At 48.9% G+C, this 57,671-nt stretch carries 44 protein-coding genes and 3 pseudogenes; 33 read left to right on the top strand and 14 right to left on the bottom strand.

Annotated features, from left to right (window positions below):
• Positions 1-397: 397 nt before the first annotated feature.
• The 4 genes from ACTTKA_RS03965 to ACTTKA_RS03950 all read left to right on the top strand — a co-directional run bounded on the left by ACTTKA_RS03965 (position 398) and on the right by ACTTKA_RS03950 (position 5,540).
• Positions 398-2,443 carry a TonB-dependent receptor plug domain-containing protein gene (locus tag ACTTKA_RS03965; RefSeq protein ID WP_442724056.1) on the top strand — a complete coding sequence of 682 codons (2,046 nt, stop codon included), beginning with the start codon at positions 398-400 and terminating at the stop codon, positions 2,441-2,443.
• Positions 2,444-2,521: 78 nt separating this feature from the next.
• Positions 2,522-3,298, top strand: a complete 777-nt coding sequence (locus ACTTKA_RS03960) for a class I SAM-dependent methyltransferase (protein ID WP_442724055.1) — start codon at positions 2,522-2,524, stop codon at positions 3,296-3,298.
• A 47-nt stretch (positions 3,299-3,345) separates the two neighbouring features.
• Positions 3,346-3,990 (top strand): HmuY family protein, encoded by a 645-nt coding sequence (locus ACTTKA_RS03955; RefSeq protein ID WP_442724054.1) that lies wholly within the window; start codon positions 3,346-3,348, stop codon positions 3,988-3,990.
• A 17-nt stretch (positions 3,991-4,007) separates the two neighbouring features.
• The gene (locus tag ACTTKA_RS03950; RefSeq protein ID WP_442724053.1) at positions 4,008-5,540 is read left to right on the top strand and encodes a PepSY domain-containing protein; all 1,533 of its coding nucleotides are present in this window, start codon (positions 4,008-4,010) and stop codon (positions 5,538-5,540) included.
• Positions 5,541-5,559: 19 nt separating this feature from the next.
• On the opposite strand, the gene ACTTKA_RS03945 is transcribed toward ACTTKA_RS03950, so the two are convergent.
• The gene (locus tag ACTTKA_RS03945) at positions 5,560-6,507 is read right to left on the bottom strand and encodes a CPBP family intramembrane glutamic endopeptidase (protein WP_442724052.1); all 948 of its coding nucleotides are present in this window, start codon (positions 6,505-6,507) and stop codon (positions 5,560-5,562) included.
• 161 nt (positions 6,508-6,668) lie between these two features.
• Here ACTTKA_RS03945 and ACTTKA_RS03940 point away from each other — a divergent pair, with 161 nt between their 5' ends.
• The 12 genes and pseudogenes from ACTTKA_RS03940 (at position 6,669) to ACTTKA_RS03885 (ending at position 20,873) form a co-directional block, all read left to right on the top strand.
• Entirely contained in the window at positions 6,669-7,709 is a 1,041-nt protein-coding gene (locus ACTTKA_RS03940; RefSeq protein ID WP_442724051.1) for an asparaginase, read from the top strand.
• Between the two features lie 85 nt (positions 7,710-7,794).
• Entirely contained in the window at positions 7,795-9,462 is a 1,668-nt protein-coding gene (locus tag ACTTKA_RS03935; RefSeq protein WP_442724050.1) for a formate--tetrahydrofolate ligase, read from the top strand.
• Positions 9,463-9,643: 181 nt separating this feature from the next.
• The gene (gene nusB, locus ACTTKA_RS03930) at positions 9,644-10,570 is read left to right on the top strand and encodes a transcription antitermination factor NusB (protein WP_442713747.1); all 927 of its coding nucleotides are present in this window, start codon (positions 9,644-9,646) and stop codon (positions 10,568-10,570) included.
• A gap of 82 nt (positions 10,571-10,652) precedes the next feature.
• A complete protein-coding gene (yajC, locus tag ACTTKA_RS03925; RefSeq protein ID WP_442724049.1) occupies positions 10,653-10,988 on the top strand; it encodes a preprotein translocase subunit YajC in 336 nt (111 codons plus the stop codon).
• 11 nt (positions 10,989-10,999) lie between these two features.
• On the top strand, positions 11,000-12,004 hold the full coding sequence (locus ACTTKA_RS03920) for a CdaR family protein (protein WP_442724048.1): 1,005 nt from the start codon (positions 11,000-11,002) through the stop codon (positions 12,002-12,004).
• Positions 12,001-12,585, top strand: coding sequence for a dephospho-CoA kinase (coaE, locus tag ACTTKA_RS03915; protein ID WP_442724047.1), 585 nt, complete (start codon positions 12,001-12,003; stop codon positions 12,583-12,585). Before ACTTKA_RS03920 ends, coaE begins: the two co-directional genes overlap by 4 nt.
• 96 nt (positions 12,586-12,681) lie before the next feature.
• Positions 12,682-13,116 (top strand): annotated as a pseudogene (locus tag ACTTKA_RS03910) (DUF5606 family protein); the annotation flags it as partial.
• Between the two features lie 300 nt (positions 13,117-13,416).
• On the top strand, positions 13,417-13,971 hold the full coding sequence (locus ACTTKA_RS03905) for a helix-turn-helix domain-containing protein (protein WP_442724046.1): 555 nt from the start codon (positions 13,417-13,419) through the stop codon (positions 13,969-13,971).
• 46 nt (positions 13,972-14,017) lie between these two features.
• Positions 14,018-15,691 (top strand): AMP-binding protein, encoded by a 1,674-nt coding sequence (locus tag ACTTKA_RS03900; RefSeq protein ID WP_442724045.1) that lies wholly within the window; start codon positions 14,018-14,020, stop codon positions 15,689-15,691.
• Between the two features lie 625 nt (positions 15,692-16,316).
• Positions 16,317-18,251, top strand: a complete 1,935-nt coding sequence (locus ACTTKA_RS03895) for a glycogen debranching enzyme N-terminal domain-containing protein (protein WP_442724044.1) — start codon at positions 16,317-16,319, stop codon at positions 18,249-18,251.
• A gap of 17 nt (positions 18,252-18,268) precedes the next feature.
• Positions 18,269-19,537, top strand: coding sequence for a glycosyltransferase (locus ACTTKA_RS03890; protein ID WP_314748574.1), 1,269 nt, complete (start codon positions 18,269-18,271; stop codon positions 19,535-19,537).
• Between the two features lie 13 nt (positions 19,538-19,550).
• Complete coding sequence (locus ACTTKA_RS03885) at positions 19,551-20,873, top strand: glycoside hydrolase family 57 protein (RefSeq protein ID WP_314748575.1); 1,323 nt, start codon at positions 19,551-19,553, stop codon at positions 20,871-20,873.
• A gap of 101 nt (positions 20,874-20,974) precedes the next feature.
• On the opposite strand, the gene ACTTKA_RS03880 is transcribed toward ACTTKA_RS03885, so the two are convergent.
• The 7 genes from ACTTKA_RS03880 to ACTTKA_RS03850 form a co-directional block, all read right to left on the bottom strand.
• Positions 20,975-21,262 carry a winged helix-turn-helix domain-containing protein gene (locus ACTTKA_RS03880; RefSeq protein ID WP_442713739.1) on the bottom strand — a complete coding sequence of 96 codons (288 nt, stop codon included), beginning with the start codon at positions 21,260-21,262 and terminating at the stop codon, positions 20,975-20,977.
• The gene (locus tag ACTTKA_RS03875; protein ID WP_314748577.1) at positions 21,247-21,858 is read right to left on the bottom strand and encodes a hypothetical protein; all 612 of its coding nucleotides are present in this window, start codon (positions 21,856-21,858) and stop codon (positions 21,247-21,249) included. Before ACTTKA_RS03875 ends, ACTTKA_RS03880 begins: the two co-directional genes overlap by 16 nt.
• Positions 21,859-21,899: 41 nt before the next feature.
• Positions 21,900-24,290, bottom strand: a complete 2,391-nt coding sequence (locus ACTTKA_RS03870) for an outer membrane beta-barrel protein (RefSeq protein ID WP_442724043.1) — start codon at positions 24,288-24,290, stop codon at positions 21,900-21,902.
• A 28-nt stretch (positions 24,291-24,318) separates the two neighbouring features.
• Complete coding sequence (locus ACTTKA_RS03865; RefSeq protein ID WP_442724042.1) at positions 24,319-24,720, bottom strand: DUF2141 domain-containing protein; 402 nt, start codon at positions 24,718-24,720, stop codon at positions 24,319-24,321.
• Positions 24,721-24,946: 226 nt separating this feature from the next.
• On the bottom strand, positions 24,947-25,459 hold the full coding sequence (locus ACTTKA_RS03860) for a methylated-DNA--[protein]-cysteine S-methyltransferase (protein WP_442724041.1): 513 nt from the start codon (positions 25,457-25,459) through the stop codon (positions 24,947-24,949).
• A 50-nt stretch (positions 25,460-25,509) separates the two neighbouring features.
• Complete coding sequence (locus tag ACTTKA_RS03855; RefSeq protein WP_442724040.1) at positions 25,510-26,823, bottom strand: sensor histidine kinase; 1,314 nt, start codon at positions 26,821-26,823, stop codon at positions 25,510-25,512.
• Between the two features lie 5 nt (positions 26,824-26,828).
• Positions 26,829-28,187, bottom strand: a complete 1,359-nt coding sequence (locus tag ACTTKA_RS03850) for a sigma-54-dependent transcriptional regulator (protein WP_442724039.1) — start codon at positions 28,185-28,187, stop codon at positions 26,829-26,831.
• A 255-nt stretch (positions 28,188-28,442) separates the two neighbouring features.
• Here ACTTKA_RS03850 and ACTTKA_RS03845 point away from each other — a divergent pair, with 255 nt between their 5' ends.
• The 12 genes from ACTTKA_RS03845 (at position 28,443) to dapA (ending at position 47,557) form a co-directional block, all read left to right on the top strand.
• The gene (locus ACTTKA_RS03845) at positions 28,443-29,786 is read left to right on the top strand and encodes a TolC family protein (protein ID WP_442724072.1); all 1,344 of its coding nucleotides are present in this window, start codon (positions 28,443-28,445) and stop codon (positions 29,784-29,786) included.
• A gap of 91 nt (positions 29,787-29,877) precedes the next feature.
• The gene (locus ACTTKA_RS03840) at positions 29,878-30,066 is read left to right on the top strand and encodes a hypothetical protein (RefSeq protein WP_442724038.1); all 189 of its coding nucleotides are present in this window, start codon (positions 29,878-29,880) and stop codon (positions 30,064-30,066) included.
• Between the two features lie 29 nt (positions 30,067-30,095).
• Complete coding sequence (locus ACTTKA_RS03835) at positions 30,096-31,349, top strand: efflux RND transporter periplasmic adaptor subunit (protein WP_442724037.1); 1,254 nt, start codon at positions 30,096-30,098, stop codon at positions 31,347-31,349.
• A 359-nt stretch (positions 31,350-31,708) separates the two neighbouring features.
• On the top strand, positions 31,709-34,084 hold the full coding sequence (locus ACTTKA_RS03830; RefSeq protein ID WP_442724036.1) for an ABC transporter permease: 2,376 nt from the start codon (positions 31,709-31,711) through the stop codon (positions 34,082-34,084).
• 319 nt (positions 34,085-34,403) lie between these two features.
• On the top strand, positions 34,404-36,734 hold the full coding sequence (locus ACTTKA_RS03825) for an FtsX-like permease family protein (protein WP_442724035.1): 2,331 nt from the start codon (positions 34,404-34,406) through the stop codon (positions 36,732-36,734).
• A 280-nt stretch (positions 36,735-37,014) separates the two neighbouring features.
• Positions 37,015-37,689: an ABC transporter ATP-binding protein gene (locus tag ACTTKA_RS03820; protein WP_046824662.1), complete on the top strand. Its 675-nt coding sequence runs from the start codon at positions 37,015-37,017 to the stop codon at positions 37,687-37,689.
• A gap of 714 nt (positions 37,690-38,403) precedes the next feature.
• Positions 38,404-40,764, top strand: a complete 2,361-nt coding sequence (locus ACTTKA_RS03815; RefSeq protein WP_442724034.1) for an ABC transporter permease — start codon at positions 38,404-38,406, stop codon at positions 40,762-40,764.
• Positions 40,765-40,884: 120 nt separating this feature from the next.
• Positions 40,885-41,052, top strand: coding sequence for a hypothetical protein (locus tag ACTTKA_RS03810; RefSeq protein WP_442724033.1), 168 nt, complete (start codon positions 40,885-40,887; stop codon positions 41,050-41,052).
• Between the two features lie 224 nt (positions 41,053-41,276).
• Positions 41,277-43,649, top strand: a complete 2,373-nt coding sequence (locus ACTTKA_RS03805) for an FtsX-like permease family protein (protein ID WP_442724032.1) — start codon at positions 41,277-41,279, stop codon at positions 43,647-43,649.
• Positions 43,650-44,102: 453 nt separating this feature from the next.
• Entirely contained in the window at positions 44,103-46,106 is a 2,004-nt protein-coding gene (ligA, locus tag ACTTKA_RS03800) for an NAD-dependent DNA ligase LigA (RefSeq protein ID WP_442724031.1), read from the top strand.
• Entirely contained in the window at positions 46,103-46,633 is a 531-nt protein-coding gene (locus tag ACTTKA_RS03795) for a DUF6913 domain-containing protein (protein ID WP_442724030.1), read from the top strand. The genes ligA and ACTTKA_RS03795 overlap by 4 nt, the downstream gene beginning before the upstream one ends.
• 30 nt (positions 46,634-46,663) lie before the next feature.
• Positions 46,664-47,557 (top strand): 4-hydroxy-tetrahydrodipicolinate synthase, encoded by an 894-nt coding sequence (gene dapA, locus ACTTKA_RS03790; protein WP_442724029.1) that lies wholly within the window; start codon positions 46,664-46,666, stop codon positions 47,555-47,557.
• Between the two features lie 86 nt (positions 47,558-47,643).
• Here dapA and rhaD read toward each other — a convergent pair whose 3' ends face one another.
• The 5 genes from rhaD to ACTTKA_RS03765 all read right to left on the bottom strand — a co-directional run bounded on the left by rhaD (position 47,644) and on the right by ACTTKA_RS03765 (position 52,779).
• A complete protein-coding gene (gene rhaD / locus ACTTKA_RS03785; RefSeq protein ID WP_442724028.1) occupies positions 47,644-48,453 on the bottom strand; it encodes a rhamnulose-1-phosphate aldolase in 810 nt (269 codons plus the stop codon).
• A gap of 23 nt (positions 48,454-48,476) precedes the next feature.
• A complete protein-coding gene (locus tag ACTTKA_RS03780; protein WP_014223684.1) occupies positions 48,477-49,487 on the bottom strand; it encodes an L-rhamnose/proton symporter RhaT in 1,011 nt (336 codons plus the stop codon).
• Positions 49,488-49,511: 24 nt separating this feature from the next.
• Positions 49,512-50,768, bottom strand: a complete 1,257-nt coding sequence (locus tag ACTTKA_RS03775) for an L-rhamnose isomerase (RefSeq protein WP_442724027.1) — start codon at positions 50,766-50,768, stop codon at positions 49,512-49,514.
• Positions 50,769-50,809: 41 nt separating this feature from the next.
• Entirely contained in the window at positions 50,810-52,243 is a 1,434-nt protein-coding gene (locus ACTTKA_RS03770; RefSeq protein WP_442724071.1) for a rhamnulokinase, read from the bottom strand.
• A gap of 80 nt (positions 52,244-52,323) precedes the next feature.
• Positions 52,324-52,779: a hypothetical protein gene (locus tag ACTTKA_RS03765; RefSeq protein ID WP_442724026.1), complete on the bottom strand. Its 456-nt coding sequence runs from the start codon at positions 52,777-52,779 to the stop codon at positions 52,324-52,326.
• Positions 52,780-52,818: 39 nt separating this feature from the next.
• Between ACTTKA_RS03765 and ACTTKA_RS03760 the strand changes: the two genes are divergently transcribed.
• From ACTTKA_RS03760 to ACTTKA_RS03740, 5 genes and pseudogenes are all read left to right on the top strand, one after another.
• Positions 52,819-53,508, top strand: a complete 690-nt coding sequence (locus ACTTKA_RS03760) for a hypothetical protein (RefSeq protein ID WP_442724025.1) — start codon at positions 52,819-52,821, stop codon at positions 53,506-53,508.
• Positions 53,509-53,522: 14 nt separating this feature from the next.
• On the top strand, positions 53,523-53,936 hold the full coding sequence (locus ACTTKA_RS03755) for a hypothetical protein (RefSeq protein WP_442724024.1): 414 nt from the start codon (positions 53,523-53,525) through the stop codon (positions 53,934-53,936).
• A gap of 465 nt (positions 53,937-54,401) precedes the next feature.
• Positions 54,402-54,872 (top strand): hypothetical protein, encoded by a 471-nt coding sequence (locus ACTTKA_RS03750; protein WP_442724023.1) that lies wholly within the window; start codon positions 54,402-54,404, stop codon positions 54,870-54,872.
• 28 nt (positions 54,873-54,900) lie between these two features.
• Positions 54,901-56,721 (top strand): annotated as a pseudogene (locus ACTTKA_RS03745) (M4 family metallopeptidase); the annotation flags it as partial.
• A gap of 369 nt (positions 56,722-57,090) precedes the next feature.
• Positions 57,091-57,354 (top strand): annotated as a pseudogene (locus tag ACTTKA_RS03740) (T9SS type A sorting domain-containing protein); the annotation flags it as partial.
• A gap of 5 nt (positions 57,355-57,359) precedes the next feature.
• Here ACTTKA_RS03740 and ACTTKA_RS03735 read toward each other — a convergent pair.
• Positions 57,360-57,671: hypothetical protein (locus ACTTKA_RS03735; protein WP_442724022.1), on the bottom strand; the 312-nt coding region annotated here is incomplete at its 5' end.

Below are 57,671 nucleotides of genomic sequence, written 5' to 3'. Positions count from 1 at the left end.
TGAATTTTACGTTAACAGGGCGGATGGTAGTCAATTTTCAGTCCTTCGGACATTTAATTGTTGAGTAGCTGTTAGCAATCTGTTTTCAGCAGTCTATCAATCAAATAAATAAACAAACTAACCATCCAACCAACACTTTAGCCGTAAAGGTCGCTAAGTCTATGAAAGAACCGAAAGTCTTTTAGCCGTTTAAACAACTCAACACACTGATGTCCGAAGGGTATTCCTCCCTATTTCTCGTGATTTCTACCTTTTCAAAATCCCCTGTTTTAGGGATTGCTTTTTTGTGGAGGCGGGTTTACCTTTGCCCCGTCAAAATAAATGAAACCTCAGGGTTATGTTTAGGTTACGTATATCATCATTGAAATATATATTACTTTTTTATCTGATAGTTTGTATGAGAGGGCATGCATCGCAGAGCATTGCCCGGCTATCCGAAGAGCAGCCGATCTCATGGAGGGAAGACGATGATTCGTTAGCAATCAACAAGTTCAAACTCGATGAGGTAGTCGTTACAGCCACGCGTACCCCCAAACGTCTTTCGCAATCACCTGTTATCACGCAAGTAGTAACCGCGCAACAGATCGAAGATCGCGGGTTATCCGATATAAAAAGTTTGCTTACCCAGGAGATTCCCGGCCTTGTATTCAACGAAGTGGGCTTCGGCACGAGCATCAATTTGCAGGGACTTGGCGGAAAGCATATCCTTTTTCTCGTAGACGGCGAACGCATGGCCGGTGAAACTGGCGATAATATCGATTATCAACGTCTCGACCTGAATAATATAGAACGCATCGAGATTGTTCAGGGTGCCGCTTCGGCTCTTTACGGTTCGCAGGCAATGGGAGGAGTAATCAATATCATCACCCGCAAGCAGAAGAAGCCGTTTTCCGTGTCCGTTTCGGCTAAATGGGCGCAACCGTACGAACAGAACTTTACCGACGTAGACAAGGATGATCGCCTGCGCGTGTACAAGCGTAATGCCGACCGTCCGAACCTTAATACCGATATTACCATAGGCGGTAAGTGGCGTAAGTGGACGGGGAAATCGGTACTCTCGTACAAGAGCGCTGATGCTTACCGGCTGTTCGATACCGACAGCGTGGTGAAATACTTTCCCGAATACGATTATACGCTCCGTCAGCCGCGACATACGACGCCTACGCTGGTCTCGGGCTACGGCGGACATAATTTCACACAGACAATCACGTACGCGCCTACCGAGAAACTCAGCTTCTCGGCCAAAGGCAACCTTTATGCTATGAATAAGTACGATCTTTCGCTCGATAACAAATACGAACATAATGCCGACGCTTCCGGATCGGTGAACACGGTCTATCGCCTCGGCGATTTCTCCGATCTTCAAGTCTCCCTCTATGTCGATAATTATAATCGTTACCATGCGTTAGAGTTACTTCCCGGACAAAAGGAACATATCTATCGTCATCGTCTTTTGCAGCCGCGTGCGCAGTATACGTTTCGCATCGGAAGCAAGCATGCCCTTAATGCGGGCGTCGAATATCTGTACGAAAGCCTTTATGCCGACAAGTTCGAGGCCGAGCGTTATCAGGAACGCAACCAACGTTCAGGTTCACTCTATGTACAGGATGACTGGAGCGTGACACAACGTTTCTCCGTCGTTGCCGGTGTACGTGCCGACTATCATAATGCTTACGGATTTAATATTTCGCCCAAGGTAGCAGCCATTGTTAAACGTTTTCCTTTTACATTTCGTTTTAATTATGCCGCCGGATACCGGTCGCCCAACCTTAAAGAGCTCTATATGAACTGGGATCATCTGGGCATGTTTATGATTTACGGAAATGCGGCCTTGCGTCCCGAACGCAATCATTATTTCTCACTCTCGGCCGAGTATGTTTCGGAATATCTCTATGCCGTGGCTACGGGATACGTAAATCTGTTTTCCGATAAAATCGAAGGCGTTTGGACAAACAACCAGACCGAACTGCATTACCACAATATCAGCTCAACCACATTAGCCGGTGCCAATGCCAATGTGCGGGTCAATCTGCTGAAAAATCTATTCGTGTACACGACTGTCAATTATCTCCATCCCAGACGAACAGGCGGGGTGCGCCTGAATACGCAAAGCATGCTCACCGCAACAACGCGCGCCGAATATGCTTTTCGTATAGGCAAACAACATGTTGTCTTGAACGTATCCGGCACTCTGCTCGGTGCGAAAAAATACAGCGTGCTGGAAAAGATTCGGCCGAACCATACCGAAGTGGAAGCGTATTACACGGCGCGTGTGCAGGGCTACAGCCTATGGAATGCATCGGCTACGTGGCGCTTCTCGGAGCGAACTCGTCTTACACTGGGCGTCGATAATCTGTTCGACTATCGCGCCGGAATCATTAACTTCAACACCTATACCGGCCCGGGACGAAACGCTTTTGCGGCCGTGTACTGGTCGTTGTAATGCGACGGCGTGGCAGACTAAAATTAAAACATAAACGAGAACAAAACGGATTGATTTACTCAAAATAAAAAGAACGACATGGATCATCATCAAACGAATACTCAACAAGGTCACTGGATCTTAGCCCGGATGGGCAAGAAAGTACTCCGCCCGGGCGGAAAAGAATTGACCGCCAAACTGATTGACGGATTGAATATCTCTCCTTCGGACGATATTGTGGAGTTTGCGCCGGGATTGGGTTTTACGGCCGCTCTGGCACTCAGGAAACAACCGAAATCATATACGGGCATCGAACTGAATGAAACGGCTGCAGCCCTGTTGCAAAAGAACATTTGCGGCGACAATCGGCAAATCATCGTAGGAAGCGCCGCCCATTCTTCTCTGGGCGCGGAATCGGCCGATAAGGTCTACGGCGAAGCCATGCTCACGATGCAGAACGATCGGCAAAAGGCCGAAATCATCGGCGAAGCCTACCGTATACTCCGCAAAGGCGGATATTACGGCATCCATGAGCTGGGATTTACACCCGATTCCCTCGGTGAAGAGATGAAACACGAGATTCAGAGAGCCTTGGCGCAGGTAATTAACGTAAATGCCAGGCCGCTTACAGCCAACGAATGGGCGGCTTCGCTCGAAAAAGAAGGATTTGAAATCGTACGCGTCGAAACGAATCCGATGCACCTGCTGGAGAAGAAGCGGGTCATCGATGACGAAGGATTTTTCAGGGCGTTAAAGATCGGGTTCAACATCCTTACACATCCTCACGAGCGTCAACGTATCAAAGCCATGCGCGATACGTTTCGCCGTTACGAGAAGCATCTGAATGCCATCGCTATGATAGCCGTAAAAAAGTAAAAACAGATCAAATCAATATATTTTTTCATTCACAAACAGTAATAAAAATGAACCGATACATTCTATTATCAATTAAAGTGGCAGCCGTTGCGCTGTCTGCTTTATTTTTCGCAAGTTGCGACAAAGATCAAAAAGAAACACCATTATCTTTGGCTGTTAAACAACATACGCTAAGCCGCAAAACCGGCTACGGCAACGACTGGGTCTATTATTCCTTCGAGTCGGGCAAAGAAATACAGGGCGTCAACGAAGAAAACCGCGCCGGCCGGCTCGACTGGGACGTGGCTTTCAACCGTTATAACAATATCCGTACCAATAGCGGCACGTCGGGCAAAGGAAAAGGCGGCGCGCGCGATATGGGAAAAGTGGCTTTCAAGAGTGTGAAGGTGGCTCCGACAGACGGTTATATCGTCGACCAAAAAGACAGCATCATGTTCGGTTTGGGTACGTTGCTGCAAGGCGGACAGGCCGAAATGGGCCCTTCGACACTGAACGAAGTACTGAAGGGGGCTATTGTCTTTTCCGGACCGCCGCCCACGTACACGATGAGCGAACATGTCTTCCTCATAAAGACAGCCAACGGGAAATATGTGAAGATGCAGGTCGAAGGATTTCACGACAAGGAAGGAAAATCGGGTTACGTAGCCTTCCGTTATGTCTATCAACCCGACGGCTCCCCGAAGTTTGAATAAACCTGTCGGCTACTTCCATGCGTTTCTTTACCAAGTATCATAAATGGATCGGACTGTTTTTTACGTTCTTCGTCCTGATGTTCGCTATTTCGGGCGTGTTCCTCAACCATCGCCGTGCTATTACCACGTGGGACGTCGCACGGTCGTGGCTACCGAAACAGTACAGCTATAACAACTGGAACAACGGTGCCATCAGCGGAACGTTGCCTCTGAGCGGCGGACGTGTGTTGATGTACGGCGGTAGCGGTGCGTGGATGACCGATACGCTTGGCCGTTCTCCGCAACCGCTGATCGAGGGCATACGTCGAGGCGCCGATAACCGCAACCTGCGTGCCGTGACACAGACTGCCGGCGGCGAACTTTTCGCCGTGTCGCCCTTCTGCCTTTATCGCTTGAAAGAAAATACGAACCGTTGGGAAGAGCAATCGGTAACGACGGCTCATGAAGCTTTTACCGACGTGCAAGTGAAAGACGATACGTTGTTCGTCGTTTCCCGTTCGCATATTTATGCAGCAGCGCCTCCCTACACCACGTTTGAACGGATACAGTTGCAGCAGCCGGAAAATTATACGTCGAAAGTGTCGCTTTTCAGAACATTCTGGTTGCTGCATAGCGGTGAACTTTTCGGGACGACCGGCAAGACAGTCGTCGATACGATCGGCGTTCTTCTCATCGTACTTTGTTTCACGGGGCTTATCATTACATTGTTTAAGATTCCTATCAAACGACGCAAGAAAAAGGGCGTCAACAGTCCGAAGCTAAAGCAGACATGGACTTTCTCGCTCAAGTGGCATGCCAAGCTCGGTTATCTCTTTTTTATCCTGCTGCTTATCATCACCGTGACGGGAATGTTTTTGCGTCCGCCGTTGTTGATACCGATCGCACGCGCGCAGGTGAAGCCTCTTCCCGGCTCGACGCTCGAAAGCGATAACCCTTGGCACGACAAATTGCGCCGCCTCCGCTACGACGATCGACAGCAGGGCTGGCTGCTCTCTTCGGGCGACGGCTTTTACGCGCTCCCGTCGCTTCGTTCCGTTCCGCAGAAGCTTACGAATACGCCGCCCGTGAGCGTGATGGGAGTAACGGTTTGGCAAAAGAACGGAGCGGACGAGTGGTTGATCGGTTCGTTCAGCGGATTGTATCGCTGGAATATCAGTGAGCAGGCCGTGTACGATTATCTTACGGGCGAAGCCGTCGCGCCTCGTCGTTCGTCCGGACGCCCGTCGTTTAAAAACGCCGTGAGCGGTTTCTCTTCCGATTTCTCGCAGGGAGAGGTCTGGTTCGAATACGCGAAGGGCGCGTGTATGAAAGAAGAAGTCGCCTTTGTTCCGATGCCGGATGCCTTGGTCGACGCACGCATGTCGTTCTGGAACGTCTGCCTTGAGTTGCATGTGGGACGCTTATATTATTCGTTCCTGCGTAGCTTGACCGATTGGTACATCTTTTTCGCCGGATTGCTGATGCTCTTCCTTGTGGTTTCCGGCTACATCGTTTACCGAAAGCGATACCGCAAGAAACGGACTCCCCCCAAAAAGCCTACGGCTGCTTGACAGTAGTCCGTATCGGGCTTTACGAAAGGACGGGAGAGGGAGGAGGGACGCGGCGTGTCAGGATGCCGAATTTCCATTTGTAGATGAATGCGAGGATACCGATAAACACGATGCTGGAAATAACGGCGATGAACAAATCTTCGCCGGGGTTGATGATCTTGGCTTTAAACAGTGCATCGGTTCGGAGCGCTGAGCCTTCATACGTCATCAGTATGGAGCCCAGAATATTATTGATCGAATGAGCGCCCATGGCCAGTTCGATACCGTCGTCGAGCAGCGAAATCAGCCCGAATGTCAGTCCGATAAGGAAATAGTTTGCCATCATCACTCCGAAGCCGTATTTGGCTACTTCAGGATTGGCCGAATGCAGGAGTGCAAACAGTACGGAGGGAATCAGGAGTGCCCACAGGCGGCTGCCTGTCCATGAAGCGACGCCTTGCGCCAGATACCCGCGGAATACAAATTCTTCGCACGACGATTGAATGGGGAGCATCGTCAGACTGATGATCGTTAGAAGGATAAACCGTACGGGTTCGAAGCGAAATTCAAAGTTGTCGGGGTCTGTCATGTAACTGATAACAAACGATACGATCAGCAGAGTTCCCCATACGGCGAGACCGACAAAGAAACGCGACCAGCGGACACGCTTTGTGCCGTTAATGACCTCTGTCCATGACCGTCCGTGAAACGTTTTGATGATCCATATCACGGTAGCCAGAAGTACGACAAACGTGAACGCCATAGAAGCCAAAAAAAGGTTCGAATCCAGACCGGACATCATACCTTCTTGCGAGATGCTGTTCATATCCGTGAGTTGTTCCGGGTTTTGTATCCAGCTGCCTATTAAAACGAAGAATAGAGGGATGGCACCAACGGTGTTCGCTGCCATAAAACCAATAAATATCACGAGTAAATACCAGTACCACTGGCTCTTTTGTGCGGTAACGCATTCTAAATGATTAGTCATGTAATATATAGTTAAGTCGTTCAACCTCGGTGCGTTTTTTCGGCGGACATCCGCAATGCTTCGGCCGATCAATCGCAGTCTGGGGACAAATATAAATCATATTTCAGAACAACAGCATGTTTTGTCCGGTTTTTTTCTACTTTTGCAATCTAATTTTTTGAATGATGACACAACTTGATAAAGCATCTGTTTTGTTGATTTATACGGGAGGAACCATCGGCATGGTAGAGAATTCTGAGACCGGCTCGCTCGAAGCATTCGATTTCCGCCATATCCGCGAAAATATTCCGGAACTCAAAAAGCTCGGACATGCGGTATCGTTTATTCCTTTCGATCCGCCATTAGACTCGTCAGACATCGGACCGGAATCGTGGGCAAAGATGGTGCGGACGATTGTCGAAAACTACGATAAATACGACGGTTTCGTGATTCTTCACGGCACGGATACGATGGCATTCACCGCGTCGGCACTGAGTTTTATGCTCGAAAACCTGAATAAACCCGTTATTCTGACCGGCTCGCAGTTGCCCATCAATATGCTGCGTACCGACGGAAAGGAAAATTTAATCACAGCTGTAGAGATCGCTGCTGCGAAGGTGAACGGGAAGCCCGTCGTGCCCGAAGTCTGTATCTTTTTTGAGAACTTGTTGATGCGAGGCAATCGTACGACAAAAATCGATGCCGACGATTTCAATGCTTTCCATTCCTCCAATTACCCGGCACTCGCTCGCGCCGGCGTGACGATCCGCTACGAGACGAACCTGATCTATCACCCTCAGCTTGTTAAACCGCTCAAACCGCATTACGAGATGGATAAGCATGTGGTGGTCCTGAAACTTTTCCCGGGAATATCGGAAGATGTCGTTCGATCCGTCTTGCACATCCCGAACCTGAAAGGCGTCGTACTCGAAACATTTGGAAGCGGCAATGCTCCGACCGATGAGTGGTTTCTCAAGCAGTTGCGCGAAGCTGTAGAACGCGGCATCGCGATCGTGAATGTGACGCAGTGTGCGGGCGGACGTGTGGAGATGCACCGTTACGAGGCGGGTCGTACGCTCCTCGAATGTGGCGTGTTGAGCGGTTACGACAGTACGACGGAGAGCGCCGTCACCAAGCTGATGTTCCTTTTTGGACAAGGACTGACTCCCAAAGAAGTACGTGACTATATGCAGTACTCGCTCATTGGCGAGGTAACGATCTGAATCGGGCGCCGGCAGTGAAACGGATGGAATCTCGCGTGATTGATTATCTTTGTCGCTTGTTTCATCAATTATAGTCGTAAAAAATATGAAGACAGATATTCAAATAGCGAGAGAGACTCCGCTGAAGAAGATAAAAGATGTAGCCGAAAGTTTCGGTATCGACCGCAGTTCGATTCACCATTATGGAAGCTATATGGCCAAAGTACCGGCCAACTTGCTCGATAAGGAGAAGATCGACAAGAGCAACCTGATTCTGGTTACGGCTATCACGCCAACCAAAACGGGTGTGGGCAAGACCACTGTCTCGATCGGATTGGCTTTGGGGTTGAACCGTATCGGTAAAAAAGCCATTGTGGCGTTACGTGAGCCGTCACTCGGACCGGTATTCGGGATGAAGGGAGGCGCTGCCGGCGGAGGATATTCTCAGGTGTTGCCGATGGAAAATATCAACCTGCACTTTACAGGCGATTTCCATGCGATCACTTCGGCACATAATACGATTTCCGCTTTGCTCGATAATTATATTTACCAGAATAAAGGGAATAATAAAGTTATCAAAGAGGTGGTCTGGAAAAGGGTACTTGACGTGAACGACCGTAACCTGCGTAATATCGTGACCGGGCTGGTAGGTCTGACGAACGGCGTGACACAGGAATCGGGCTTCGATATCACGGCTGCTTCGGAATTGATGGCGATCTTATGCCTGGCCGAAAACCTGGAAGACCTGCAAAGACGTATCGAGGAGATTTTGCTTGCATACACCGTCGAGGGCGAACCTTTTACAGTGAAAGATCTGGGGGTGGCGGGAGCGATTACCGTTTTGCTTAAAGATGCGCTGAGCCCGAATCTCGTGCAGACAACCGAGAACACGCCTGCATTTGTACACGGAGGACCGTTTGCGAATATTGCACATGGCTGCAACTCCATATTGGCTACGAAGATGGCCATGACCTATGGCGAGTATGTGATTACCGAAGCCGGCTTTGGTGCCGACCTCGGAGCCGAAAAGTTCTTCAATATAAAATGCCGTAAAAGCGGTTTGCAACCTAAAGCGACTGTGCTTGTCGTAACGGCTCAGGGACTTAAAATGCACGGAGGAACTCCAATTGAGAAAATTAAGGAGGAAGATCTGAACGGACTGACCAAAGGATTCGAGAACTTACAGAAGCATCTGGATAATCTGGCTGCTTTTGGCCAGACGGTTGTGGTTGCATTCAATCAATTCCCCACCGATACCAAGGCGGAGATAGAGGCTACCAGAGCGTATTGCGAAAAGCACGGCGTACGTTTTGCGGTCAATAAAGCATTTGTCGAAGGAGGCAGCGGAGCCGAAGAACTCTCACGGAAACTCGTGGATGCAGTAGAAAATGAACCTTCACAACCGTTGAAATTTACGTACGACGATGATGATTCGATAGAGAAAAAGGTAGAGAAGATAGCCTTGAATACGTATGGGGCTGCAGATGTCGTGTTCGGCGAAAAGGCTATAAAGAAACTCAAGAAGATTAAAGATACGCCACTCGAAAAAATGCCTGTATGCATGGCAAAAACCCAATATTCATTTTCGGCCGACCCCAAGGCGTATGGTGTAGCCAAAGGATTCCGGTTCAAGGTCAATGACCTGATCATCAACAGGGGAGCCGAGTTCATTGTGGTTATAGCCGGAGAAATGATGCGTATGCCAGGACTGCCGGCTGATCCGCAGGCAAAACATATACACATCGTAAATGGTGAAATCGAAGGATTGAGCTAATACAACAAATTGCCCGGATAACCATTGATCGTGAAACAGGTTATCCGGGTATCGATTACAAACAACGCGTCCGATGAGACAAACAACGAAACAATAAGCCGCTTGCATTTCTTTTGTTTCTGATGAAAGAATGTATATCTTTGCGGTCTGAAAAAAGAATGTTTAGAAGATCTTTCATACAATGATAAACAGGGTTTTGATCCGCATAAAAGTGTTGCAAATCGTGTTTGCTTACTATCAGAATGGGAGTAACGATTTGAGAGTGGCTGAGAACGAACTCCTTTTGAGCCTGCGCAGATCGTACGATTTATACTATTATTTCCTGTTGCTGATCGTAGAAGTGACCCGGCTGCACGAACGACGGCTGGATACGCGAAAGCATAAATATCTTCCTACCGAAGAGGAATTAAATCCGAACATGCGACTGGTCAATAACCGACTGGCTCGACAGATCGAAGTCAACGAGAAATTGCAGGCATACGTTAAGGAGCATGGCGTCTCATGGGTTAACGAAACGGACTTCGTAAAAAATGTGCTGGAGCTGATCCTGAATTCCGAGCTTTATGCCGAATATAAGGACAGCGAGGAAGATTCGTATGAAACCGATCGCGAATTCTGGCGTGCCGTATTCCGGAAACTGATTTGCCGGAATGAAGAGTTGGAAAATGCACTTGAGGATATCAGTATTTACTGGAACGATGACATCGAGATTATTCAGACGTTCGTGATAAAAACCATCAAACGCTTCGAGGAAGCCGAGGGGAGCAAACAGGAGCTGTTGCCAATGTTTAAGGACGAAGAAGATCAGGCTTTTGCCGTTCAGCTTTTCCGCAAGACGTTGCTGCATGGCGAGGAATACCGCGAGCGTATCGACCGGCATCTGAGAAACTGGGAGTCTGAACGTGTGGCAAACATGGATTTGTATATAATGCAGATGGCCATGGCCGAGTTGCTGCATTTTCCGAATATTCCTGTGAATGTAACTCTTAACGAATATATCGATGCGGCCAAGGCGTACAGTACGCCGAAGAGCGGAACGTTTATCAATGGTATTCTCGATTCGATCGTGCAGGAGTTGACAGAGGAGAAGTTGCTGTTCAAAGCCTGAATTTTGATACGCTGCTTGCTTTTCTGTCCGACTTGCTTTATCTTTGTCCGAAACAATTATTTTAATGTATATATAAAGGGATATGAATTTGTTCAATGTATTGTTACAGGCGCCGGCCGGCGCCTTGCCTGCGGGGGGAAATGCGGGTTATATGAATATTTTGTTACTGGTAGCTCTGGTGGCGATTTTCTATTTTATGATGATCCGTCCGCAGCAGAAACGCCAAAAAGATATTCAGAAAGCGCGTGAAGCCATGAAAGTGGGAGACAAGGTGATCACCTCCGGAGGTATTCACGGAAGGATTAAGGAAGTGGGCGAAACGTCTATGCTGATAGAAGTTTCGGAAGGCGTGCGGATCCGGATTGAGAAGAATTCGGTGTTTGCTTCGTCGGAAGATGTGCAGCAGCAAACCAAATAAAAAAACATCGTATGTCGCAGCTTGGAAAATCACCTTCGTTCAAGTCTGAGACCCGAAAGATAAAGACCTTCATTCGTCGACGGAAATGGCAGGAGGTCTTTACTTTTATGATCTTCTTGTTGCTTTCGCTGGGATTCTGGTACCTGCAAACCTTGCAGGACGAATATGAAATAGAGATCGTCATCCCGGTGAAGTATAAAAATATACCGGCTGATAAAGTCTTGACGGGAGACAATCCGCATGAAGTTATCGCGAGGGTAAGAGATCGCGGAACGGTACTGATCAACTATTCGTGGTTGCGTACGTTCGTACCGCTCGAGATTGATGTCAAAGCCCTTCAGAAGGCCGGAGGGCGCAGGAGTTCGGTAACCCGCCGCATGATTGAAACGAGTATATCGAAACAACTGATTTCGTCAACCTCACTGCTTAGCTTCGAACCTTCGTCCATACAGATCGAATACAATGACTTGTTGAAAAAAACGGTGCCGGTAACCCTCGATTTACGGGTTACACTCGAGCCCGGTTTCCAGATTTCCGACACGATCACGGTTACCCCATCGAAGGTGAAGGTATATGCCGCTCGTGCCATGCTGGATACCCTCCTCGTGGTGAAGACCCTTTCCCTGAATGCTGAGAATCTCAATAAAACGAAAGAGTTTACCGTCGGCTTGCAACCGATCGAGGGTGTGCGTTATGAACCGGAGGAGGTGAAGGTAAATATTCCGGTTGAGGAATATACCGAGAAACGGCTCACTCTGCCGATACAGTGCGACAGTGTGCCGGACAACTACATCCTGCGAATGTTTCCTTCTACGGTCGAATTGCTTTTCAAACTCCCGCTTTCGCGCTTCAAAGAAGTTTCTGAGGCCAATTTTGAGATACGGATTCCTTTTCATGAATTTGAAGCCCATCGTGAGGCCGGCGAATTACCTATTCGTTTGACGAAACAGCCTGCACGGCTGTCGAATCCGATACTGAATCCGGAAAAGATCGAATTTATTCTGGAGCAGAGATGACGGTGATCGGAATTACGGGAGGCATCGGAAGCGGTAAGTCCGTCGTCTCCCGTCTGCTGGAACTATATGGCGTACCTGTTTACGATGCTGACAGGGAGAGCAAACGCTTGACGGTCTCGTCACCTGTCATTCGGGAGCGTCTGACAGCGTTGCTGGGTGCCGACATCTACACTCCCGAAGGCCTGAATCGCGCGTTGATGGCCGAACGAATCTTTTGCGATGCTGTCCTGCTCGAACAAGTCAATGCCATTATTCACCCCGAGGTATCGAAAGATTTCGACTCCTGGAAAGCCGGTTTGCAGACGGCGGTCTGTGCGCTCGAATCCGCCATTCTGTTTGAATCGGGTTTTAACAGAAAAGTTGATTGGACGCTTATGGTCGATGCACCGGAAGAGGTGCGCCTTAGTCGCGTCATGGTTCGCGATGGTGTGTCGGAGGCCGATGTGCGGAAGCGTATGAGCCGTCAGTGGCCGAACAAACGCAAGAAAGCCCTGGCCGATAAAGTCGTGCTGAATGATGAACATACGCTTCTGATTCCCCAAATCGAGGCTCTTATGGCTCAATTAGGGAGAATCGGATGAAATAGACGGCACGCTAAAAATATGTTTATTTTTGCCGGATTCGGAAGAGTTGCATTATCTTTGTCCATCATAATAAAAACGTAAAAAGAAAGAGTTATGCTGAAAAAAATTCTGTCGGTATCGGGTAAACCCGGTTTGTATCAGATGGTTTCTCAAGGGAAGAATATGTTGATTATTGAATCCCTGACGGATAAAAAGCGGATTCCGGCTTATGCGAGAGACAAAGTCATTTCGCTGGGAGACATTGCGATTTATACGAACGAAAAAGAAGTACCGCTCTACGAAGTGCTGAGCAGTGTGAAACAGAAAGAAGGCGGACAGAAAGTGTCAATCGAACTGAGTAAGGCTTCGCCGGACGAACTTCGTGCCTATCTGGCCGAAGTACTTCCCGATTTCGACCGTGAGCGTGTTTATCCGACGGACATTAAGCGTCTGCTGACCTGGTACAATATCCTGTTGGGAGCCGGTATTACGGAGTATGAGCCGCAGGAAGAAAAACAGGAGAAAGAAGAGGTAGAAGAGACGGCTGAAGCGACTGTCGAAGAACCGAAGAAAGCAGCGCCCAAAAAGACTGTGCGTGCGAAATCGACAGCTGCGGCTTCGACGGCTGCGAAGAAGCAGGCAGCGCCGAAGAAGACCGCTACGACTGCGACGAAAGCGCCTGCCGCGAAAGCAACTCAGCGTACACGGCAGAAATAATCACCTGCCGGTGGCTCTTCGATGCGAGGTGCAGAGCCTCATCTTTGCCGACTCGATAAAACATACAGGGTCTCCCGGCAGTCGCAGACGGAAGGGCGGCCCTTTTAACAAACACATAGAATACATGGCGTGATGAACGAAGAAATCAAACAAATTGCCGAGCGTCTGAAAGGGCTTCGGGACGCGTTGGAAATTTCGGTGGAAGAGATGGCGAAGGTCTGTAACATGTCGCCCGATGAATACCTGCGTCTCGAATGCGGAACGGTGGATATCTCCGTCAGCGTGTTACACAGCATCGCACATGCCTGTGGTGTGGAGTTGACCACACTCATGTTCGGCGACGAGCCGAAGATGAGCTCTTATTTCGTGACGCGCAGCGGCAAAGGCGTATCGGTCGAGCGTACAAAAGCATATAAATACCAGTCGCTTGCCGCGGGATTCTCGAAGCGCAGAGCTTATCCGTTCATGGTCACCGTGCATCCCAAACCGGACAATGAACCGCTCTACCTCAACACGCATTCCGGACAGGAGTTCAACTACGTGATCCGTGGACGCATGCTGTTGCAGATTAATGGCAAAGACTTGATCCTCGGCGCGGGAGACAGTATCTACTTCAATTCCGAATTACCGCATGGCATGAAGGCTCTCGATGGTGAAATCGTTCAGTTTCTGGCGGTGATCGTATAATTTACTTTTTTTTGAAAACTAAAACAGTCGGGCAACCATATTATAAATGTTAGAACGCTTTGTAACGCAGACGACGTTTTCGTCGCAGGAAGATTTTAAGGAGAATTTCCATATCAAAATACCGGAACATTTTAATTACGGCTACGATGTGGTCGACGCATGGGCGGACGAGGCTCCGCAGAAAAGAGCCCTGTGCTGGACGAACGACCGGGGCGAACACCTTGACTTCACGTTTGCCGACATGAAGCGATACAGCGATCAAACGGCATCTTATTTCCAGTCGCTCGGTATCGGGCGCGGCGATAATGTGATGCTTATCCTTAAACGCCGTTATGAGTTCTGGTTCTCGATCATCGCCCTTCATAAGCTCGGCGCCGTGGTGATTCCCGCCACACATCTGTTGACGAAGAAAGACATCGTGTATCGGGCTAATGCGGCCGATATAAAAATGATCGTCTGTGCCGGCGAAGGTGAAATCCTGACGCATATCCGCGAGGCCATGCCCGATTCGCCGACTGTGCGGACGCTCGTCTCCGTGGGACCGGAAATCCCTGAAGGGTTCGAAGATTTCGGTCGAGGCCTCGAACAGGCGAAACCGTTTGTACGTCCTGCACAGGTTAATACGAACGACGATATGTCGCTGATGTACTTTACCTCAGGCACGTCGGGCGAGCCGAAGATGGTCGCCCACGATTTTCTCTACCCGCTCGGCCATATCGCGACGGCCTGCTATTGGCATAATCTGGACGAAAACAGCTTACATCTTACGATTGCCGATACAGGCTGGGGAAAAGCCGTATGGGGTAAACTCTACGGTCAGTGGATTGCCGGAGCAACCGTATTCGTTTATGACCATGAGAAGTTTACACCCGCCGATATGTTACAGATGATTCAGAGGCATAAAATCACGTCGCTCTGTGCACCGCCCACGATTTTTCGTTTTCTGATTCGTGAAGACCTCACGAAATACGACCTTTCTTCGCTGCAATATTGTACCATCGCCGGCGAAGCATTGAACCCCGCCGTGTTCGATACGTTTTACAAACTCACGGGTATCAAACTCATGGAAGGATTCGGCCAGACGGAAACCACACTGACCATCTGTACGTTCCCTTGGACAGCGCCGAAGCCCGGTTCTATGGGGCTGCCTAATCCGCAATACGATGTCGATCTGCTTCGTCCCGATGGAACAAAGGCCGAAGATGGTGAACAGGGGCAAATCGTTGTGCGAACAAGCGATGCAAAACCTGTCGGACTCTTTCAGGCATATTATCGCGATCCCGAACGTACGCGCGAAGCATGGCACGACGGTATTTACTATACCGGCGATGTGGCGTGGCGCGATGAGGACGGTTATTACTGGTTTGTGGGGCGTTCGGACGATGTGATCAAAAGCTCGGGCTACCGTATCGGGCCGTTCGAGGTGGAAAGTGCTCTGATGACGCACCCTTCGGTTGTGGAATGTGCCATTACGGGCGTACCGGACGAAATACGCGGTCAGGTCGTCAAGGCCACCATCGTGCTCTCGAAAGAATATCAAGACAAAGCAGGAGAAGAGCTGGTGAAGGAAATCCAGAATCATGTAAAGCGGGTGACGGCTCCGTATAAATATCCGCGCATCGTCGAGTTCGTTGATGAGCTGCCCAAAACCATCAGCGGCAAAATCAGGCGCGTCGAAATCCGTGCCAACGACAGTGAGAAATCTTCTGCGAAATCATAAATGGTATCGTGTCACCTCTCCTGACCTATACCTTTATTTCAATTCTATATTCGGGGGTTTCCCGACGGCCCGATCCGTTTAATTTTGCCTTTCGGGGTTTTCCCGATGGGTAAATCCGTTTAATTTTGCCTTTCGGGGTTTTACCGACGGGTAAATCCGTTTAATTTTACCTTTCGGGGTTTTCCCGACGGCCCGATCCGTTTGATTTTACCTTTCGGGGTTTTCCTGATGGCTCAATCCGTTTGATTTTACCTTTCGAGGTTTTCCCGACGGCCCAATCCGTTTGATTTTGCCTTTCGGGGTTTTCCCGATAATGGAAATTGATTGATTCCGAATTTTGTGATAACGATTTTTTGCAAAAACAGAAATCAACTTCACCTCCGTTGGTCATTTGTCGTCTGTATATGCTATGACGAAGGATGTTGGATCGGCTTTTTTTTCGGAAAGAAGATGGTCTCGGAAATATGGCGGCCTCTCTTATTTCTTTTTTTCTGTTCAGCCAAGTTGAAAAAACGGCCTGCCATCAAACTTTTCGATAAAAAAATTGTTTATGTCTGAAATAGTATCTATTTTTGAGAGTTCAACAAAATAAGTGAGATTAAAAATGGTTTAAAAGAAGAAAAACATGAATTACCTTAAATTCGACAAAACGTTAATAATTAACCTCGAAGAGTCCTTATCACGCGAGGTGCTACGTACCAACCGGAAAGGCGCATATCATTGCACGACCATCGTTGACTGCAACACGCGGAAATATCACGGTTTGCTCGTTATGCCCGTGCCGGAGCTGGATGACGATAATCATGTCCTGCTCTCTTCGTTCGACGAGACAGTGATTCAACACGGTGCCGAATTCAATCTGGGATTGCACAAGTACGAGGGCGGGAGTTTCAGCCCGAACGGTCACAAATACATTCGCGAATATACGATGGAGACGGTGCCGCGCACGGTTTACCGGGTCGGAGGTGTGGTGCTTTCGAAAGAAATCATTTTCTCTCGGAAGCACAACCGGATTATGATCAGATATACTTTGATAGAGGCGCATTCGGCTACTTTGCTGCGTTTTCGGCCGTTTATGGCTTTCCGCAGCGTCAAGGAACTCACGCGCGTCAACGGTAATGCCGATCAATCGTATGAAGAAGTGCCGAACGGTATCAAAGCCTGCATGTATCCCGGTTATCCGGAGCTTTTCATGCAGTTCAATAAAAAACCCGAGTTTGTTTATGAACCGTATTGGTATCACGGCATCGAGTATCAGAAAGAACAGGAACGAGGTTACCCGTACAAGGAAGATTTGTTTGTTCCCGGATATTTTGAGCTGTCGATTGAAAAAGGAGAATCGATCGTGTTCTGTGCCGGCGATATGTTGCGTGACGAACTGGCCGGTCTCCCCGATTATTTCAATGAAGAAGTAGAGGCGCGAACCCCGCGTTCCAATTTTTATAACTGTCTGAAAAACTCGGCGCATCAGTTATTTTACAATCCGAAGGGCGAAGATGTGTATCTGCTGGCAGGATACCCGTGGTTCAAAGTTCGTGCGCGCGACATGTTTATCTCGATGGCCGCCTGTACGCTTTATCTCAACGAACGGGATCGGTACGAACAACTGATGAATACGGCCATTCCCGCTCTCCGTACATTTATGCGCGAAGGGAAAACCGATCCGGTTATTCATGAAATGGATCAACCCGATGTGTTGCTATGGGTCATCTGGTGTGTACAAAGTTTCAGCTTGAAAGAAGGACGTGACGAGGCGAAACGACTGTATGGCGAGTTGGTCGGTGAAATCATCGCCTATATCATCGCGCAGAAGCATCCCAACCTGAAAGTTACCGATAACGGATTGCTGTATTCCGACGGCCGACAGAAACCGGTGACGTGGATGAACTCCGTTGTCGACGGACGTCCCGTCGTGCCGCGCACGGGATACATCGTCGAATTTAATGCGCTTTGGTATAATGCGCTTTGTTTTCATAAAGAGCTTGACGAAAGCGTATCGCCCAAGGTCGATCGACTGATCACGGCCTTAGAGTTGTCTTTTCCCGCTACGTTCGTGAACCAATACAACTACCTGTTCGACTACGTAGACAGTACTCCGAATCAGGACTGGAGCGTGCGCCCGAATATGATTATTGCGCTGGCCTGTCCCTATTCGCCGCTGACGCGGGTACAGAAACGCGGCGTGCTCGATATTGTGACGAAAGAACTGTTGACACCTAAAGGTCTGCGCTCGCTCAGTCCCAAAAGCGAAGGCTATCGCCCGAACTACATCGGGCCGCAGTACGAACGCGATCTGGCGTATCATCAAGGCCCCGTATGGCCGTGGCTGACGGGAATGTATCTGATGGCCTACCTGAACCTGTTCGGCCGCGGAGGCGTCTCATTCGCCGAGCGTACGCTCATCAGTATGGAAGAAGAAATATCGCTGCATTGTATCGGAACGATCTCCGAGCTGTTCGACGGTAATCCTCCGTTTGCGGGGCGTGGAGCCATATCGTTCCTGATGAGTATCGCATCCATCCTTGCGGTGATTGAGAAATTGAAAGAATATGACGAATAAATAAAAGATTGCAAGATATGAAAGCGTTAATGTTTGGATGGGAATTTCCGCCGCATATCCTCGGAGGACTGGGAACGGCGAGCTTCGGTTTGATCAAAGGCATGTCGCTGCAATCCGATATGGATATCACGTTCGTGATGCCTAAACCGTGGGGCGATGAAGATCAGAGCTTCCTGAAGATTATCGGGGCATGCAATACCCCTATCGTGTGGAAGGAGGTACAATACGACCAGGTAGCCGCACGGCTGTCGAAATATATGGATCCGCAGGAATATTTCAAGCTGCGCGACCATATCTACGCCGATTTCAGTTACCGGCATGTCAACGATCTGGGATGTTTTGAGTTTTCCGGTCGTTACCCCGATAACCTGTTGGAGGAGATTAATAATTATTCGATCGTAGCGGGAGTCATTGCCCGTGCCGAAGGGTACGATGTGATTCATGCACATGACTGGCTGACGTATCCTGCCGGTATTCATGCCAAGACGGTCAGCGGTAAACCGCTCGTCATTCACGTACATGCCACCGACTACGACCGCAGCCGCGGAAACGTCAACCCCGATGTCTACGGCATCGAGAAGAACGGCATGGATCATGCCGACCATATCATTACGGTCAGTAACCTGACGCGCCGGACGGTGATCGAAAAGTATCATCAGGATCCGGCCAAAGTCACGACGGTACACAATGCCGTGGAGCCTCTCAGCCCCGATATCCTCTCCATCTCCGACAAGCGCGGAGTGAAGGATAAGATCGTGACGTTTCTCGGACGCATCACCATGCAGAAAGGGCCGGAATACTTTGTCGAAGCCGCGGCACGCGTATTGTCGAAGACGGATAACGTGCGCTTCGTCATGGCCGGTAGCGGCGATATGATGGATAAGATGATCCGTCTGGCCGCATCGCGTAATTTGTCCGACCGTTTCCATTTCACCGGTTTCATGAAAGGAAAGCAGGTGTATGAAATCTTTAAAGCCAGTGATGTGTACGTGATGCCTTCCGTTTCGGAGCCGTTCGGTATCTCGCCGCTCGAGGCAATGCAGTGCGGTGTGCCTTCCATCATCTCGAAACAGTCGGGATGCGCTGAGATACTTGATTATGCCATCAAGGTAGACTACTGGGATATCGAAGCGCTGGCCGATGCGATCTACGGGCTTATCGCTTATCCGAAACTGCACGCTTTCTTGAAAGAGGAAGGGTTGAAAGAAGTTAATAACATCAAATGGGAATATGCCGGGCAGAAAGTGCGCCGGATTTATGATCAGGTCTTGTATGGAAAAAATTAAAACAACAGAAGATATGAAAACGATTTGCTTTTACTTTCAGATACATCAACCTTTTCGTTTGAGAAGGTATCGTTTTTTCGACATCGGAAACAATCATTATTATTATGACGATTTCCAGAACGAAGAAATCTTTCGTCGGATTTCCGAAAAGTGCTACTTGCCGGCTAACCGTACCATCATGGAAATGATACGTAAGAGCGGCGGCAAGTTTAAAGTGGCCTTTTCGATCTCGGGGACAGCGCTTGAACAGATGGAAATTTATGCGCCCGAAGTGATCGACAGCTTTCGCGAACTCGCACAGCTCGGTTGTGTGGAGTTTCTGGCCGAAACGTATGCCCACTCGCTCTCCTCGCTCGGCGATGCCGAGGAATTCGGAACACAAGTTAAGATGCACAAAGAAAAAATACAGTCGCTCTTTGGCGTCCGTCCCAAAGTATTCCGGAATACGGAGCTGATCTATTCGGATGATATCTCCGAACTCGTCTATAACCTCGGCTTCGAAGGAATGCTGACCGAAGGAGCCAAGCATGTATTGGGATGGAAAAGTCCGAACTACGTTTACGCGTCGGCTGTTCGCCCGCAGCTGAAATTGCTGCTGAAGAACGACCGTTTCAGCGAAGACCTTTCGCTCCGCTTCAACGATTATACATGGAAAGAATATCCGCTGACAGCCGATAAATATATTTCGGCAATAGCATCGACGGCCGAGTCGGAAAAGGTGATCAACGCCTTTATGAACTACGAAGTACTGGGCTCCATGCATGCAGCCGATACGGGAATCTTCGAGTTCTTCAAAGCGTTACCGCAGTACGCCGAAAGAAATAACCTCTCGTTCTCACTGCCCTCCGAAGTGTTTGAAAACATGAAACCGGTCGATGTGGTTTCCGTTCCCTATCCGATGTCGTGGGTCGATGAAGAAAAAGACTGCAGTTCGTGGTTAGGTAATGTATTGCAGCATGAAGCGTTCCAGAAAATCAACGAAATCGGAGAACGGGTGCGCCTGTCGGGTAATCGTCGCATCAAGCAGGATTGGATCTATTTGCAGAGCAGCGACCACTTTTATTACATGAACACGAAGCATTATAACCTGTTCAGTCCGTATGATAATCCATACGATGCGTTCAATAACTACATGAACGTACTTTCCGATTTCATGCTGCGTGTCGAAGCGGAGTTCCCCTCTTCGATCGAAAACGAGGAGCTGAACTCGTTGCTCACGACCATCCGCAATCAGGCGAATGAAATTAACCGGCTTGAGAAAAAACTGGAAACGATTCAGAAATCATCGGAAACGAAGAAGAAAAGCGCCGTCACCAAGAAAGTTGCCGGTAAATAACGGCGCTATGTAGAGCATAATAATAAGCCGGAAGTTTTTCGTCGAAAAATATCGATAAAAACTTCCGGTTTTTCTTTTTTATACCGAGACCTCGGTGCGTTTTACTTGATGTTGATATACGTTTGCAACGCCTCGACGTATTCGCGGAAGGCTGTAATCCCGGCCTCTGTGATGCGACACGTTGTGCAGGGAACTTTTCCGCGGTAGCCTTTTTCTATCGTCACATAGCCGGCCTGCGATAACTTATCGAGCTGCACGCTCAAGTTGCCTGCCGTAGCTCCGGTCTGTTCACGGATATATTTGAATTCCGCGCTTTCGACACTGAGCAGTATCGACATGATACCCAGTCGCAGCTCACTGTGCAATAGCGGATTCAGCTCTTTGAACATGCTTTTTTAGCTTGATGATTTAAGATATATCCCGGAATAATCAACATGACAACAAAGGCTAACGCAAATGTCAGCATCTTTATATCCCAGCCCGGCAACAGGTAATGGGCTACTCCGATCCCCATCGCCGCCACACCTCCGATGACCAGCGGCCTGAACTGTACAACCAACCCGGTCAGGATCGTTCCCATACCCATGATCAGTATGATGATAAATAGAATCGGCAACTTCCACATCACGCTGAATATCGACAGGCACGACAGCAGAAAACCGGTCAGGCCCAAGACTAACCAGATGTATCCAACAACTCGGTCTACGTATGTGCGGACTCCTGCGGGCTTTTTCTTCCAAAGGAATAACCCGATGCCTCCCGTGAGCGGAATAAGGAACCACAGAAATTGTGTCCGGTAGTCGCCGGTATAGTTTACTGCCCACCATACCAGTAAGGTTGTGACAGTCGTGGCATAGCCCCAGATCAACATCGGCATGCCGGTATGGCGCTCCAGTCGGTGCTGTGTGTTTTGGATCATCCGTGTGATGAGTTCCAGACTTTCTTTTTCGTTGAGCGATTTGTCCTTTAATTCTTTTTCTTCCATAGCTGTAAAAAATGAGTGTAAAAATATGAATTTATCATGAATTATCTTGTATCGGAAGTTCGTTTTAAACGATTCTTTTCCGCTTCCGAGCCACTCTCAAATGCGCGACTTTTAAAATGCTTTCCTGCGCTAAACGTATAGTTCAGACTGAACTTGAGATAACGGGCATCTTGCGGATTATACACTTCCGTTCGTGTTGTCAGGTGTTTCATCTCCGAAAAATAAACGATCTTACGGTCAAACACATTATTTATGCCTAATGAAGCCGTGAGACGATCATTCAACAGCTGCTTCTTCACCGAGAGATGAAACAGATGGCGAGGTTCGATACCGGAATTGGCCGAATACAGACGGCTCGTGCCGCTGTAGGTCAGTTCGAGGTAAAACTTCGCCGGCAACGAGAAGCCCGTTGTCACATTGGCGAAATAAAGGTAATGCGACACACGGCGGTCACTTTCCGTACCTCGGATATCCTGTTTTACCCCTACCAGATTAACATTCATGTCCCACCATCTCGTCGGACGGAAAGGGGCGCTCAGCACTGCATAATAATGATTTTCCGTATGATGATTTTCGGGGATGATGTACGTAACGTTCGGGTCGGACGTCTCCGTCTTCCGCACTTCCCTCACCAGATCGCGGTGCAGGTTGGCGCCGATCGAAAGCACATAACGATAGCGGTAAACGGCCGTCAGACCGATCTTATGGATATACGTCGGACGTAATGCCGGATTGCCGATGTAATACGAATACTCCGAATATTGTATCCGGTTCGGGTGGAGACGCCTGAAATTAGGACGTTCGATATTCCGTGAATACTGTCCGATCAGCATAAACGTCCGCATCGGATCGAACGAATACGTTACGTTCAGGTTCGGAAACAGATCGAAGTACGACTGACGGATACGGTGATGATGCCCGTTCGCATGCGTATATTCGCCACGCAGACCGGCCACGAGACTGAGACGATTGTATTCGGCCGAAAAGGTGCCATAGACCGCTCCGATATGTTCCGTGTAACCGAGTGAATAATGATACGCCGGAAGCGGCTGCCAGCCTGAAGGAAGAAGACTTTCGTACCGTACCGTGTCCGACATATCGTTGTGTGTGTATTTCACACCCGCAACAAGTTTTGTACGTGGCGAAAGCTGCTTGCTCAACACCCCGTCGGCCGTATAAATCCTGTAATGCGACGATGTGTTGTTCCGGTATACCGAATCCGATGTCTTTCCGTTCCGGATAAACGAGGTATGATAGTCGTTGTCACCCTCCACATGTTTGTTTGTGCAGTCGGCTATCACTTTGAAGGTTGATCCGAGCGTATCGAGCGCATGCACATAGTTCAAGGTCATCGAGCAGGTACGGTCTGTCTCTTTTTGCCGGTAGTCGCTTTCGGAGTTGACGAGGATACCGTTGGGCTTCGTTCGCGTCGTGACGCTCGACGGACTGCGGGCGCTTATGGCCGAATACTCCGCTTCAACTCCGAAGCTGTTTCGTTTGTCCGGCTCATACACGATACCCAGCCTCCCCAACCCCGAATGCAGCGTGCGATTGACGTCCGAAACCGAAAAGTAATCATGGTTGTCTCCTGTCCGGAAATTACGCGTTTCCACCGAGTTTGTTTTTCCTTCAGGCAGTATATTCGCCGATACAAACGTATTGAATGTCCAGCGTCCGGCACGGGCGTTGAGAGAGGCCGACGGCTGATAATCGGCCAACGTTTGGCTCTGTGCTGTGCCGGCTTTCACATGCCCGCTGATACCGTTCTCCAATTGTTTGCGAAGTGTCAGTTTAATCACTCCGCCGAACGAATCGGCACTGTATTCCGCTCCGGCCTGAGGGATAATCTCGACGCGCACGATGTCGGCCGAACGGAAATTACGCAGATAATCCATCAGTTCTTTGCCTTTGATCTTCAATTCGCGTTCGTTGATAAAGACTTTGGTCCCCCTTGCCCCGTTGATGGAAATACCGTTCCCATCGACCCATACGCCCGGAGCCAGTTGCAAGACTTCGATCGCATCTTTATTCAGGGTCAGCGGCATATTGTTCATCCTCATCACGAAGCGATCGGCCTCGCGTGTGATCGCCGAAGCCGTGACGGTTACTTCGTTCAGGTTCGTCTCGAGCTCCTTCAGGCAAAAATCGCCTGCTTTCGATGCCGCGTCCGAAAGATAAATGCTCTGCTCCAACGGCTGATAAGCAAGATGCCGGATGTTGATCCGGTACTTGCCCCCGACGGCCGTAAGCGAGAAGCGTCCGAGCGTATCGGTAACCGTCACGGCCGCTTGCCCGTCTTCCGTCAGCAAGGCAACCGTCGCAAACTCGACGGGCCGGCCGTTGTTGTCCGTCACCTTACCGCTTCGCTCCTGCGCCGAAGCGAAGCCGGCATAGATGACACTTGCGATAAATACAATAAGAAACCGCTTCATGGCTGTCTGTTTTTCGACACAATGAGGTTCAGCGTTTTTCCATCATTTCCTTTACGTTGATCAGTTTGATCTCGAACTTGTTTTCTCCGTCTTTGATCGTTACCTTCTCTTTCGTATTGCACGGTTCGATCGGGGTATGTTGCTCATCCATATCGAGCCGGAAATTCTCATTCAGATCCTGATATACGTAAATATTCGTTTTGCCGACCGGTACGTTTTTCAGTACGCAAACCACATCGCCTGTCGAAGTAACCGCTACCATTTCTCCGATCATCTCTTGCGGTTTCGCTTTATCTCCCGCCGCAACCATTACTTTGCCTTTCGCTTCCCTGACGCCTTTTACCACTACCGTTACATCCGCAGACTGTCCATAAAGAGATACACTCAGTCCTAAAGCAGCGAACACTCCAATCATTTTCAATGTTTTCATAACTGTTTTTTTTACCTGTTACTAAATAATTCCTTTTTTTGAATCGATTCACATCGCAAAAGTAACACGGTTTATTTTATAAACCAAATTATTTAATGAATTATTTTGCGCAAAAAGAAAATTTGATAACTGTTAGATTCGTAAAAAGATTAGAATGAACGGTTAAAATGATTTTTTGCTCGGACGATTTTGGGGAATCTTCCGATAAGCGAAGGCCGTTTTCTCTTTACGGGATGCGAAAAGCCGGAGAAGTGCGATCTTTTTGCACAACAGCCGACGCTTCGAGTTCCAGCAGTTTCTTTTTGATGTCGAGCCCGCCTCCGTAACCGGTAAGCGTTCCGTCTGCACCGATGACGCGATGGCACGGTGTAACAATCGAAATAGGGTTGCGATTGTTAGCCATTCCTGTAGCGCGATATCCATGCGGTGACCCGGCAGCTTCGGCAATCTGTTTGTACGAGCGTGTCTGTCCGTATGGAATTTCACGGAGCGTCGCCCAAACGCGCTTTTGAAAGTCTGTGCCCTGTTCGTCGAGCGGAAGGTCGAAATGTCTGCGTCGCCCTGCAAAATATTCTTTCAATTCCGTTACTGCCTGTTTCAGCAGAGGAGTTTCTTTTTTGCACGCACCGGCAGGCAGAACATGCTCGTTCCTGACGTATTTGATGGCCGTAATCCCTCGACCGTTTTCAACGATGCGTAACATGCCGACCGGCGATGCGTAATCTGTAAAATAATTCATAACGGGTAATTTTGATGTGTGCGAAGATACATCAAAAAAAGGGATGAAGTTTATGGAAACAGCAACACAAAGGTCGTTCGGTGATTGGAGGCGTTCGATTTCAGTGAGATGGAACCTCCCGAAAGACGCATGATCTGGCGTGCGACGGACAGCCCGATGCCGCTGCCTCCTTCTTTGGTCGTAAAGAATGGCGTGAAAATATGTTCGGCCTCTTCGGGCGGGATGACAGGACCGTTATTGCTGATCTCGATCACGATGGACTCATTGCTGTTGCACGAAGCCCGCACCGTGATCTGTCCGTCGGGATGGTCGGGGCCGATGGCCTGTATGGCATTTTTCAGCAGGTTGAGCACGACTTGTCCGATCAGGTCTTCGTCGGCATACAGAATCAGGTCGTCCGGGCGGATATCGGTCTGTATGGCGATATGGGAAGCATGGTGGTGGCTGGCGAGCTGTGTCATCCGTTCGATAAACCTGCCGACATAGAAGAGGGTCGGCTGCGGAGTCGGGATATGTGTAAACCGGCGGTACGATTCGACGAAGGAGATCAATCCTTTGCCGGTATCGCTGATCAGTTCGAGGCCGTTGCGGAGCTCTTCCTTCATTTCGTCGTGTCGCGAGAGGAGCGTGCTGCTGATCGAGGTGATGGGGGTGACGGAGTTCATGATCTCGTGTGTCAATACGCGCGTCAGACGAATCCATGTATCGACTTCCTTATCTTCCATTTCGCTGTTGATGTCGTTCATCGCGATAAGTTTCACGCGTTCGCCTTTCAAAACGGTTTCAGACACGCGGATAGAGAGGTTGACCGCTCCGCGTTCGTTACGGAATGAGAGGTGATATTTCTCGCCGGGCTGAAGATCGGTAAAACGTTCGGCAAGTTTCTCATCGATCCGTTCGAGCTGTCTGATGTGAGTAAATACGGGCAGTCCGAGCAGTCGGAGCGACTCGCTGTTTTGTTGGAGTACGAATCCTTTCTCGTTGATGACGACGATCCCTGTGTTGACTGAGTTCATAATCATCTCATAATATTTCTCCCGTTCTTTCGCGTCGGCTTTTGCCTGCAGGAGAATCTGGAGGATACGGTTCAGCGACTCGTTAATGATGCGCTCTTCGGCAGCATGCCGTGCCGTAGCGTAATGAAAAGCGTAATCGTTGTTATCCACGGCGTCGAACATGAAGGAGACCTTGCGGAGGTTGCGACGATAGAGCCGTACGCTCCATCCGAAGGCAAAAGCGACGGACAGCAGGCTTGCGGTAGCGGTGATCCAGCGATGCTGCATCACGAATACCGTGCTTGCGGCAACGAGTGCTGCAAGAACAGTCAGTCGAAACGTCAGGCTGTTGTACAATCGCTTGTCCATCGAGGTCAGAGTCCGTAACGTTTGATCTTATTGTAGAGCGTCTGTCGCGAGATGCCGAGTTCGGAAGCCACGAGCGAGAGATTGCCGCGGTGCTTATCCATCGTGCGGCGGATCATGCGGCATTCCATCTCTTCGAGTGTGGTCGCATCGTTCGGCGGAGATTCGGACGGAGGGGCGGCGGACGGGAAATCGAAATCGTCTGCATCGAGCATCTTTCCGTCGCTGATGATAACGGCTTTCTCGATGGCATGTTCAAGTTCGCGGATATTGCCGTACCAGGGTTGCGCCTTCAGTTTATCGCACGCGGCAGGCGTGAGGATCAGTTCCGGCTTGCCGTACAACTGTGCCTGTTTACGGAGCAGGATATGTGCCAGCGGCGCGATGTCGTCCGTCCGTTCGCGCAGCGGCGGGATATGCAGGTGAATGGTGTTGATGCGATAGAGCAGGTCTTCCCGGAAAAGTTCTTTCCTGACCATGGCATCGAGGTCGCGGTTCGTGGCGCACAGGAGGCGGATATTGACCGGTATGGGCGTATTGCTCCCGACGCGCACGATGCTGCGCTGTTGCAGGGCTGTGAGCAGCTTGGCCTGCAAATGATAGGAGAGATTGCCGATCTCGTCGAGAAAGAGCGTGCCGTTATCGGCTGCTTCAAACTTGCCGGGACGGTCGGAGTGAGCGCCGGTGAATGCGCCTTTGACATGCCCGAAAAGCTCGCTCTCAAAGAGGGTTTCGGTAACGGCGCCCATATCGACGGCCACCATCGGATGACGATGACGTGCCGACAGCCGGTGAATCTCGCGTGCAATCATTTCTTTTCCCGTGCCGTTCTCGCCCGTGATCAGGATATTGGCATCGGTATACGCCACTTTCTCCGCGAGCATGCGCAGTTGCTGCATCGCTTCGCAGTCGCCCCAAAACATACGGCTTGTCTCGGCGGCGACGGTGGCCGCCTGTCGTTTGTCTTGCAGCGTGCGGGCCCGGAGAGCCGTCTGCAAGGCTTCGGTCAGTTTGTCGTTGTCCCAGGGTTTGACAACGAAGTCCGAAGCGCCTTCTTTGATGCCTCGCACGGCCAGCTCGATATCGGCGTATGCCGTAAAGAGTACAACCTGTACCGAGGCGTCGATCTTCTTGATCAGGGAGAGCCAGAAAAGGCCTTCATTCCCGCTGTTGATCCCTGCACTGAAGTTCATATCGAGCAATACCACATCCACCGGTTCGTCGTGCAGAATCGTTCGGATGCGGTCGGGCGCGGAGGTTGTGATTACCCGGGCAAACTGTGGTCGCAGCAGCAATTCCACGGCCGCAAGGATGCCCTTGTTGTCGTCGACCACGAGAATGGTACCTTGTCGTTTCGTCTTGTTCATACGTTTTCTTCTTTTGTTTCAATCCGCAGAAAGATTGATATCATATATATAATGTATAGGCGTGTACATGCCCGATACGCGGACAAAATTAAGAAAAAAAGCGATGCGGGGGGCAGTGTCCAAAAATTGGACGCCGGTGTCTAATTTTTGGACACCGGCAGCTTCCTGATAATTCTGTAAATCGTTGAATCGTAAAGCCCTTTATATTTTGGCATGGTTTTGGCATCTTATATATCGTGAACTAATTTTGAAATGATGAGGAAGATTTTTTGGAATATGTTTTTAAGTATCGCGATTACGTCGGGGGGGATAGCTCAGGAACGATACTGGACGATGGACGACTGCATGCGCTATGCGGTGGAAAATAGTCCGAAGGTGCGACAGAAGCAGCATTTGAACGACTCGTACAGGGCGGAGCACCATTCGGCGGTGGCGAGCTTCTTCCCGTCGATCGGTGCAAATGTAGGCGGGCAATTCAGCTTCGGACGGTCTATCGACCCGAAAACGAATACGTATAACAACATCTCGACGTTTAACAATTCCTACGGAATCAGCGCTTCTCTGCCTCTCTTTGACGGCGGACAGCTGATCAACAACCGGAAGATGACGCATATCCGCCGTTTGTACGGTCTTCAGGAAGAACAACGTGCCAAAGACGATGTGGCGCTGGCCGTGATGGAGGCGTTTATCAACATGGTCTACTACCGGGGGACGGTGAAACTGGCTTCCGACAAGTTGAATGAAAGCAGGCATACCCTCTACAAAACACGCCGGATGGAAGAACTGGGCATGAAAGGCAAAGCCGACGTAGCGCAGTTCGAGGCTCAGGTAGCGGCCGACGATTATAACCTGACCCGCCAACAAAACCTCTACGCGTCGGCCTTCTTGAAACTCCGGGAGAACATGAATTACGGCGGGGCCGACTCGTTACGCATCGATACGGCCGTCTACGTGCCCGAAACGCTCTCCTTCCCCGAGTCGGTCAGCGATATTTACGCGTACGCCGGCACGCATAACCCCGTCGCGCTCTCGGCCCAATACCAATCCAAGGCCGCCCGCTACGAATACCGAATGGCCAAAGGGGCCATCTTCCCTCGACTATCGTTCGAGGCCGGCGTATCGACCAACTTTTTCAAAAATCTGTCGAGCGGAGAAACCGTTTCGTTCGGAAAGCAGTTTTTCGACAATAACCGCGGCGAATACCTTGCCATGGTGCTCCGTATCCCCTTGTTCGACGGACTGAGACGATATAGCGAGGCGCGTCGTGCGCGTAACGCCATGCGGATTGCCAACGAACAGCGCGAAGAAGTGATGCGACAGTTACAGACAGCTGTCGAACAGGCCGTTTTAGATCGAGACGGATTTGCAAAAGAAACCGTACAGATGGAAAAAAAAGTAGAAGCAGACGAAATCTCCTATCATCTTACTCTGCGCAAATACGAAGAAGGCCTGATGAGTCCGATCGATCTGCAAACGGCAGCCAATACGCTAATCGAGGCGCGTGCCAACCTGTTGCAAAAACGATTGTCGTATATGCTTAAAAGCAGATTGGTGGCATATTATAAAGGAGAAGGAATCATCGGGAAACCCGAAGAATAATCACGGCATGTCGGAAGGGTAAAATGCAATGTCGGAAAGGTAAAACGCGATGTCAAATCGGTAAAACGTAACGTCAGAACGGAAAAATGCGATGCCAGAAGAAAAAAATGCACCGTCAGAGGAGAAAAATACAATGTCAAATCGAAAAAATGCGATGTCAGATCAAAAAAATGCAATGTCAAATCGGAAAAACGTAACGTCAGATCGAAAAAATGCGATGTCAGATCGAAAAAATGCAACGTCAGAAGAGAAAAATATACTGTCAGGCTTATATTTATAACATGGAATAGAATATAAATACTTACTGCAATGGATATACAATTGGAAAAAAAGAAAGGGATACGAAAAAAACATCTTCCCTATATTGTCGGGGGGATTGCTTTTTTATTGCTTGTCGGATGGATGATTTTCGGCAATCATGCGTCGACGCTGCGTGTCGACGCGCGAGGCATCAGCATCGGCCATGTAACCCATGAACAGTTCAATGATTTTGTGCGTGTAGACGGGCAGGTACAGCCGATCACGGTCGTGCAGCTCAGCCCCGAAGAGGGCGGAATCGTGCAGGAAAAAGTCGTAGAAGAAGGGGCGCAGGTACGCAGAGGAGATATCATCGTCCGGCTGAGCAACTCGAACCTCGACCTGCAAATCCTGAATGCCGAGGCCGAACTGGCCGAAAAGCAGAACCTGCTGCGCAATACACAGGTGACAATGGAACAAGACCGCCTCCGGAACAAGACGGAGAAACTGCAACTCGACCTCGACATCACACGGCGACAGCGGACGTACCGTCAGCAGGAAAAACTCTACGACGAGAAGCTGATCGCCCGCGAGGATTTCCTGCAAGCGAAAGAAGACTACGAACTGGCGCAGCAAAAGCATGCACTCATCATCGAGCGGCTGCATCAGGACTCGATCTATCGATCTATTCAGATGGATCAGATGGAAGATAACCTCGCGAACATGCGGCGTAACGTGCTGCTCATCCGCGAACGTAAGGAGAACCTGAACGTGCGCTCCCAGATCGATGGCGAGCTCGGACTGTTGGACGTCGTGCTCGGACAGAATGTTTCACCCGGACAAAAAATCGGACAGATCAACGATCTCTCGGACTACAAGGTCGAAGCCTTGATCGACGAGCATTACATCGACCGTGTAAAAGCCGGGCTGGCCGCCACCTTCGAGCGGCAGGGAGGGAATTTCGAGCTGTCCGTCCGCAAAGTCTATCCCGAAGTGCGAGACGGTAAATTCCGCACAGACTTTGTCTTTACCGGCGAACGCCCCGACAATATCCGAAGCGGGCAAACATACTACATCAATCTTCAGCTCGGACAACCCACCGAAAGCATCATCATCCCGAAGGGTACGTTCTTTCAGAGTACGGGCGGAAACTGGATATTTGTGCTCGATAAAGACGGGAAAAAGGCTTACCGCCGCAAAATCAGGATCGGCCGGCAGAACCCGCAGTATTACGAAGTGCTCGAAGGCCTCGAAGCCGGCGAACGCGTCGTGATCTCAAGCTACGAAAGCTATAAAAACAGTGAAATACTGATCCTGTCAAAGTGAATCGTTGTTGAATTGTTGAATTGTTGAATTGTTGAATTGTTGAGTTGTTGAATTGTTGAATTGTTGAATTGTTGAACTGTTGAGTTGTTGAATTGTTTGCTGAAAACCGAAAACTGAATGACCATTGACAATTTGGGGAAAAGCCCTGAAAGGGCGCATTAATTCAGCCCAATGCGCAGCGTTGGGAGAAAAAGTAACCCCACGTCGGAGGGCTGTAAGCCTGAATTAATGTTGGTGTAATTGTTGAACTGTTGAGTTGTTGAACTGTTGAGTTGTTGAACTGTTGAATTGTTGAAATGTTGAGTTGTTTAAACGACTAAACAACTCAACATCCGAAGGACTGAAAACTAAATAAAAAAATGAAACGGGAAATGATCATTGCGCTTCGTTCGTTGACCAAACACGGACGGAACAACGGAATTAAGATTATCTCGCTGGCCGCGGGGCTTGCGATGGGATTGGTGTTGATTGCCAAAGTCTGCTTTGAGCAGTCGTACGATGCGTTCTATCCCGATTCGGAACGTATTTACCGGCTGAACCAGAAAATCATTCAGAATAATGAGCTGAAAGAATATCCTCAAGTGAGCGGCGGCGTGGCCGTCGGGATGAGGGAAGAGGTGCCCGGCGTGGAAATGGCTACGCGATGCACCGGAATTTACGACGGCGAAGCGTATACCGACGATGGAAAAGGATATACGATATCCGTGATTGCCGCCGACGAATACTTCTTCGATGTGTTTCCGCGCAAGATATTGCAGGGAGATGCGAAAGCAGTCTTATCGAAGAAAGGCGCGGTGTTGATCTCGGAAGAGCTGGCTCGGAAGATCGGGGGCGACGTCATGGGGAAAACACTTTGCCTCGGAAGCAAGAATAAGAATAAAATCCCTGTCGGCGGCGTCTTTGAAACCGTCCCGGAGAATGCTCATCAGCGTTACGATGCAGTCATAACCCTTCAGGTCATGGTCTCACCCGATTATGACGGTACCATGAACTGGTTGGGGAATGACCGTTATCGCGGCTATGTGAAGCTGTATCCCGGTGTCGAGCCCGACAGTCTGGCCGAACCGATGCGGGCAATGCAGAGGAAATATCAGGATTTTGAGGCCTTGAAAAAGGCCGGTGTCGATCTGAGTTATACGCTTACCCGCCTGACCGACCTGCATCGAAAGACACCTGAGGTAAAATCGATGACTTCGTTGCTGATCATGCTCGCTTTCGTACTGATCTTCGCGGCGGTGATGAACTACGTGTTAGTCGTTATTTCGTCGTTTGTCAGCCGAACGAAGGAAGTAGCCGTACATAAATGTTACGGAGCGTCGGGCAGAAACATCAGCGGAATGATCGTTTCCGAAACGTTTCTTCATCTGTTGATTTCGATTGCGCTGGCGCTGTTGCTTATCTTTGCGTTTCGCGGCACGGTAGAAGAGTTGCTGGCCGCGTCGCTTCAGGCGCTTTTCTCGTCGCAGAGCATTACGATCCTTGTGGTCGTGTGTATGGTCGTGTTTCTCGTAACGGGGCTGCTCCCCGGTCATCTTTTCGCGCGTATCCCCGTCGGGGCGGCTTTCCGGAATTATCGGGAATCGCGCCGTTACTGGAAACTTGCGCTGCTGTTCGTACAATTTATCGGCGTAGGCTTCCTGTTCTCTTTCCTTGTGATCATTACCCTTCAGCATAAACGAATGACCAACGACCATCCCGGATATAACTGCGAGCATCTCGCCTATTTCAATATGGGGGGAACTGATTCTACGCTGCGCTCCAAAATCGTCGACGAGGTGGGACGTCTTCCCGAAGTGGCCGCCGTCACCACGTTTTCGGAGCTTCCTTTCGAAAAACAGTCCGGAAATAACGTCTACCTTCCGGGCAATGATCGTGAACTATTTAATATTGCAGACCTGTACTGGGTGGGTAACCGTTATCTGGAAACGATGGAAATCCCGGTCGTGGAAGGACGTTCGTTTACGGAAAACGTGCCATCGTCGCGCGAAGTAATGGTCAGCCGCCGGTTTGTGGAGAAAATGAAGAACTTTGTCGACTGGAGCGACGGGGCGATCGGCAAAGAAATTCTGATTACGGAACACAGTCAGAGTATGAAACAGCCTTTTACCATTTGCGGCGTATACGAAGATATCCGCATCAACAGCATCGAGAACGAAGATACGCGCCCTTCGGTGATGTTCTATGCTCCCGATGTGCGATGGACACGCATGCTGCTGGTTAAGTTTCATACCTTGACGCCGGAAGGTATGACGCATGTGCAGGAAACGATACAGGCGTTGCTGCCCGATCAGAATGTGGCGATAAACGACTGGCGTGCGGAGATGACGAATTTATACCGTTCTTCGCGACTGTTTCGCGATTCGGTAATGATCGGATGTATCATTACCTTAATTATTGCGTTGACCGGATTGATCGGATATACGCGCGATGAGATCAACCGTCGCCGGAAAGAAATAGCGATCCGTAAAATCAACGGGGCAACCTTTAAAGAAGTCTTGTTACTCTTCGAGCGTGACATCATTCGTATAGCCGTTCCCGCATTGATCGGCGGCTGTGCTCTGGCAGCGTATTCGGCCGCCGGATGGCTTTCGGGCTTCTCCGAAAAGGTGTCGCTGGCATGGTACCTGTTCGCGATATGCGGCCTGATGATGCTGGGAGTCATCATAACCGTGGTGGCATTCCATGTACGGAGTGCGGCGAACGATAACCCTGTGAAAAGTTTGAGGAGTGAATAGGTGAAGAGTGAAAAACGAAAAGTGAAGAGTGAAAAACGAAAAGTGAAAAGTGAAGAACGAAAAGTGAAAAGTGATGCCCTTCGGGCGTTGAGTTGTTGAATTGTTGAGTTGTTTGTTACTGACCGCTGAAAACTAAATGACCATTGACAATTTGAGAAAAAGCCCTGAAAGGGCGCGTTAATTCAGCCCAATGCGCAGCGTTGGGAGAAAAAAGCAACCCCACGTCAGAGGGCTGTAAGCCTGAGTTAATGTTGGTGTAATTGTTGAGTTGTTTGCTGATTACTGAATACTGATCGCTGACTGCTAAAAAATAAAAAATATGAACTTAAAATCTTTTTTGAAGTTTCTTTCCAGAAACAAATTGTATACGGCAATTAATGTCGTCGGTCTTTCCGTATCGCTGATGTTTGTGATCCTGATCGGTATTTATGTCGTACAGGAGCTGTCGGTCGATCGGTTTCAGCAGGATGGCGACCGCATCTACATCTTGGGAGATGTGAATAAGGACGGTAGCAGGGACTATCTGAATGCTTTGCCCGTAGCATGGCGCGTGCAGGAACGTTATCCGGAGGTGGAGGCTGTCTGTCCCGTGGTGATAGAAACCATGCCTCAACATGTTAAATTGCAGAAGGGAGCGGACGAAAGTCTGAAGACCACTCTGCTCATGGCGGATTCTTCATTCTTCTCCTTCTTTTCGTTCGGCTTGAAAAAAGGGCTGGAGCATCGTGTCTTGGAGTCGATGCAGTCGGCCGTCGTATCGGAATCGTTTGCGCAGCGTGCATTCGGCAATGAAAGCCCGATGGGCAGGAGTATCTGGCTGAACGATACAGTGTCGGTGATCGTCAGTGGCGTGATGGAAGATATGAAACCGTCCGTCATCCCTTCATCCGATATCGTCATCCGTGTCGAGCATCTACCGACATTCAACAGTTCGGTCGGTTTGACAAATTATAACAATGCAGGCAGTACGGTGGCTTTCCTGAAATTGAAAGCCGGCGCTGACCTGTCGGCCAAACTCGACGATATGCGCGACTGGTTCAAAACGTTCTATTGGATGTATGCGAAAGGCTATTCCGAACAACCGACTTTGACGAAGCTGCCCGATGTGTATTTCTCTCAGGCCGGTTGGCCTTTGAAAGGCGGTGATAAACGGTTTGTCCTGATTCTGACATCGGTCGGATTAGTGATTCTTATTTTCTCCATCATCAATTACATCAACCTGACAATGGCGCAATCGGGTTTCCGTGCCAAGGAGATGGCGCTGCGGCGGCTGCTCGGTTCGGAACGTACAATGCTTTTCATGCGATTGTTGTTCGAATCGTTCGTGATGGTGCTGGTGTCGTTTGGTGTGGGGATATTGCTTGCGGGCTGCTTCGTGCCTTTCGTGAATGACCTTCTGCAAACCGAAATCTCCTTGCGCATCTTACTTACGCCGGCAGGTGTCGGAGCTATGGCAGCTGTGATTGCCGTGCTGAGCGTCTTATCGGGATTGCTTCCGGCCGTCATGATATCGAACACGAAACCGATTGAGGTGGTGCGCGGTACGTTCCGTCGCCGCACGAAGATGACCTTCAGCAAGGTGTTTATCACGCTGCAAAATGTCGTAACGATCGTGATGATCGCGTGCGCCTTGACGATGTATCTGCAAATACGCTATCTCATCGATGCGCCTTTAGGATACCGGACGGAGAATATTATCGATATGTGGAATAATTTCGACAATCCGGAGCAGTCGAGCGTGTTTCGGAATGAGGTGCGGCAGTTGGCGTGCGTGCGTCGTGTGGCGGTGTCGCAGGGTACGCCTTTTAACCGAGGTAATAATTACAGCGGAAGCTACGAGGGGAAGAATATCAGTTCGCAAAATATCAATGGCGATTCAACTTTTTTCAGTATGCTCGGTCTGGAGATCATCCGCAATAATCGCCTTGCACCGGGTGAAGGCGCTTTCGTGAACGAAGAATTTCTACGCCAGACCAGCCTTTCGGAAGAGGCTCCGTATTTTCATTATTATGACCGCGAGATCAAAATAGCCGGTGTGATCAGGGACTTCCAGATGGCAAACATTACGCATGTCAAAGAACCTGTTTTTATGAAAGTGCAAAAAGAAGCAGACATAAATGCGTGGAATATCCTGATCGAGGTGCAGGGTGATCCTTACGAAGCTTATCGTGAGATTGCAATTGTTTATCAACGTATTACCGACCGCGAGTTCGAAGGAAAATATATTGATCAGCAGGTGATGGACTCGTTCGATTCGCAGCGACGGACGGCGAAGATCGTTACGCTTTTTGCGGGGATTGCCGTGCTGATTTCGCTGCTTGGATTGTTGGCCATGTCGACGTATTTTATCCGTCAGCGGCTGAAAGAAGTAGCGGTGCGCAAAGTGTTCGGTTCGACAACGAATGAAGTGATGAGAAGGTTAGTACGAACATTCCTTTCGTATGTGGGGATGGCATTCGTAGTTGCCGTACCGTTGATCTGGTATTTTATGAGCGGGTGGCTGTCGGATTATGCGTATCGCATATCGCTCTCGGTGTGGATTTATCTTACAGCCTTTGTATTTTGCCTGATCATCTCGTTTCTTACGGTCTTCTGGCAAGCGCTGCGTGCGGCACGTACGAACCCGGTGAAAAGTTTGAGGAGTGAATAGATGAAAGTGAAAAACGAAAAGTGAAAAGTGAAGAGTGATGCCCTTCGGGCGTTGAGTTGTTGAATTGTTGAGTTGTTTGTTACTGATCGCTGAAAACTAAATGACCATTGACAATTTGAGAAAAAGCCCTGAAAGGGCGCGTTAATTCAGCCCAATGCGCAGCGTTGGGAGAAAAAAGCAACCCCACGTCAGAAGGCTGTAAGCCTGAATTAATGTTGGTGTAATTGTTGAGTTGTTTGCTGATTACTGAATACTGAAAACTAAATAAAAAATAACAATCATGATTAAAGTAGAAAATTTGACGAAGTATTTTGAGACGGAAGAAGTGCAGACGATTGCGCTGAACAAGGTATCGATGGAAGTGAAAGATGGCGAATTTGTCGCGATTATGGGCCCTTCGGGCTGCGGCAAATCAACCCTGCTGAACATCCTCGGACTGTTGGATAACCCGACCGAAGGGAATTATTTCCTCGGCGAACATGAAGTCGGCCATCTCAAAGAGAAAGAGCGTACACAGGTGCGCAAAGGCAATATCGGGTTCGTGTTCCAGAGTTTCAACCTGATCGACGAACTGAACGTGTTCGAGAACGTAGAACTGCCGCTGACGTATCTCGGCATCAAATCCGCCGAACGTAAGGAACGTGTAGCCGCCATCCTGAAGCGGATGAGCATCGGCCATCGGGCAAAGCATTTCCCGCAACAGCTCTCGGGCGGACAACAGCAGCGTGTGGCCATCGCACGTGCTGTGGTCGCTAACCCGAAGCTGATCCTCGCCGACGAGCCGACAGGTAACCTCGACTCGAAAAACGGTCTCGAAGTGATTCAACTGCTGACCGAGCTGCACAATGAGGGTACAACGATCGTCATGGTTACTCACTCGCAGCACGATGCAGGCTTTGCCGACCGCATCGTCAACCTCTTCGACGGACAAATCGTGCATACGACAAGACTGTAGGAGATAAACGAAAAGCATATTTTCTTAAGTAGTCAAAGCGGTTAATGTAGACGGGCAACCCTCAGTGTTCGCCCGTCATAACACCGAAATGAACATCCCCCGTCCCCCCCTTCAAAGGGGGGAAGAGCAGAAGCGAAGCGTTGAGGAAACAGGCGACCCCCTCGGCGGAGGGCTGTTAATTCAATTGTTAATTGTTATGCCGGGTACACGCCGAATCATGTATTTAGAAAATAACCATTGACAATTAACCATTGACCATTCATTTCGGCGTTCGTCCTTGGGCCTCGGGCGGTGAGCCGACGGAGCAGCGAGTGGGGCGAAAGAAAATCAGGCTGTCCGAGCGAAGCGAGTTACCTGATTTTCCGGCCTGCAAGCGTCGCGAAGGCGTGCGAAGCGCACGAAGCCTTGACTTTTTGGTTACTTTTGGGTCAAGCCAAAAGTGACAAAAGAGCACTCTGAATGACAAAAGTAGGAGGAATTACGAATTACGAACGCCCCCTTTGTCATTCCGAACGTAGTGAGGAATCTCGCGGGGAAGAGAAAAGAGATTCTTCGCTTCGCTCTGAATGACAAAAGACCGAACGCAGAGGTACATCCCCCGTCCCCCCTTCAAAGGGGGGAAGAGCGAAGCGAAAGGGGGGATGTTATCCCTTCAAAGGGGAAATGCAGAGCAGACCGCTGACTACTGATCGCTAACAAATAAAAGAAACAGAAATGAAAACGATATACAGAAATCTATTGAGTGTGATTCGCCGTTTTAAAATGGCGACATTGTTAAACGTGGCGGGGTTGTCGGTCGCCTTCGCCGCGTTCATGGTGATTATGATGCAGGTCGATTACGACCGGATGTTCGACACCTCCGATCCCAACCACGACCGCATCTTCCGCGTCGAGTTTATGTATCAGGAGAACGCGCAGGTAGTCATCAATCGACCGTTGGCCGAAGCTTTTTTTGCTTCTTCGCCGCATATTGTTGCTGGTGCGCTGTCTTCTCCTTATAGTACCGACCGGTTTTTTTCCGTCGAAAATAATGGTATCAAACAGTTTTATGAAGAGAAATGTGTACAGGTTTCTCCCGAATATACGGAAGTGTTCACGTTCGATTTTGTCGGAGGAACGAAGGAAGTATTAAAGCAGCCGGATCATGTGATGATACCGCTTAGCATGGCACAGAAACTGTTTGGCAATGAACCAGCCGTAGGCAGACAATTGACCGGTCGGCACAGTAATATGACCGTCGGTGCGGTGTACCGGGACTTCCCGGCTAATACCCTTGTACGGAATATTGTGTACGCTACGATCCCCCCGAACGAGAACAAAACGAATTGGGGAAATTGGAACTATCAGATGTTTGTTCGGATGGACGATCCAGACAATATGCCCTCTGTCTATGAAAACTTTAAAAAGAATAACAAAGCCAATCCGCAGATGATCGGACAAACGGACGAATTCGATTGGGAAAAACTAAATGCAGCCTTGCGTTTTACTCCTTTGACCGAGGTGCATTATGTAACCGATGCGATCTTTGATTTTACTCCCAAAGCCAGCCGGCAGACCTTGCGGGTCTTATTTGCCATAGCCATTGTCGTGATTGTAATTGCGGGGATTAATTTTACGAATTTCAGCACGGCGCTGACACCTGTGCGGATCAAAAGCATCAATACGCAAAAAGTGCTGGGAGGGAGTCAGGGTGCCATTCGGCGGTCATTGGTCTTGGAGGCGATGCTGATCAGTTTATTTTCGTATGTGATAGCCATCGGGTTAGTGATGTTGTTTGCCCGTACGGAGCTCTCGTCGCTTGTCGATGCGGACTTGTCGGTCGCTTCGCAGCCGCTGATCGTGGGAGGAACAGCACTGATCGCGTTGCTGACGGGGCTACTGGCCGGACTGTATCCGTCGTTCTACATGACCTCGTTCCCTCCTGCACTGGTATTGAAAGGGAGCTTCGGATTGTCGCCGAAAGGCCGGGCGCTGCGCAACGCGCTTATCAGCGTGCAGTTTATCGCTTCGTTTGCATTGCTGATCGGTGCGTCGTTTATGTATTTGCAAAATCATTTTATGCAGCACACACCGTTGGGATACGAAAAAGATGCGCTGATCGTCACGAATATCAATTCGCAAATTAATAAAAGTCTGGACGCTTTTACGAACCGTATGAAAGAATTTGCCGGAGTCGAAGACGTTACGTATGCCGAGCAGTTGTTGTCCAGCACCGACTTTTATATGAGTTGGGGACGGGATTACCAAGATAAGGAAATTCAATATCAAGTGCTTCCTGTCAATTATTCCTTTTTGGAAGTGATGGGTATTCCGGTTACGGAAGGACGCGATTTCCGTATCGAAGATACGAATACCCGTTACGGTGCGTATGTCTTTAACGAACGTGCACGCCGAGAGTTTGGATTGGAGTTAGGCACGATGATCGACAGCACGGAGATCGTTGGCTTTATGCCTGACGTGAAGTTTGCTTCGTTCCGTACCGAAGTAACTCCGATGGCGTTCTTCGTCTGGGGCACCCAAAACTGGGGCCGTTGGCCGAATCATGCCTATGTCAAGGTAAAGGCCGGATCGGATATGCGGGCGGCAATAGAGCATGTACGCACCGTGCTGGCTGAGTTCGACCCCGAATATCCGTTCAACGTCCGATTCTTCGACGACGTTTTGCAGCAGTTGTATGAAAAGGAGGGAGCGCTTAGCATGCTGATTACGCTGTTCAGTATGATTGCTATTTTTATCTCTATCGTCGGTGTCTTCGGTTTGGTAGTGTTCGACAGCGAGTATAGGAAAAAAGAAATCGGTATCCGCAAAGTATTCGGTTCGACGACACAGCAGATTCTGGTGATGTTCAACAAGACCTATCTGAAGATCGTCGTCGTTTGTTTTGTCTTTGCCGCCCCTGCGGCGTATTACGCGGTAGTGAAGTGGCTCGAAAACTTTGCCTACAAGACCCCGCTTTACTGGTGGGTGTTCGCCCTGTCGTTCGCAGTAGTGGCCTTCGTGACGTTCGCCACAGTGACCTTTCAAAACTGGCGTGCGGCGAATGCCAATCCGGTGAAAAGTCTGAGAAGTGAATAGTGAATAGTGAAAAGTAAAAAGTGAATAATGAAAAAAGTAGTAAAGCAGTTAATGTAGACGGGCGACCCTCAGTGTTCGCCCTTCATAACGCCGACATGAACATTCCCCCTTCAAAGGGGAATGCAGAAGCGAAGCGCGTTGGGGAAACAGGCGAACGCAGAGGCGTTCGTCCTTGGGCCTCGGGCGGTGAGCCGACGGAGCAGCGAGCAGGACGAAAGAAAATCAGGCTGTCCGAAGCGAAGCAAGTTACCTGATTTTCCGGCCTGTAAGCGTCGCGAAGGCGTGTGAAGCGCACGAAGCCTTGACCTTTGGGTTACTTTTGGGTCAAGCCAAAAGTGACAGAAAAATTATATCAGGCTTTCAGCCCTGCCGGTAGGAGATTCTTCGCTCACGCTCTGAATGACAAAAAACGGTGTCCCGAACGCAGAGGTACATCCCCCAGCCCCCCCTTCAAAGGGGGAATGCAGAGCAGACCGCTGACTACTGACCGCTAACAAATAAAAGAAACAGAAATGAAAACGATTTACAGAAATCTATTGAGTGTGATTCGCCGTTTTAAAATGGCGACGTTGTTAAACGTGGCGGGGTTGTCGGTCGCCTTCGCCGCGTTTATGGTGATTATGATGCAGGTCGATTATGAGCGTAGCTTCGACCGCTGTCATCCGGGAGCCGAGCGTGTGTTTCGTGTCGATTTGTCTGGGCCGGATCTGTTCTCAACCATTTTGCCACGCGGATTTATTGAAGAAGTGCTGAAATCGTCGCCGCATATCGAAGCCGGTACGTTGCTCAATCCGTTTATTGGAGAGGTGTATTTCACGGTTACGACGAATGGGGAGAAACATGGTTTTCGTGAAGTCGTGCAGACGTGTCACCCGGAAATCGTTCAGACATTCGGTTTTCCGATTATCGAAGGAAGCCCGACATGTTTGCATCAGCCGGACAAAGTGATCATTCCCGAAAGCATGGCACGACGCCTGTTCGGTCACGAGTCGGCCATCGGTAAGGTTTTGCATGCCGAGGCCGGCATTTGGAGCAAAAGCAGAGAAGGAACGAAGGAGTCGCCTGATTTAACGGTCGGCGCCGTTTACCGTGATTTCCCCGGTAACACTCAGTTACGCAACGCGATTTATACGGCTATCGACAATGACTTTATGAAAACGAATTTCGGAGCGAGCAATTTTATCTGTTATCTTCGGCTTGATGATGTGGCTTCGGCCAACGATGTGGCACAGACATTTAACAGTCATTTCGATTTTGCGAATATCGACCGGCCGAATGAATCGATTAAACTTGTTCCGCTTACGGATATTTATTATTTGAACGAAGGCGGCGATGGCCGTATCTTCCGTAGCGGCAATGCCGACGTGACACGCATCCTTTTTGCTATTGCCTTACTTATTTTGATTGTGGCGGCAGTCAATTATACCAACTTTAGCACAGCCATGACACCTGTGAGGATGAAAAGCATCAATACGCAGAAGGTGCTTGGCAGCTCGACGGCGATGCTGCGTCTGTCGCTTTTGGCAGAAGCGGTCATCATTTGTCTGCTTTCATGGGCTGTTGCCATTCTGATTGTTGCGGGCTTGACCGACGGCATGATGCTCTCGTTCATTGACGCTGATACCGCTCCTTTACACAATATATCGCTCATCGGGCTGACGGGCGCCGTTGCTCTGCTAACGGGGATTGCCGCCGGACTGTATCCGTCGTTCTACATGACCTCTTTTCCGCCCGCTATGGTGCTCAAAGGGAGCTTCGGACTTTCACCCAAAGGCCGGCAGTTACGTACGGCGCTCGTTGGCTTTCAGTTTGTGATCTCGATGGGGCTGATTATTGCCGCCGGATTTATTCAGCTTCAAAATCATTTTTTGCGAACGTATTCTACCGGCTTTGACAAAGAACAGATTGCCGTTGTTGAGTTAGGGCAGAGCATATTGCAACATAGCGATGAATATATTAATCGTCTGAAGAGATTTGCAGGTATCGAAGAAGTGGCTTTCTCTTCCGAAAAAGTAGGTGCTCAGGACGAGTACGCCATGCATGGCACCGTATACAAGGGAGAAGAATTCTCGTATTTTATGATTATGGTATCATCCGGCTTCCTGCGCACCATGGGTATTTCCGTAGAAGAAGGACGTGATTTCTCGGAATCGGACTTGCAAGGTGAACGACCTGTTTTCATCTTTAACGACTACGCCAAACAACGTTTAGATATGGAATTGGGGTTATTTAAGTATTGGGCGGATTATACCGGCGAAATTATCGGGTTTGCCGAGAACGTGCAAATCACCTCGCTTCGCCACGAGAATCAGATCCTTTGTCTGGCAATGACAAATAGGCGGCCTTTACCGGTTTCGTATATTCGCCTGAAAGCGGGAACAGACATCCGTGCCGCAGTAGAGCATATTCGCAAAACTATCGCAGAACTCGATCCGTCGTATCCGGTCAATATCGAATTTTACGACACTATTCTCGATCAACTTTATCGGAAAGAGACGAGCCTGCGCAGTATGATTACCTTGTTCGGTTTATTGGCCGTTATTTTATCGCTTGTCGGTGTCTTCGGTTTGATAGTGTTCGACAGCGAGTATCGGAAGAAAGAAATCGGCATCCGCAAAGTATTCGGTTCGACGACACAACAGATTCTGGTGATGTTCAACAAGACCTATCTGAAGATCGTCGTCGTTTGTTTTGTCTTTGCCGCCCCTGCGGCGTATTACGCGGTAGTGAAGTGGCTCGAAAACTTTGCCTACAAGACCCCGCTTTACTGGTGGGTGTTCGCCCTGTCGTTCGCAGTAGTGGCCTTCGTGACGTTCGCCACAGTGACCTTTCAAAACTGGCGTGCGGCGAATGCCAATCCGGTGAAAAGCCTGAGAAGTGAATAGTTAAAAGTGAATAATGAAAAAAGTAGTAAAGCAGTTAATGTAGACGGGTGACCCTCTGTGTTCGTCCGTCATAACACCGATATGAACATCCCTCCTACCCCCTTCAAAGGAGAAATGCGAAGCTGATCGCTGAATGCTGTAAAAGCCCTGAAAGGGCATGTTAATTCAGCCCGATGCGAAGCGAAGCAATGCGAAGCGTTGGTGAAAAAGCAATACCCCTTCGGAGGGCCAGTAGGCCTGATATAAAGTGTTGACTTTTTCATCGCTCTCCGAAAAAGTTATTCTCTAAACAAAGAGTATCTCTTTTATCGGACGACCACTATGATTAAAATTCTGCGTTCAAAGCAGGGTTAAACCCTTATTGAATATCTTTGCGTTGATTTTTATCTATTCGTATATAAAAATCTCGGCTTTTTTATGTAAGTTTGCAACTTGGTATCGTTTACGGAGTTCATGAACGGGATAGAAGATAAAATAAAGTCGTTAAGGGAAGAACTGGAACAGCACAATTACAGGTATTACGTGCTTTCCATGCCGACGATTTCCGACAGACAGTACGATGAAATGATGAAGGAGTTGCAGCTGCTCGAAGAGCAGCATCCCGAATTTTTCGATCCCCATTCGCCGACCCAACGTGTGGGAAGCGATTTATCGAAAGAATTTGAACAGGTCACCCATCGCTATCCGATGCTCTCGTTGGGAAATACCTACTCGAGAGAAGAAGTCCGGGATTTTTATGAACGGACAGCCAGAGCGCTCAACGAACCTTTCGAGATTGTCGCCGAACTGAAATACGACGGTACTTCCATCTCGCTGATTTACGAAGACGGACGATTGATGCAAGCTGTTACCCGCGGCGACGGAATACGTGGTGACGACGTGACAGCCAATGTAAAAACCGTCCGATCAATCCCGCTGAAACTGCGTGGAGAAGATTATCCCAAACGTTTTGAGATGCGCGGAGAAATCGTACTTCCGTGGACGGAATTCGAGCGACTGAACAAAGAACGCGAGGCGCAGGAAGAGCCGTTGTTTGCTAATCCGCGTAATGCAGCCTCCGGCACGTTGAAACAGCAAAACCCTCAAATTGTAGCAGCCCGAAGGCTCGATGCGTATCTTTATTATATGCTCGGGGAGGAATTACCCGCCGACGAGCATTATGAAAATCTGCAAAAGGCGCGTACATGGGGCTTCAAAGTATCCGAAGTAATTCGTGTCTGCCGTAATCTGCAGGACATAAGCGATTATATTGCCTATTGGGACGTGGAACGAAAAAACTTGCCGGTTGCGACAGACGGAATCGTATTAAAAGTCAATTCGCTGAAACAACAACGTTTCCTCGGGCATACGGCCAAGAGCCCTCGCTGGGCTATCTCGTATAAATTTCAGGCCGAGCGTGCCGAAACACGCCTAACGTCCGTTTCCTATCAGGTGGGACGGACAGGTGTCGTCACTCCGGTTGCCAACTTGGAGCCTGTTCAGTTGGCCGGAACGGTCGTCAAGCGAGCATCGCTGCATAACGCCGATATCATTGCCGGACTCGATTTGCATATCGGCGACCGCGTATATGTCGAGAAGGGCGGAGAGATTATTCCGAAGATCGTTGGGGTAAATACGGAAGCACGTCCGATGCTGATGGGCGATAAGGTCACTTTCATCCACCACTGTCCGGAGTGCTGGACAGCCTTGATGCGCCCCGAAGGAGAAGCGGCACATTATTGCCCGAATGAGCGAACCTGTCCGCCTCAGGTAAAAGGAAAGATCGAGCATTTCGTAACGCGCAAAGCGATGAACATCAATATGGGGCCTGAGACGGTCGAAGATTTGTATCATGCCGGTTATGTGCGTAACGTGGCCGATCTGTACACCCTTCGCACCGTCGATCTGTTACGCCTCGAACGTTGGGCGGAAAAGAGCGCACAAAACCTGATGGACAGTCTCGAAGCCTCGAAACAGGTACCTTTCGAGCGGGTGCTGTACGGTCTGGGGATTCGTTATGTAGGAGAAACTGTCGCCAAACGATTAGCGTATGCATACGGTAACATGGAACATCTGGAGCAGGCTTCGCTCGAATCACTCGTGCAAACGGACGAAATCGGCGAACGAATTGCGCAGAGCGTGATCGATTTCTTCGCCGACGAACGCAATCGAAACATGATCGGCCGACTGAAGGGATACGGTTTGCAGATGGCTTTGCGGGAAGATGTGCTGGCCGCGCGATCGGAGAAATTGAAAGGGCTGGTATTTGTCATCAGCGGTACGTTTACTCGTCATTCGCGCGATGAATATAAAGCCATGATTGAGCAAAACGGCGGAAAAAATACGGGTTCTATTTCCGGAAAAACCGACTACCTTCTTGCCGGAGCCAATATGGGGCCGGCCAAGTTGGCCAAAGCCGAAAAAATGGGAATTAAAATTATCAATGAAGAGGAATTCTTAAACATATTAGCGGAATGATTCTGACAAGACACTTTTTATACAAGAAAATCAAATCACTGGCACAAAAGGCTCTGACACGGGCGCATTGCTACCGTTCACTCGACGATGTGCGGTATATTCTTTTAATGTGTGAAGCAAGAGACTGGAAAGCGGTAGAACCTTGCGTCGAAACACTCAAGGCCATGAAAAAAACCGTGCATGTCTGTGTTTATACGCGGAAAGATGAGGAGACGCCGATATGGGATTATGCTTACTTGCTCGTAGAAGAAGGGAAAGATATCAATATTTGGAGTTTTCCCGATAAAAATTTATGCAAACAGTTGAACGGTCTGTCGGTGGATATGTTGGTCGACCTGACGAGCAACGAGGCGCCGATCATGCGTTATCTGATGCTGCAACATCCCTCGTCTTTTAAGGTAGGAGCCAAGCGATCTTCCGAAGCCAATATGTACGATATGTCTATCGTCATGAAAGACGGCGTGTATGACATTCCTTTTCTGTTCGGACAGATACTGATCTATCTACAGGCCATCCGTTCGAGATAAACGGGAAGAACCGGATATTATTATTTATTTATGGCTACAACCGACTTAAGCGGGATGGGCGTTGCCCTGATCACACCTTTCAGACAGGACGGAAGCATCGACTACGAGGCTTTGCTCAGATTAGTCGAGTTTCAGATACAGAGCGGTACGGATTATTTGGTCGTGCTGGGAACGACGGCAGAGACTCCGACACTGACGGAAGAAGAGAAAGCGCTAATCGTACGGAAAGTCGTGACACAAGTGCGGCGTCGCATACCGATTGTGTTGGGTGTCGGCGGGAACTGCACACAAGTGTTAGTCGACACGTTAAAGCACGGTGATTTTCAGGGTATCGATGCTATCTTGTCCGTAGTTCCCTACTACAATAAACCTTCGCAAGAAGGACTTTTTCGGCACTACGAGGCTGTGGCCGAAGCGACCTCACTGCCGGTAGTGCTGTATAACGTACCCGGACGCACAGGAGCGAATATGACGGCGGAAACGACCCTCCGGCTCGCTTCTACTTTTAAGAATATCATAGCAATCAAGGAGGCTTCGGGAAACATCAAACAAATGGATGATATCATCAAGCATAAACCGGCTGATTTCCAAGTCATCTCAGGAGATGATGGTATCACATTTCCCCTCATCGCTTTAGGAGCGATTGGAGTTATTTCGGTAATCGGAAACGCTTTCCCTAAAGAATTCGGTCGTATGGTACGGCTTGCGCTCGAAGGCGACTATACGAATGCCCGTGTCATCCACTCGCGTTTTATGGAACTGTTCGAGCTACTCTTCGTCGACGGCAATCCGGCCGGTGTAAAGAGCATGCTGAACATGATGGGCTTTATTGAGAACAAACTGCGTTTACCGCTCGTGCCGACACGCATCACGACGTATGAGAAGATGCGTGACGTGCTGCATCGGCTGCATATCCAATGCTGAAACAGCGCGTCATCCGCGGAATAATCATGTGCGTCCCTCTTCCGGAAAAGAAACGCACAAATTATTCGCGGGTATCGTAGAAAAATTCACTTGGGCAAATGAAACGCTCGCGTCATCTCGGCCATTTGCTCGTCACTCATCCCCTCCGGCTCATAGCCCATGCACTTGCTGTTGATGTAAATCTGTGCCGACTTACTGAGCGTATCGACCATATCGAATGCCTCCATAATATCGGTACTTACCGACACGACGCCATGCTTTTCCCACATCACCACGTCATAGTCATCCAGTTCTTTGAGCGTCGCCTCCGCCAAGTTGATGGATGACGGCATCTCGTAAGGGATGATGCCCAGTCCGCGCGGACAGAAAGCTTTCGTTTCCGGGATCATCGACCACAAAAGGCGACTGAGCACATCTTTCTGAAGGAACTTTTTGCTGTGCGACATCGCAATCAACTCAATCGGATGGGTGTGCAACACAGCCTTGTACCCATTTCCCGAAGCGATAAATTTATTGTGCATGGAGAGATGTGACGGCAACTCCGACGTCGGTTTTACCGGATGGTCGGCAATGATCACATACCCCGAACAATCGTCCGTAATCCGGATAACGGAACCGTTCTCCATCGGCCATCGTGCCAGATCACGCATGCGTTTGTTCGTCCCTTTGCAGTAGAAATAACTGCCTTTGAGGTGAGGTAAAGTCAGTCCGATAGGAATCGTCTCGCTCAAAGCCGGCAGTTGACGGATCTCGTCGTCCACCCATTCGGTAATGTTGAGGGTAATATTTCCTCCGTTCCGTTCGGCCCAGCCTTTTTGCCAAAGGTATCCGGCCACTTCGGCCACTTGGCTAACTTCCCGCGTCAGCAAAGGCCGATTGTCTAAAATCGATTTCATCTTTATGATGTTTTAATTTGTTTTTATTTCAATAGTTCAGGCAAGAAAGAAGAGAAAACAAGCAGCAGCAGTCCGGCAATCAGCACGGCAATCGTTTGTTTCGAACAACCTTTCCATTCCTTCAAGAGGATGCCCCATACGTTCGAAAAGGTCACGTTGAGCGCCATCAGGATACACCATGAAAAGGTGAGTAATACCGGCGACGCAGACAAAAAGCCTTTGCCAAGACTCAGTCCGAAGAATTGGCTATACCACAAGACACCCGCCAAAGCGCAAAAAAAGAGGTTGTTAACGTAAAGACCTGTTTGACCGTAATCGCTCCATGTACGGTTCTTTGCATGCTGATAAAAGCAATAGGCCGCATTCGTCACGAAGCCGCCTAAGGTAACCATCAGGGTGGCCGGTAAGGTCTTGTAAATATCGGCGGTCTGCGTAAAGCACAACGGTTCGCCAAAACCAAGGCCGATACTGAAACAGGCGCTCATAAAACCTGCCGACAACGCCACCATGATACCACGTGTGAAATGAAAATCTTTCACTGACTCCTTCTTCTCTTCTTCGCTGAGAGTCGCCGACTTGAGACTGCCGGCATAACCGATGACCGCTATGCCGGCCAGTGTCACAGCCACACCCGCGATGACCGGCATTGTCAAATCCCCCGGTCGACCGGTGAAGAGAGGAGTAAGAATGGTACCGAGACCGGCACACGTACCTAAGGCGATCGACTGCCCGAGGGCTATGCCGAGATAACGCATCGACAAGCCGAACGTCAATCCTCCGATGCCCCAGAGTATCCCGAAGAAGATGGTCCACAGTGTGGCTCCCGGATTCGCTGCATAGACCTCAACGAGACGATGTCCTTCGGGTACGGCCAACAAGGCGCCAAGTAACGGAAAGATAAGCCAGGCAAAAAATCCCTGCACGAGCCAGAACGACTCCCACGACCATGCTTTCACTTTCCTGATCGGGACGTACGAGCTCGATTGCCCGAAACTCCCTGCGGCGATAATCAGTAGTCCGGTAAGTATTTCCATCTTTTTGATTGCTGCCTCCGAAAATTATTTCCGTTTACTCGTTACTGTTTTCTCGTATTGCTCCACTTCGGTGATGTAATCTTCGCCTGCGGGCACTTCCTGTTGGAGGCAGAACATATCCCATACTGCGTTCCACGGCATGCTTTTCTGTTCTTCCTGCAAAGCCAGCCGTTGAAACAGCAGGTCTTTCTCTTCATACTGCCGGAGCTTTTTCTGCGGCTCGAGCAGAGCTAACAGGAACGCTTTCTGTGTGGCGCGCGTCCCGATAACATAAGCACCGATACGATTCATCGTAGCATCGAAATAGTCGAGACCGACATGTACCCGTTTTAAAGCGTCGCAACGGACAATCTCGCGGGCAAGGTCTTGCAGATCATCGTTAAGGATAACAACATGATCGCTGTCCCAACGTACCGGGCGACTGACATGCAACATAATCTCCGGCGTAAACAGCAGCATCGACGATATTTTATCGGCAATGCTTTCGGTAAGATGAAAATGACCGGTATCCAGCGTCACGATCTTTTTGTTTTTTACGCCGTAACCAAGGTAAAAATCATATGAACCTACCGTATAACTCTCTAACCCTATACCGAACAACTTTGCTTCGATACAGTCTTTCATGTGTTTATATTTCACCGCGAAAATCTCATCCAGCGACTGTTCGAGGAGCTTCCGGTATTTGAGCCGGTTAACGGGTACTTCCTTGCTACCGTCGTGTATCCAGAGGTTCATGATGCAGGGGTCGCCCTGATATTTTCCCATCGCTTCGCTGATCTGTCGGCATCGTTTCGTATGTTCGATCCAAAAATCGCGAATGCCTTTGTCGGGGTTGGCGAGGGTCAGATTTCCGCTTTTGGGATGCGAGAATGACGTCGAGTTGAAATCGAGTTTCAGATGATTCTCCCGAGCCCATTCCATCCAGCTTTGGAAATGCCTCGGTTCTACCTGATCACGATCTGTAAGCTCGCCGCCGAAGTCTCCGTAAATCTCGTGCAGGTTCAGCCGGTGTCTTCCGGGAATGAGCGACATCGCTTTGACCAGATCGGCACGCAGTTCGTCAATGTTGCGCGCCCGACCGGGATAATTACCCGTGACCTGAATTCCTCCCGTGAGGCTGCTTCCCAGATTCTCGAATCCATGTACATCGTCGGCTTGCCAGCAGTGCAACGAAATCGACAGTTGTCCTATTTGCGACAAGGCTTTATCCGTATCGACACCGATCGCCGCATAACGTTCTTTTGCGATCTCATACGATTTCTTGATTATCTTTTCTTCCATAATATTATGATATGTTTGTTCGTTGTACAATATAGCATTTTTTATCGTGTTGTTCCTTCGGGAAGATACGTTTTTACGGCAAACGCTTGTGCGATGATCCGGCGCATCTCCCAGCGGTCGCTTACGAGTCCGGCCGCTTTGGCCTGCATCATGCAGTTACCGATGGCTGTCGCTTCGGACGGGCCGGCTACGACGGGGATGCCCAGCGTGCGAGCCGTCAACCGGTTCATCAGGTCGTTCTGCGATCCTCCCCCGATGATATGTAGTTTTTCGATCGGGAATGGAGCCATTTCCGAAAGTTTCTCCGTTACTTCGGCATAACGATGCGCGAGACTTTCGAAGATACAACGGATATATTCGGCATCGGTCGAAGGGGGTGTCATCCCTTTTTCGCGGCAAAGAGCTGCGATCGTTTGAGGCATACTCGACGGGTTGGCCAGACGCGGATCGTCGGGAGAGATGATGGCATGCGCCTTGCCGACGCGCTCCGCCATATCGACCATTTGCGGATACGTATAGGTGCGACCTTCCTTCTCCCATTCCTTGCGGCATTGTTCGAGCAGCCACATGCCGGTGATGTTCTTCAAAAAGCACGTCGTCCCCTCTACTCCCCCCTCGTTCGTGAAGTTATGCTCGAACGATTCTTTCGTCACGATCGGCGCCGATGTCTCGATGCCCATCAGACTCCAGGTACCGCTGCTCAGATACGCAAAATGCGGGTTCTCCGCCGGGACGGCAAGGATGGCCGATGCCGTATCATGTCCGGCAACCGTTACGACTGGCACTTTCCCGATACCCGTTTCCTCGGCGAGCGCATCAGTGAGCGCACCGACCGTAGTGCCGGGATCGACGAGCGGATGAAGCAGCGACGGCGAAAGGCCTATGGCTGTCAGCAGTGACGGTTCGAAACGCCGTGTCGCAGGATTCAGCAGTTGCGATGTCGATGCTTCGGTATATTCGCAGACTTGTTTACCGGTCAGCATATAGATTAACAGATCGGGCATGAATAATATTTTGTCGGCCTGTGCAAGAGGAGAGAATGCTTCGGCTTTGGCACGAAACAGTTGGAAAAGACTGTTGAAATTCATCACCTGAATCCCTGTCATGCCATACACTTTATCGCGCGGAACAAGTTGAAAGAACTCATCCGGCGCCGCATCGGTGTAAGGGTCACGGTAGGCGCGCGGCAGCCCGAGTATCGTACCGTCGCGACCGATATAGCCGAAATCTACGCCCCACGTATCGATACCGATCGACGTGAGCCGGATTCCCTGACGGGCGCACTCACGCAGTCCGTCCTTCAACGACTCGTACAAACTGAAAATATTCCAATAATATTTGCCATGGAGCTCCATGATGGCGTTTGGGAAGCGTGTCAGCTCCCTGATCTCAAATTTGTCGCCTTCTAACATGCCGAGCATCGACCGTCCGCTGGTAGCGCCCAGATCGAATGCCAGAAAATAATGTTTATTCATGTTCATGATCTCCGAATTTTTCGGACAAAAATAGGTATATTTTTCCGATGATAAACAATTTCGTTCATCCAATATGTATTTTATCTGCGATCTATGACGGGCAACTGAAACTGTACACCCAACGTAAACCCTTTAAAAAACTGTTCTCGTCCGAACGGTATGCTGTATCCCGCCGTCACGTTGGCAATCGATAAAAGGCTCAGTCCTGCTTTCGGCTGAACGGAGTAGGGAGTGACGGCGAGGCCGGCCATCACCATCACCGCATGAAAATCGACACCGATTTCGGGAACGAAACGATGCGTACCGTCATGCCTCAGATAATGCACACCGCCGTAAAACGTAACGCTGGCCCAGAAATAATCCCCTACGAGATAGCCTCCCCCCAGAAACGCCGTATTTTTATCCCGGTTATGATTGTATCCCGCACGAAGCGTAAAAGCGTCGACAGGCTTGGAGGGGACTTGCGCATACCCGCTCCATGCACAGAATACGAAGACGAGTAAAAGCCCCGCTTTCTTTTTCTTTTGTCTGATCATACTGAACATTTTTTCGAAAACAAAAATACGGTTTTTTATATGAATCGGCCTTATTCCGCGATTTTAACATTTCGCGGGGCAGCGTTTTCAACCTTTTTTACATCATATACAAAAAAACGTTTGATGATATATCTTTTTACTAACTTTACCAGACAAATAATGGAAGTAATAAACAAGATTTCTCCCCGCCGACAAGCCGATGCGCCTCACAAACCGTACCGGAGGTGCAGTGTAAAAGAAATATCTGGAACGCGGAAACATGTATCAATTTTAAAAAACAAAAAAAACATGAAACAGCAAATTATTTTATGGATAGGTGCCCTGCTTTTACTAACAGCAGGAGCAGGGTGTGAAAAAGAAACACTGCCTCCGAATCAAGCTAAGGGAAAAGTTTTGGGACCCACAGGCCCTTGTCAGGGGTATGCACTTTATATTGAAGTAGAAAACCCCGAAGGTATAGGACTTGAAGGGAAAGAGATTTCCGCCGGAAGCGGAAGAACATGGAATTACCAAAATGCAATTTCAGTGCCTCTTTTTAATCGGATAGGTTTGCCTGTTGAGCTTATGGGAGAGGGCACGTGGTTGCACTTCGAATATCGGGAGCTGACGGAAGAAGAGAAAAACCGAAAGCTTTTTCAACCGGATGAACCGGTGATATGTCCTGCTCTTTTTGGACCACCTCCAGCCAACACTTATATGATAACTAAAATTATTGCACACAAACCATAAAAAATAAATCCATCATGAAAAAGAATATCATTTTATGGATAAGAGCTCTGCTTTTGCTAACAGCAGGAGCGGGGTGCGAGAAAAAAAGTTCCGAGGAAGAAAGTCACATCTCTTGTCCATGCGAATGCGTGGAAAAGAAGATTCCGATTGCAACCCTTAAGAATGAGAGCGCCCGCATCCGATATAAAAAGCTGGACGATAATGTTTCTTTTGTATTAGACAATAAGGAACTTGTACATGGGCATTATCTCATTCTACTCGGATGTGATATGGCTCCCCAAGGATGTGATATTCCTGAAAAATACAAGGAAGATGGCCTCCCCGTTATAATCAGTGGAGAAGTCTTTGATTGTAGCGAATATATTAAGCCGTGGATTAAACGAACCCATGCTTACTTTATTAAATTATCGACTATAAAAAAGAAATGAAAAGTGATGCCCTTCGGGCGTTGAGTTGTTTGATTGTTGGCTGATAGCTGACCACTGTAACAGCCCCGCAGGGGTGCGTTAATTCAGCCCCATGTGTAAGCGAAGCGAAGCGTTGGGGAAAAAGAATACCTACTCCTGCAGAGGGCTGTAAGCCTGATATGAAATATTAATTTATTTAATGGTCGAGATGTTTTGCTTAAACAAACTTGCGTGCTTTGTGTAACTTTACCGCCAGGTTCGCAATAGATTACGTAAAGGACGCAAAAAAAACAGACAAAATATTTGCATATGATTAAAAACTGTTTATATCTTTGCAGTATCTCATAAAAAACACAAGGCTATGGAAATAACAGCCGACACTCCACCTGACAAGCCGATGCGCCTCGCAAACCGCACCGGAGGCGCAGCGTAAAAGAAATATCCGGAACGCGAAAAGCAATTACAAACCTTAAAAAAAAAGAAGATATGAAACAGAAAATTATTTTATGGATAGGTGTCCTGCTTCTGCTGATAGGAGGAGTGGGGTGTGAGAAAGAATTATCGGATACCGAGCTTATGGAACAGCAAATAATCGGTACATGGGAATGGACTGTTTCCTATCAACCGGGATTTTTATGGGAAGTTAAACCTATTCCCGGAGAGAAACGAGAAATAACATTTATCGATGATCGGGTATTAGCTACCCATAACAAGGAAATTATCGACAATAAACCAGTGATTACCGATAATAAAAAAGTGATCTTGGATGGAAGTTATGTCCTCTGTAAAGAAAAAGATAAATTTTATATAACCATAACCCCGAAAGAGGGAGCAGAGGATTTGCAGTACTTAGTTGGTAAACAAGAAATCTCTTTAAATGAAGATGGTAACACTTTAATTTTTTCTTATTATATAGGAAAAGGAGGCTTTAGCACCGTTTACAAAAAAGTAAACTAATCTTTTAACTTTATCAAAATAAAACGATATGAAAAACAAAATTTTATCCGTAATAAGCGTATGGTTTATTGCCTTGCATGTGCTTAATGCCCAGGTTGTTTTGCAAAAACAGACAGAGCGTGACGGAATCGTAACCTCTCTGAGGTTTCGGACAGACACCGTACCTGTTGCCATGGACAAAGCAAAAGAGATACTGAACTCAATAAACAAAATGCAGGCCGCTGATGAATGGCGTTTGGAAAAGTCCAGTGTAGATAAACAAAGGACAAAGCATCAGTATTATCTACAATATTACAAAGGCATCCGGGTTGTCTATGGCACGTATGCTTTGCATGGTAACGGCAGAGAGCAATTGGAATCGGCTATCGGTAATTTCCAAAAAATTGACCAAGTAAATACCACCGCTCAACTATCGGAATCCGAAGCATTGCAGCACGCGATGAAACATATCGGAGCAGAACTGTATAAATGGCAAATTCCGGAAGAAGAACGCTGGATAAAAGAGTCTTTGAACGAAACGTATTATCCCCAAGGAGAGATGGTGATTGTAAAAGATATTCTTCAGGGTAACAATCAATACCGGTTGGCTTATAAATTCGATATCTATGCCCATAAGCCGTTAAGCCGATATATAGTATATGTGGATGCCATCGACGGGAGAATTTTGGATAAGGATTCGAGGATACACCATACCAACAGTCAGGGAACGGCAACAACCCGATACAGCGGTACCAGAAATATTATCACGGATTTGTTTGGTGGAGGTTTTCGCTTGCGTGAAGTGCGGAACGGCGTACGGACTGAAACCTACAATATGAATAATACCGGCACATATTCCCAAACCGATTTTGTTGATAATGATAACAACTGGATTGAACACGACAATGCGAATAGAGACAACGCAGCTCTGGATGCCCATTGGGGAGCCGAAATGACTTACGACTATTTCCGTCAGGTACACGGCAGAAACAGTTACGACAATGGAGGTGCCCCTCTGCTAAGTTATGTAAATGCTAATCTGGTAGCATTAGGCTATCCGAATAACGATAATGCTTTTTGGGATGGGAGCAGGATGACATACGGACGAGGAACGAATTTTGATCCATTTACTACGCTTGATATTTGTGCTCATGAAATTGCTCACGGTGTAACCGGACATACCGCCCGTCTTGCTTATCGCAAAGAGTCGGGCGCTATCAACGAGGCATTAAGCGATATTTGGGCTGCTTGTATTGAAGCCCGATCAGCTCCGGAAAAACAACGCTGGTTGATGGGAGAAGATATTGGAGCCATACGTTCAATGAGGAATCCCAACCAATTCAATGATCCCGACACCTATCTGGGTACGTACTGGATTAATACAAACAATTGTACACCTATATCAGAGAATGATTACTGCGGTGTCCATCGTAATAGCGGAGTAATTAACCATTGGTTCTTTTTGCTTTCAGAAGGAGGAACGGGTACCAATGATATCGGAAACTCTTTTTGGGTGGGGGCTATCGGTATAAACAATGCCGCAAGAATTGTGTATCGGACACAAAGTGTGATTTTGCAATCAAGTGTAGAACAAGAAATTAGTTTTACACAATTTAGAGAGGCCACAATTACTGCCGCTTCCAATATATTTGGGAACAATTCCTACGAAGTTGCACAAGTCACCAATGCTTGGTATGCTGTTGGAGTTGGAGATAGATATCAATATCGCCTCTCCGGCCCTTCGGCTATCTGTAATCAAGCCACCTATACGATAGAAAACCTGCCGGCGGGAGCAACGGTGCAATGGACAACCAGTTCCAATATAATTATTTTAAGTGGTCAAGGTAGTTCATCGGTGAGAGTATCAAAATCTACGAACGGGAATTACGAATCCGGAAATATCAGCGCATCTCTTTCTTTAAACAATAATAATATAGGAACAGCAAGTAAATACATTGACTATGTTGGGGCGCCTGTTGTAGAATCTATATCCGGACCTTCTTATTTACGTGTAGGAAGTACAGGGTCATATACGGCAGAACCTTCCATTGTGGGAAATGGTATTCAATATCGCTGGTATGTAAATCCATCCGGTGCATCTTCGAGCCCGTGGAATAATACTAATTCGATTACGTTTTATAATGAAGGAACGTATAATGTATCATGTCAGATTATCAGTCCTTATGGTTACGGTTCAGCAGCTAATATGCTTGTTACGGTTGTGAGAGGCAGGGAAAATTTCTTCACCCTCTCGCCCAACCCGGCAACGGACGAAGTAATCTTGCAGTTGATGGAGACGGATGAGGTCAGCGGATTAAGCGTGCTCTCGACCGACAGAAGCGCTTACGAAATCCAGCTCTGGAGCGGTATGACGATGCTGCGCTCGTTCCGGACGAATGAGCCGACATTCCAAATCCCGATGGCCGGACTGCCGGCAGGATTGTACTTCGTGCGCGTCGTCAAAGACGGACAGACGTATACGCAGAAGTTGATTAAGAAGTGATGCCCTTAGGGCGTTGAGGTGTTGAGTTGTTTGATTGTTGGCTGATAGCTGACCACTGTAACAGCCCCGCAGGGGCACGTTAATTCAGCCCAATGTGTAGCGAAGCGAAGCGTTGGGGAAAAAGAATACCCACTTCTGCAGAGGGCTGTAAGCCTGATATAAAATGTTGATTCGTTTAATGGTCGAGATGTTTTGCTTAAACAAACTTGCATGCTTTGCGTAATTTTACCACCAAGTTCGCAATAGATTACGTAAAAAACGCAAAAAAACAGACAAAATATTTGCATCTGATCAAAAAAATATTTATACCTTTCCTC

This window comes from Tannerella sp. (genome assembly GCF_052170195.1).
Classification (GTDB): Bacteria; Bacteroidota; Bacteroidia; order Bacteroidales; family Tannerellaceae; genus Tannerella.
Note: the sequence above shows the minus strand (reverse complement) of the source record. Positions and strands in the feature narration are given on the sequence as shown.

Coding starts and splice junctions, on each gene's coding strand:
- ACTTKA_RS03965 (WP_442724056.1), top strand. CDS start 398: ATGAGAGGGCATGCATCGCAGAGCATTGCCCGGCTATCCGAAGAGCAG.
- ACTTKA_RS03960 (WP_442724055.1), top strand. CDS start 2,522: ATGGATCATCATCAAACGAATACTCAACAAGGTCACTGGATCTTAGCC.
- ACTTKA_RS03955 (WP_442724054.1), top strand. CDS start 3,346: ATGAACCGATACATTCTATTATCAATTAAAGTGGCAGCCGTTGCGCTG.
- ACTTKA_RS03950 (WP_442724053.1), top strand. CDS start 4,008: ATGCGTTTCTTTACCAAGTATCATAAATGGATCGGACTGTTTTTTACG.
- ACTTKA_RS03945 (WP_442724052.1), bottom strand. CDS start 6,507: ATGACTAATCATTTAGAATGCGTTACCGCACAAAAGAGCCAGTGGTAC.
- ACTTKA_RS03940 (WP_442724051.1), top strand. CDS start 6,669: ATGATGACACAACTTGATAAAGCATCTGTTTTGTTGATTTATACGGGA.
- ACTTKA_RS03935 (WP_442724050.1), top strand. CDS start 7,795: ATGAAGACAGATATTCAAATAGCGAGAGAGACTCCGCTGAAGAAGATA.
- nusB (WP_442713747.1), top strand. CDS start 9,644: ATGATAAACAGGGTTTTGATCCGCATAAAAGTGTTGCAAATCGTGTTT.
- yajC (WP_442724049.1), top strand. CDS start 10,653: ATGAATTTGTTCAATGTATTGTTACAGGCGCCGGCCGGCGCCTTGCCT.
- ACTTKA_RS03920 (WP_442724048.1), top strand. CDS start 11,000: ATGTCGCAGCTTGGAAAATCACCTTCGTTCAAGTCTGAGACCCGAAAG.
- coaE (WP_442724047.1), top strand. CDS start 12,001: ATGACGGTGATCGGAATTACGGGAGGCATCGGAAGCGGTAAGTCCGTC.
- ACTTKA_RS03905 (WP_442724046.1), top strand. CDS start 13,417: ATGAACGAAGAAATCAAACAAATTGCCGAGCGTCTGAAAGGGCTTCGG.
- ACTTKA_RS03900 (WP_442724045.1), top strand. CDS start 14,018: ATGTTAGAACGCTTTGTAACGCAGACGACGTTTTCGTCGCAGGAAGAT.
- ACTTKA_RS03895 (WP_442724044.1), top strand. CDS start 16,317: ATGAATTACCTTAAATTCGACAAAACGTTAATAATTAACCTCGAAGAG.
- ACTTKA_RS03890 (WP_314748574.1), top strand. CDS start 18,269: ATGAAAGCGTTAATGTTTGGATGGGAATTTCCGCCGCATATCCTCGGA.
- ACTTKA_RS03885 (WP_314748575.1), top strand. CDS start 19,551: ATGAAAACGATTTGCTTTTACTTTCAGATACATCAACCTTTTCGTTTG.
- ACTTKA_RS03880 (WP_442713739.1), bottom strand. CDS start 21,262: ATGTTCAAAGAGCTGAATCCGCTATTGCACAGTGAGCTGCGACTGGGT.
- ACTTKA_RS03875 (WP_314748577.1), bottom strand. CDS start 21,858: ATGGAAGAAAAAGAATTAAAGGACAAATCGCTCAACGAAAAAGAAAGT.
- ACTTKA_RS03870 (WP_442724043.1), bottom strand. CDS start 24,290: ATGAAGCGGTTTCTTATTGTATTTATCGCAAGTGTCATCTATGCCGGC.
- ACTTKA_RS03865 (WP_442724042.1), bottom strand. CDS start 24,720: ATGAAAACATTGAAAATGATTGGAGTGTTCGCTGCTTTAGGACTGAGT.
- ACTTKA_RS03860 (WP_442724041.1), bottom strand. CDS start 25,459: ATGAATTATTTTACAGATTACGCATCGCCGGTCGGCATGTTACGCATC.
- ACTTKA_RS03855 (WP_442724040.1), bottom strand. CDS start 26,823: ATGGACAAGCGATTGTACAACAGCCTGACGTTTCGACTGACTGTTCTT.
- ACTTKA_RS03850 (WP_442724039.1), bottom strand. CDS start 28,187: ATGAACAAGACGAAACGACAAGGTACCATTCTCGTGGTCGACGACAAC.
- ACTTKA_RS03845 (WP_442724072.1), top strand. CDS start 28,443: ATGAGGAAGATTTTTTGGAATATGTTTTTAAGTATCGCGATTACGTCG.
- ACTTKA_RS03840 (WP_442724038.1), top strand. CDS start 29,878: ATGCCAGAAGAAAAAAATGCACCGTCAGAGGAGAAAAATACAATGTCA.
- ACTTKA_RS03835 (WP_442724037.1), top strand. CDS start 30,096: ATGGATATACAATTGGAAAAAAAGAAAGGGATACGAAAAAAACATCTT.
- ACTTKA_RS03830 (WP_442724036.1), top strand. CDS start 31,709: ATGAAACGGGAAATGATCATTGCGCTTCGTTCGTTGACCAAACACGGA.
- ACTTKA_RS03825 (WP_442724035.1), top strand. CDS start 34,404: ATGAACTTAAAATCTTTTTTGAAGTTTCTTTCCAGAAACAAATTGTAT.
- ACTTKA_RS03820 (WP_046824662.1), top strand. CDS start 37,015: ATGATTAAAGTAGAAAATTTGACGAAGTATTTTGAGACGGAAGAAGTG.
- ACTTKA_RS03815 (WP_442724034.1), top strand. CDS start 38,404: ATGAAAACGATATACAGAAATCTATTGAGTGTGATTCGCCGTTTTAAA.
- ACTTKA_RS03810 (WP_442724033.1), top strand. CDS start 40,885: ATGCAGAAGCGAAGCGCGTTGGGGAAACAGGCGAACGCAGAGGCGTTC.
- ACTTKA_RS03805 (WP_442724032.1), top strand. CDS start 41,277: ATGAAAACGATTTACAGAAATCTATTGAGTGTGATTCGCCGTTTTAAA.
- ligA (WP_442724031.1), top strand. CDS start 44,103: ATGAACGGGATAGAAGATAAAATAAAGTCGTTAAGGGAAGAACTGGAA.
- ACTTKA_RS03795 (WP_442724030.1), top strand. CDS start 46,103: ATGATTCTGACAAGACACTTTTTATACAAGAAAATCAAATCACTGGCA.
- dapA (WP_442724029.1), top strand. CDS start 46,664: ATGGCTACAACCGACTTAAGCGGGATGGGCGTTGCCCTGATCACACCT.
- rhaD (WP_442724028.1), bottom strand. CDS start 48,453: ATGAAATCGATTTTAGACAATCGGCCTTTGCTGACGCGGGAAGTTAGC.
- ACTTKA_RS03780 (WP_014223684.1), bottom strand. CDS start 49,487: ATGGAAATACTTACCGGACTACTGATTATCGCCGCAGGGAGTTTCGGG.
- ACTTKA_RS03775 (WP_442724027.1), bottom strand. CDS start 50,768: ATGGAAGAAAAGATAATCAAGAAATCGTATGAGATCGCAAAAGAACGT.
- ACTTKA_RS03770 (WP_442724071.1), bottom strand. CDS start 52,243: ATGAATAAACATTATTTTCTGGCATTCGATCTGGGCGCTACCAGCGGA.
- ACTTKA_RS03765 (WP_442724026.1), bottom strand. CDS start 52,779: ATGATCAGACAAAAGAAAAAGAAAGCGGGGCTTTTACTCGTCTTCGTA.
- ACTTKA_RS03760 (WP_442724025.1), top strand. CDS start 52,819: ATGAATCGGCCTTATTCCGCGATTTTAACATTTCGCGGGGCAGCGTTT.
- ACTTKA_RS03755 (WP_442724024.1), top strand. CDS start 53,523: ATGAAAAAGAATATCATTTTATGGATAAGAGCTCTGCTTTTGCTAACA.
- ACTTKA_RS03750 (WP_442724023.1), top strand. CDS start 54,402: ATGAAACAGAAAATTATTTTATGGATAGGTGTCCTGCTTCTGCTGATA.